Consider the following 57671-nt stretch of genomic DNA (forward strand, 5'->3'; position numbering starts at 1 on the left):
CCATTGGATGAAGCAAATGGATCATATTCTTATTTTAAATAAAGGGGAAATTAAAGAAAGTGGAACATATGAAGAGCTTTTAAAGAATGAGACATTACATTTTCATAGGGAAGAGAGGGGAGAGCGATGAGTAACTGGATTAAACCTCATATACAGCAAAATAAAGGTAGAATGACGTTGACTATTTTCCTCGGGTTTCTTGGAGTTAGTTCAGGTGCGATGTTACTTTTCATTTCAGGTTATTTAATTTCTAAATCTGCTCTCAGACCAGAAAATGTAATGGTTGTATATGTTCCTATAGTTGCAACGCGTGCGTTTAGTATAGGGCAAGCTGTCTTTCATTATTTAGAGCGTTTAGTAGGGCATGACGTCGTTCTACGAATTTTAGAAAAAATGAGGACAAAACTATATAGAATTGTAGAACCACAGGCGTTATTTTTACGCTCAAGATTTCAAACTGGTGATGTACTAGGTGTATTGTCTGATGATATAGAACATTTACAGAATCTATATTTACGTACAATATTCCCTAGTATATTAGCGTTAGTTGTATATAGCATTTTCATACTTGTTATCGGTGCATTTGACTTAGTATTTGCACTTATCGCAGCTTGTATGTTAGCTGTTATTGTTTTTCTTCTTCCATTCGTATCACTACTTTTGATGAAACGACATCATGTTGCTTTGAAGCGAGGAAGAAATCGTTTGTATCAACAATTGACAGATGCTGTATTTGGGTTATCTGATTGGCAGGCGAGTGGTAGAAAAGATGAATTTATTAATGCGTATGTAGAGCAAAATGTCCAGCTGTTAAAGACAGAAAAGAGAGTGAAACGCTGGTACCATATTCGGGATAGTATCATTCATTTAATAGTAGGTATTGTAGTTATTTCGATGATTTTGTGGACTGGCAATCAAGCGGCAAGTGAACAAATTGCACCTACAGTTATCGCAGCATTCGTATTAATGACATTATCTGTGACGAATGTGCTTATTCCTGTATCAGATGCTATTGATCGAATTCCATCTTATGTAGAATCTGTTCATCGGCTTAATGGCGTAGAAAGTGATACCGCTTTAGATGATGGTAAGGAGTTACCTGGAGATAAAGAATACGTTGTACCAAAACATGTAGATATTGAACTGAGTAATGTGTCGTATAATTACCCGAATAGTAATGAATCCGTATTAAAAGATGTATCATTGCAAATAAAGGCAGGAAAGAAAATTGCTATTTTAGGTAGAAGTGGAACAGGGAAATCTACTTTACTAAAATTGTTAACTGGGGCACTACGTCCGGTGAGTGGCCAAGTTATATTGAATGGTGAACAAGCTCATACGGATTTTCTGTCAAAATATATTTCTGTATTAAACCAAAAACCACATTTATTCGATACGACAATTGGAAATAATGTGCGGATCGGTAAACCAGAGGCTAATGATGAAGAGATATGGAAAGCTTTAGAGAAAGCACAGCTAGCACCACACATTGCTTCTCTTCCTGATGGATTACAAACAAAAATGCATGAAATGGGAAAGAGGTTTTCTGGCGGAGAAAGGCAAAGGGTAGCATTTGCAAGAACTCTCATGCAAGAAACACCAATCATTGTACTTGATGAACCGACTATCGGTTTAGACCCTAAAACAGAATTAGCCTTAATAGAAACAATGTTTTCTGCAACAGAAGAAAAGACTGTTATTTGGATTACACATCATCTTGTAGGGATTGAACATGTAGATGAAGTGATTTTCCTTGATAGTGGTCAAATCGCTATGCAAGGTAGTCACGAACAGCTACTGAAAGAAAATGAGAAATATCGTAGGTTATATGAGCTTGATAAAGGTATATAAGAATGAAATGCAAAAAAAACACAAATTCTTGATAGTTCAAGGTTTGTGTTTTTTGTATTTGTGGTGAAATCATATAGACTGTATAAGCTAGTTGAGCATGAAATGGTTATATATTGTTAGAAAGGGTGTTTAAAACCTATCCTTTCAAGGCAATACTTGAGCCATAGTGAATGGATTGTTGGAAGGCGTGATTATATGTTTGAAGAGGATGGCATTGTTTTAATTCTGGAGCCTGCTGATGAACGGAATATGAGGAAATTTATTTTTACAGTACCGAAGTCAGTTTATGAAAAAAAAGAGATTGTATTACATTACGGAACACCTTTAGGCCAAGGATATACGGACATTATAGAAGATATTATTAGTGTACATATAGACATAGATATTGTAACGGTAATAGGGCGTGTGAGAGGATAAAGAGAAACTTTAATTAGTGGGAGTAATACTTACCTGGAAAATAGACGTACTTAAAATAAGTATGTCTGTTTTTATATTTATATGAAGATAGTTTCGAGGTACATGTTGAACAGGATAATAATGATTTTTCTAGAATGTATAAGAGGAAGATTAAAAAATAAGATATGATGTGATAAGGTGTATAAGAAGAAAACAAAGTGTTTATAAATGAATAAAAGTATGACAATTATTTAGGAGGTCAAAATGAAGTTTACAAAAACAATGTTACTTTCAATTGTAGTTTCAATTGGTTTGATGGGATGTTCGCTAGTGGAGGAAGGGAAGAACTCCATAGATTACGCTCAAAAAGCGACAGACTATGTAAATGAAATAAGTGCATTTGCAAATGAAGCGCCAGCATTAGCTGAAAAGGCTGTTAATGATGGAGAGGCTCGAAAAGAACTAGAAACGAAACTTACTGAAATTAAACAAGATATACCAGCTTTTAATGAATTAACACCACCGGATGTAGCGAAGGATCTTCACCAGCAAATCGTCGGATATAATGAAAAGTTAAATACATTAATTGATACCTCTATGCAAAAAATAGAGGAAGGAAAAATGAATGTAGAGCAGTTTAAAAACTCTGAGCTTATGCAGACGATAGAACAAGTTCAGGATTTGAAAGATAAGGTTCAAAATTTAGGACAATAATAAAAAGATCCGTTTATCATAAACGGATCTTTTTATTATTGTATACAATAGATGATTACACCAATGACAATAATAATGTTGCCAATGATTTTTCGCTTCGTTATTTTCTCTCCTAGGAAGTACCAACTAAAAATTAAAATGATGATATAACTTAATGATTCTAATGCAGATGCTTGCTTTAATGCCAAGCCTTTTAAGGTGATTACATTTAATCCGACATTAATTATAAATTTGTCTTTAAAATATAAAACAATAGAAGGCCATACGTAGCTTTAGAGTTGAAGATAATAGAGGTAGTAGAGTTAGATTTTCCACTGTTCTATAATTTGTATCGTTTTATTTGTTGCATCCATCTCTACTTGAATACCTATTGGTAAAGTAATCATTGGATGAGTATGACAACAATCAAAATCGGCTAGAAAAGGAAGCTTTTGATTTTGTAATACTTCTAATAGTATTTCGTAAGGATTTCTATTTGTACCACAATCATCAAATTGCTCATGTTTTCCAAGGATGATACCTGAAACTTTATCAAAAACGCCGTTAATTTTAAGTAATGAAAAACTTCTTTCGATAGTAGCTGCATCTTTTGAGCTATCTTCAATAAAGAGAATGTCACCTTCTTGAATATGTGGCATATAGGGGCTACCCCAAATACCTTGTATAGTGTTTAAATTCCCACCAATAATACGTCCAGTAGCTTTTCCACCAATTACTGAAATCCAATTGTTCGGTCGAAGATCTTTTTCTTTCGTTTTTTCTTCCCAATTAATAAATTCATCTGACCAAAATAACGGCTGGTTTATGTCGTAAGGAAGGTGTTGATCAGTTAATAAAGTATCCGCAAAATATTTGTATGTGCAATCTACGAAAGGCTCAAATTCACCAAAAGAAGGAACGAGTGCTGGACCATAAAATGTAGGAATTCCTGTTTTTGCATAAATTCCTAGTAATAATGCTGTTGCGTCTGAATAGCCAATCATTATTTTAGAGTTTTCTTGAAAAGAAGCATAATCAATATAAGGTAATAATGAATTTGAATTCATTCCCCCAATTGTCGACATGATACAAGAAACGTTAGGGTTTCTAATCAATTCATTTAGTTCCTCAGCACGATCTTTAATGCTCCCTGAACGATAATAATCATATTGACCTGTTAGTGAACCTTCTAATATATGAAATCCTTTCTTTTGTAAGTATAATTTTGCTCGCTCAAATCTCTTTGGAGAAGTATGGGTTACTGGTGAAGAGGGAGAGTAGATGCCAATTGTATCGCCATATTTTAATGCTTTTGGAAGTATCATTTGTATAAATCCTTTCTATTATATAGTGTTTTTGCGCTTGGATGTTATTGAATATTCTTACATTTCGTTGTTTTTAGTGTAACATACATGAAAAGAGAAAGAGGTTGAAATTATAATTGCTGTAGATGAATAAATATGCTTTTTACCTTGACGATATAAAGTAATTGTTGTTATGGTTAAACATGAGTGTATAAAAGGTTTGCTAAAGGAGTTTTAGAATGAAGCAGTTAAAATGGGGAAGATTAACAATCCCATTAGTAGTAATTCTGGGTATATGTTGGTTCTTTTTTCAAGGAGTTCAAAAGAGTGAAACAAGTTTAGATACTCAGCCTTTACAAGTGGCAGAGCTACCTAAAATAGGGCTATCTGAAAAAGTAGTTCCACCAAAATATATACCACCAGAAATTGATGTAAAAGCAGCTATTATTATCGATGCGAGTGATGGAGATGTTATTTATCAAAATAATGAAAATGAAGCTGTTGCCCCTGCTAGTATGTCAAAAATGATGACAGCATATCTCGTTTTAGAGAGTATACATAATGGGAAAGTCCGCTGGGAAGATCCAGTGAAAATAAGTGCAAAATCGGCACAAACAGAGGGTGCAAAAATCCCAATGCAAGTAAATGATACGTTAACTGTTAAAGACTTATATCATGCGTTAATGATTGAATCGGCTAATAATTCGGCTGTCGCTTTAGCAGAACATGTAGCTAAGACGGAAAAAAACTTTGTTCAACTTATGAATGAAAAAGCCCAGCAGTTAGAAATGTCAGATAAAGCTAAATTCGCGAATGCTTCCGGATTACAGGAGCCCGACGGAAGTGAAACAAAAATGACAGCAGCTGACGTAGCGAAATTAGCGTATCATCTTATAAAAGACTATCCAGAGATATTAGAAGTGACGCACTTACGTCAAAGTCAGTTAGCATTTAATAATATTAATGTTACAAACACAAATGAGATGTTAAACAAAAATAATAAAGCTTTATATATAGAAGGAATAGACGGATTAAAAACAGGATTTACAGATAGCGCAGGGTATTGTTTTACAGGTACTGCAAAACAAGGCGATAATCGCATTATTACAGTTGTTATGGGGACAAAAAGTAAAACAAAACGTTTTACAGAAACAAATAAATTAATGTCCTATGCATTTCAATTGCTTAATTAGGTGAAGAAGTAAGTTAATTGCTATAAAAAAAGACAGACAGTTTATTTGAACCTTGATGTTGGTGCTAATAAGCTGTTTTTAAATTTTTGAGAGTATGGGGAGTAAAAACTCAAGTGATATCATTTGAGTTTGTTTTTGTTTGTTGATATTATAAAGTTAAGAACTTATTATTAATAAGTTTAAGAGGCGTTATATACTTCGTACATATGATATTGCCTCAAATGAAAAATTGGAGGGAATTGTGATGGCAAAAGATTTTTACTCAGCAATTGAAGACAGAAGATCTATTTACGCGATTAGTAAAGAGCAAGTAGTTTCTGATGAAAGAATTCAAGAAGTGATTTATCATGCTGTGAAACATACACCTTCGGCTTTTAATTCTCAAAGTGCAAGAGTTGTTGTATTACTAGGTGAACAACACGACAAATTATGGAATGTTACGAAAGAAACGTTACGAAAAATTGTACCTGAAAATAATTTTGCACCTACTGAAGAGAAAATGAATGCATTTAAAAGTGGCTATGGAACAGTTTTGTATTTCGAAGATAGTAAAGTAGTAGAAAGTTTGCAAAAGAACTTTGCACTATACAAAGATAATTTTCCTACATGGTCTCAGCAATCTTCTGGAATGTTGCAATTTGCGATTTGGACAGCATTAGAGATTGAAGGTTTTGGTGCTACACTACAGCATTATAATCCGTTGATTGATGAAGAAGTAAGGAAAGAATGGGATGTACCTGAAAACTGGAAGTTAACTGCGCAAATGCCATTTGGTAAACCAGTAGTTTCTGCAGGAGATAAAGAATATCAGCCATTAGAAACTCGTGTGAAAATTTATAAATAAAATAAAAAAATAAAAGGTGAACAGAGATGAAATCTGTTCACCTTTTTATACGTGGTATGGTTTTTTGTACTGAATTATTTTCATTTGCTCTTTTAGTTCGTTTTTCTTTGTTTCAATGATTGTTACCTGTTTAAATGTTGTAAACGATAATAAGTGAGTAAGAGCAGAGTAAAGTTCGATATTATTATTTATGTGATCGTCTATTATTTTTTCCACAAATGCAACTCCTCTTTTTATGTGATTATACATATTCTATCAATAAAACCCTAACAATTCCATATTTAGTAGGGAAACAAAATAGTCAATTGTGTTTTTGGGATGGGAGTGCTCTCGAGGGGGGGCGTGAAATCTTACAAATCATCACGTTGTTTAAAATCATACATAGTATAGAGAATTCATTTTCTTAAAATATTATACTATTGATTAATAAAGTGTTTTTTGTCATGATAAGAGTGTGCCTCATGAAAAAGAACTTTCTAGAAAAATATATTGTGTTTATGTATTAGATTAATGGAATTTTCATATTAGATAGAAAGTGTAAAATCTATATTGAAATAACGTATGAAATTTTAAGTTTTGATGTAATACATAAGGAATTTGAAAAAATCGTTGCAAAAACACACTGTTTAATGATAAAGTTCACATGAAGTTCACACTAAATTCACTTCAATCGTTTAAAATAAACGATGTGTGAAAAATAAAACTCTTGCTAAAAAATGGAACTGGATGAATATTTTGCTTTGATAATATTGTAAAGTACTAAGTTTATAGTTTTCTCAAGAGGATAGTAGGGAAAGGAAGTAAAGACAACTTATGAAAAAAGTAATCGCAGGTTTAGCAGCAGCATCTGTAGTAGGCGTAGCAGTTCCAGGAATGGATTCTGCTCATGCACAAGTTTCAAATGATGCGCTAAAAGAAATTAATGGACAAACTCAAACTCAAACTCAAACGACTGTAACTGAAACAAAAAAGGTAGAAACAACTTCTGAATTAAAATACACGGTAACAGCTGATGTATTAAATGTACGTTCAGGTGCTGGTACAGGACATAACGTTATTTCTAAAGTAAAAGCAGGTCAAGTACTTCAAGTAATTGGACAAGAAAACGGTTGGTTCAAAGTTAGTGTAAATGGTCAAACAGGTTATGTAAGTGGGGACTTCGTAACAACTGGTGGCAATAAAGGAACTACTGTTCAACAAGGAACAGGTACTTACACAGTAAACGTTTCTTCACTAAACGTACGTACAGGCCCAAGTGCATCTCATACTGTTTTAGGTTCTGTAAATAAAGGGAAAACAGTTCAAGTTGTAGGTGAAGTTCAAGATTGGTTTAAAATTAACTTCAATGGTGGAACTGGATACGTAAGTAAAGACTTCGTAACAAAAGGTGGTTCAGCTGTATCTAACGAAACACAGCAACCAACTACAAACAACAACAATACTACTACAGTTCAAACTGGTGGTTCATATGTTGTTAACACGGGTGCTTTAAAAGTACGTACAGGCCCAGCTACATATAACGCTGTAATTGGTGGGGTAACGAACGGTACAGTATTAAACGTTACTGGCGCTGAAAACGGTTGGTACAAAATTAACCATAACGGCCGTACAGGCTACGTAAGTGCAGACTTTGTTAAGTTTGTAAAAGGCGGAGTGAACAATGTAGTTACTGGTGGTAACCAAGGTACTAACCAAGTACAAAAACCAACAGCGCCAACAGGTGGAGATACATCTTCAATCGCTGGATTCGCTAGATCTTTAAATGGTTCAAAATATGTATTTGGTGGTCAAACTACTGCTGGTTTCGACTGCAGTGGATTCATTCACTACGTATTAAATCAAACTGGTCATTCAGGCGCTCGTCAAACAGTTGCTGGATACTGGAGCTCTAAAACAAAAACTAGCAATCCACAACCAGGTGATTTAGTATACTTCTCTAACACTTATAAATCAGGTCTTTCTCACATGGGTGTTTACCTAGGGAACGGTCAGTTCATTAGTGCAGAGAATGAAAATGTTGGTGTAAGAATTAGTTCAATTAATAACTCTTACTGGGCTAAACACCTAACAGGTTACACAAAAGCATACTAAGAAAAAGTAGTTTATATACTACTTTTCGTATAGAGAAAAGGCTTTCCAGGGAAACTTGGGAAGCCTTTTTCATAGTTGGATAAACTGTCAGTATAGTAGTATTTATCCCGCTATTTGCGGGATAATAATCAGCGGGGGATGGACAACCTCCGCTGATTAAAGGTTCACTTTATGTCAATTTTCCATGCAAAAACTTAGCATATAAATCATGAAAATAGTTTGGACGGAATAAGTTTGCTGCATGACCTGCTAATGGAATTTCTTTATATAAAACGTTCGGAAGAATGGACTTCAAATCAAAGAGACACGATTTATAGAGATGATCATGTTCTCCCATCACCCATAATATAGGGTGATGAAGTGCTTTTAATTTAGATTTCAAGTCAAATTCTAAGCGGTGTCGTAATGACTCAGCAATAATGGACGAGTGTAATTGTAATCCGAAACGGTAATAAATATTTCGTGAAATAACAGCGAACGGATTTGCCCTTAGTATTCCACTTGGAAAAATAGTACTAGCATACTGAGAAAGCCAAGATGAATATTCATCACCACGTTTTTCCCAAAAATTCTGAAAAACATTATATAAACGGGAAGGGTTATTATAATGTCCACCAATATGACAAATGCTCAATACTTTTTCTGGATGCATTTGTGCAAATGTCGTAGAGATATAACAGCCATAGCTTAGAGCACAAATATGAGCCTTTTTAATTCCCTCTTTTTCATACAAGTTCAATAATTGATCTACGAGGCGCTGTATTGAAAAGTCGATAGCTTCTCCTTTATCGTCGCCGTGACCTAATAAATCATAAGTTATAATGTTGTAGGATGCAGAAAATCGTTTATGCTCTTTTTTGAAGGCGCGGCGATTTCCAACTAATCCATGAATAAAAATGATTGTTTCCTTTTCAGAATGTGTATTTGTTTGCAAAAAGGATACTCCTTTCAATAACTGGAGATTTATATAGTATTTTAAATTAGTTATCTATAATTCACATAGAATAATAATAAGTACCAGGTAATAATATCAGATGTTTACACTTGTTGTAAAGATGAGTTTATATGTATATTTTGTAAAAATAGAAAAAGTGTGTTTACATTCAGTTTACATTTATAGCGTATTCTAGTTTTAGAGATAATAGTTTTGTTTATAACGAGGAGATGAACGACAATGGAAGTTAGGAATATAGAAAAGAAAAAAGGGAATTGGAGGCAGTTTTTACGTCTCATTAAAGATACAAATCCACCGAAAGGCATTCTTATTTTTGCATTACTAATGAGCTTACTTTCTACTGGAGCGAGTTTGTTTATTCCAATGCTAACAAAAGGTTTAGTTGATAATTTTTCGCTTTCCTCAATTAGTACGGGACAAATTGTTGGATTAATTGCATTCTTTATTATTCAAACAATTGCTGCAGGATTGTCTATTTATTTACTGAATTATATTGGACAAAAAATTGTGGCTGGACTTAGGGAACGATTGTGGAAAAAGGTACTTATTTTACCAGTGTCTTATTATGATCAAAACAGAACGGGAGATACAATTAGTCGTATGACAAATGATACAGGTGTTGTTAAAACATTAATTTCTGAGCATTTGTCAAACTTATTAACAGGCGGTATCTCAATTATTGGATCATTAATTGTATTATTTGTTTTAGACTGGAAAATGACAATTTTACTTTTAACGGTTATTCCGTTATCGGTACTAATTTTAGTTCCACTTGGACGAAAAATGTATAAGATTTCAAAAGCACTTCAAGATGAAACGGCTTCGTTTACAAGTGTGTTAACACAAGTGTTATCAGAGATTCGTTTAGTGAAATCTTCAAATACGGAAAAAAAAGAATATGAGACAGGTAATGCAGGTATCCAAAAATTATTGCAATTTGGTTTGAAAGAAGGAAAAGTGCAAGCATTAATTTCACCAGTTATGTCGTTTGTTTTAATGGCATTACTTGTTATTATCGTAGGGTATGGTGGAATGCGAGTTTCTAGCGGTGCATTAACAACAGGTGAACTTGTAGCATTTATTTTGTATTTAGTTCAAATTATTATGCCGATGAGTCAGTTATCTATGTTCTTTACTCAGTTCCAAAAAGCAATTGGTGCAACCGAAAGAATTAATACGATTTTAGAATATGAAGTAGAAGATCATGAGACAGGTAGGAATGTTACAAATGCGAAGCAGTCGATCGTTATTGAAAATGTACATTTTGAGTATAACGAAGAAGAGAAAATATTGAAAAATATCGACTTCACGATTGAATCTGGAAAAGTAACAGCGATTGTAGGACCAAGTGGTAGCGGAAAAACAACTTTATTCTCGCTGTTAGAACGTTTTTATGAGCCGACTAGTGGTTTCATAAAATTAGGGAAAGAACCAATTACAGCATATTCATTACAGTCATGGCGACGTCAAATTGGTTACGTTTCACAAGATAGTCCGTTAATTGATGGAACGATTCGTGATAATATTTGCTACGGTGTTGAGGGCGAAGTGACTGACGAAGAAATTGAAAAAGTAGCAGCGATGGCGTATGTTGATGCGTTTATTCATGATTTACCAAGTGGATATGCAACAGAAGTTGGAGAGCGTGGTGTGAAGCTTTCTGGAGGGCAAAGACAGCGAATTGCGATTGCTCGAGCGTTACTACGAAATCCGCAAATCTTGATGTTAGATGAAGCGACTTCAAGTCTTGATAGTAAATCGGAATCAGTTGTTCAGAAGGCGTTAAATAACTTAATGAAAGGTAGAACAACTTTAGTTATTGCGCATAGACTTTCTACTGTTGTCGATGCAGATAAAATTATCTTTATTGAAAAAGGGAATCTTACAGGAAGTGGCTCACATGATGAGTTATTACGGACACATGACATGTACCGTGAATTTGCAATGCAGCAGTTGAAAATTAAAGAAGGAGCATTATAGAATGAAAACAATCAGTGAGGGGGCACTTCACTGATTGTTGATTTTAGAGTGCTAAAAAGTATGTTAAGCAGAAAGGATATGATTCCTTGATACCTAAAATATTAATTGTAGATGATGATCCGCATATTAGAGAACTTGTTTCTGTATTTTTGGAACGAGAAGGTTTTCAAACATATGAGGCCGTTGATGGATTAGATGCTCTTCGAAAAATAGAAGAAGTGAAAGTCGATATGGCGATTCTTGATATTATGATGCCAAATATGGATGGGTTTGATTTGTGTTTTGAATTAAGAAAATACTATGATATTCCGATTTTGATGCTAACTGCTAAAGGAGAAACATCTCAAAAGATAAAAGGGTTTCACCTCGGAACAGATGATTATCTTGTGAAACCCTTTGATCCTTTAGAATTAGTTGTGAGAGTGAAGGCATTATTGAAACGTTACCAAATTACAGTATCTCAGTCTATTCAAGTTGGGAATGTACTGTTAAATCGTAAAACATTTGAAGTTAACGCCGGAGAACAAACGGTCACATTGCCTCTAAAAGAATTTGAGTTACTCTTTACATTAGGATCTAAGGCGGGAAGAACTTGTTCAAGAGAGCAATTAATTGAAGACGTATGGGGATATGATTTTGAAGGGAATGAACGCACGCTAGACGTTCATATTAATCGGTTGCGTGAAAAGTTTCAAGAAGAGCAATCGAAGTTTAGTATAAAGACGATAAGGGGTTTAGGGTATCGCTTAGAGGTAAGTAAATGAGACAAAGAAAACGAATGAGTAAGATGAAGATGTTAAAAATAATGGGGGCGATAATAGCGCTCTTTACTTTTCTTACTATAATTTGGTCTATAGCCTTTTTTGTATCGTCTAGTGTAATGAAAGCTTTGGAAATAAACGTATCGCCTTTTGTTACGTTTCTAATTAGTGATATGGTCGGCTTTGTATTCATTGTTCTTATTTGGGTATTGATCGGAATATTAATGAGACCGAAGCGAGAAGCGATGATTTGGACGATCGTTGAACCGATACAAAAAATTGCAAAAGGAGATTTCTCCGTAAAAATACGAAATGAAGAAAAGTATGATGGAGAGATTGGAGTACTCGTAAAAAGTATAAATGATATGACAGATGAACTGAATGCGATGGAGAAACTGCGCCAGGAATTTGTATCGAATGTTTCTCATGAAATACAGTCACCATTAACTTCTATAAAAGGATTTGCTAGAGCGCTACAAGATGATAATCTGCCAGCTGAAAAAAGAAAGCATTATCTTACCATTATTGAAACTGAAACAACGAGATTATCTAAACTGAGTCAAAATTTATTAAAGTTAACACTTTTAGAATCAGAAGAGTATGTACCAGAAAGAGTGACTTATCGATTAGATCAGCAGTTAAAGCAAGTTGTATTAAATAGTGAACCGCTTTGGGCTGAAAAAGAAATTGAGTTAGACCTTGATTTAGAAAAAGTGCAAATGACTGCTGACCAAGAAAGTATGAGTCAAGTATGGATCAATTTAATTCATAACAGTATTAAATTTACTCCAAGTGGTGGTACGATTACAATTCAGTTAAAAGAACATAAGAAATTAGTGGAAGTACGTATTCATGATACGGGAATTGGTATATCAGAGGAACAGAAGCAGCATGTTTTTGAACGTTTTTATAAAGCAGATTCTTCACGGAATCGCGCTTATGGAGGAAGTGGCTTAGGTTTGGCGATTGTAAAAAAAGTACTCGACCTTCATCAAGGAGAAATAAAATTCGAAAGCGTGGAAGGGAATGGTACAAAATTTATTGTACGTATTCCAAATCATGAAGAAAAATAGTGTTAGGAGGAGAACCTTCTAACACTATTTTTTTTAAAAAATGCATTTACCATTACCATAGTTACCTATAAGTAACCTACGCACATGAAAGTGCATCATTGCCTTTTTGCATAAATATAGATACACTTTTAATATAATAAACAACTGAGATGATTAAGGAGTGTTACACTTGGCAGAATTATTACAAGGAAAAAATGCTTTAATTACAGGAGCAGGTAGAGGGATTGGTCGCGCTGTAGCGATCGCATTAGCGAAAGAAGGCGTAAATGTTGGTCTTTTAGCTCGTTCAGAAGAAAACTTAAAAGCAGTTGCGAAAGAAGTAGAAGCAGAAGGCGTAAAAGCTGTTATTGCGACTGCTGACGTATCTTCATATGAAGAGGTGACTACTGCAATTGAAACGTTAAAAAATGGTTTAGGATCTATCGATATTTTGATTAATAACGCTGGCATTTCTAAGTTCGGTAAGTTTTTAGAACTAGAAGTTGCTGATTGGGAAAAAATCATTCAAGTAAACTTAATGGGTGTATACTATGCAACCCGCGCCGCTTTACCAAGCATGATTGAACAACAATCTGGTGATATTATTAATATTTCATCTACAGCAGGACAAAAAGGTGCACCTGTAACAAGTGCATATAGTGCTTCTAAATTTGGTGTTCTTGGTTTAACAGAATCGTTAGCAATGGAAGTTCGTAAACATAACATTCGTGTAACAGCGTTAACTCCAAGTACAGTAGCAACTGACATGGCTGTAGACTTAGGATTAACTGATGGAAACCCTGATAAAGTAATGCAAGCAGAAGATATTGCAGAGTTTATCGTAGCGCAGCTGAAATTAAATAAACGTACATTTATTAAATCTGCTGGACTTTGGTCTACTAATCCGTAAGGGCTAAAGTTATAAATAAAGAAGGGATATCTATTCTGTAATGGAATGGGTGTCCCTTCTTTATTTTTTGTATATGAAACAGAATTTTCGGTATAATTAAATATGAATGGTAGAAAAGTATTAAAAACTTTAAGGGGATGGTATTTACATGAGTACGATTGAGAAATGGACGGCTGTGGATCAATATATGAGTGATGTATTAATACCGAAAGATTCTACATTAGAAGAAGTTCTTCTAGCAAATGTTGCAGCTAATTTGCCGGCACATGATGTATCGCCAACTCAAGGGAAGTTTTTACAACTATTAGTACAAATTCAAGGAGCTCGTAATATTTTAGAAATTGGCACTCTAGGCGGATATAGCACTATATGGCTTGCAAGAGCATTGCCATCTGGAGGGCGAATTGTTACATTAGAAGCAAGTGAAAAGCATGCTGAAATTGCACGGAGCAATATTGAACGTGCCAATTTGAATGATAGAATAGAAATACGAGTAGGATTAGCGTTAGATTCTTTACAGAAAATAGAAAACGAGAAGTATGAACCATTTGATTTTATTTTCATAGATGCTGATAAACAAAATAATCCGGCTTATTTTGAATGGGCAATGAAACTATCACGCCCTGGTACTGTAATTATTGGGGATAACGTAGTACGTGAAGGAGAAGTTATTGACAATACTAGCAGCGATCCTCGTGTACAAGGGATACGCCGATTCTATGAATTAATAGCTGCTGAGCCGCGTGTAAGTGCTACGGCGCTTCAAACTGTCGGAAGTAAAGGGTATGATGGATTTGTAATGGCAGTCGTTAAAGAATGATGTAAGGAGATAAGTGGAATGAAAAAGATGTTTCAAAAATTATAACATGTATCGTGTGTAACAAAGTTAGCCCGAGGACCTCCAACATACATAACAATATAAGTTTATATAAAAAATTGGAGGTTAGGAATAGATGAGAACTGAAAAAGAAATGCTAGACTTAATTATAAATACAGCAAAAGAGGATGAAAGAATTCGAGCTGTCATTATGAATGGGTCACGTGTGAATCCAAATGTGAAAAAAGATTGTTTCCAAGACTATGATATTATTTATGTTGTAAAAGATATACAATCTTTTACGTGTAATCATAGTTGGATTCATAGATTTGGAGAAATAATGATTGTGCAAATGCCGGAAGAAATGTCGTTAGTTCCAGCGGATGAAGACGGGAAATTTCCGTATTTAATGCAGTTTATGGATGGAAACCGGATTGATTTAATGCTAGTTCCAGTGGGTTTAATAAATAAATTTATTGGACAGGATAGTTTAAGTAAATTACTACTGGATAAAGACAATTGTATTGGAGAATTTCCGCCAGCAAGTGATAAAGATTACGTTATAAAAAAGCCTACAGAAAAAGAGTTTTTCGATTGCTGTAATGAATTTTGGTGGTGCAGCACAAATGTAGGGAAAGGGTTATGGAGAGAGGAATTTTCTTATGCGAAAGGAATGCTTGAAGGCCCTGTACGAGATATGTTAATCGTAATGATAGAATGGCATATTGGCATGAAAACAAATTTTACAGTGAATACCGGAAAGTTTGGTAAGCATTTCGAGCAATATGTTGAAAAAGATACGTGGGAGCAATTTAGAAAGACATTTTCAAATGCAGAATATGAAAATATATGGCAGTCATTCTTTGTAATGGGAGATCTATTTAGGGAAGTTGCGAACGAAATTGCTAACGCTTATGGATATCAATACCCGCAAGGTGATGATGACAGGGTGACAAGTTATTTAAAACATGTGAAAGTTTTGCCGAAAGATAGTACATCGATTTATTAATTTTATAAAGCAGTAAGACTGTCCTAATTATGGACAGTCTTATTTTTGTATATTGATAAGAATTTCTCTAACAAAGTGCAGATGAATCACATATGAAATTTTAGGGAGGTTTTTATCATGTATTATTTTTATGCGCCAGAAATGTTCGTTCCATTTCAGTTGGGGACAGAACGTAATATTTCGTATGCTTATATGCCATATCATTCATTTTATTATGGAGACTATATAAACGCATTGCCATACGCATTACATGTTCCTCAAAATTATGAAGCCCAAATGAAAGAAGAGGATCGAGGGTCATGGACACCATTTTCATGGGTCGAAAAATATGCGTATGCATTTTCAGGACCATACAATAAAGCAGAAGTAGCTCTTACATTTGATGATGGACCAGATTTAGTATTTACTCCAAAAATTTTAGATAAGTTAAAACAACATAATGTGAAAGCTACATTCTTCTTGCTTGGTGAAAATGCAGAAAAGTTTCCGAATGTAGTAAAGCGTATCGCGAATGAAGGGCATGTAATTGGTAATCATACGTATAGCCATCCGAATTTAGCGAAAGTAAATGAGGCTGAGTACCATAATCAAATTATAAAAACGGAAGAAATATTAAATCGTTTAGCTGGTTATGCACCGAAATTTATTCGTCCACCATATGGTGAAATACTTGAAAATCAATTGAAGTGGGCAACAGAGCAAAATTTTATGATTGTACAGTGGAGTGTTGATACAGTTGATTGGAAAGGGGTAAGTGCTGATACGATTACAAATAATGTGTTAGGGAATTCATTTCCAGGTAGTGTCATACTTCAACATTCGACTCCAGGTGGACATTTGCAAGGGTCTGTAGATTCGCTAGACAAAATCATTCCGCAGTTAATAACGAAAGGAGCACGTTTTGTAACACTTCCAAGCATGTTCCAGACATCGAAAGAAAGAAAATAAACAAATATGCCACTAATTGGAAAATGTAGGGTTATACCGTATAATGAAAGTGTAAGTTAGGGGGGATATAATTGATGGATGCACTAGTAAACATAGGAATAAGCATATTGATTGGTATTATATTTATACTTGCGGCCCTTATTCTTCAAAAAAATCCACCGACGGATATTAACGCAGCATACGGTTACCGTACGAAACGATCTATGAAAAATAAGGAATTATGGGATGCAGGTAACAGGTATAGTGCAGAAGTGATGAAACAAAATGGATTCATTATGATGTTAATTGGAAGTGTTATTAGTATACTGTTTAGATATCCACATACAATGATAGCGATTATGGTTATTATGCTGTTGTTAATCATTCGCTTATTTATGAGAGTAGAGAAAAGATTAAAGATACTTGAACAATAATGAGAAATAAAATAGGACTTCCGCACAATATAAGCTGGAAGTCCTATTTTATTTACAAACTATTATTTTTTAGCAATTCTTTTCCTTGTTCTATAACAAATTCATAGTATTCAAGGTCATAGGGATAAATATCTTCAAATGTTATCGTTATCGGTTTACTATTTAAAACAGAAATAGTCGTTAAAGATGAAATATCTCTTTTTAATAGTTGTAGAAAAGAAGTTGCATGTACTTTCATCACGTCGTCTACTTCTTCACCCGGTGCAAATGGAAGTGGTTGTATTACATTGTGAAAATACATATGACAAAACTCACGATCAGTAAGATTTGAAATTTCATAATCTATTTTAAAGATTCCGTTGTATGCTAAATCAGTCGTTTGAAAGGAAAGCCCCAATTCTTCTTCAATTTCACGAAGGCCGCCGATTTGTACATCTTCATCATGCATAATGTGTCCAGCGGATGTAATATCCCATATACCCGGAGCTTCTTTTTTATTTTTAGAGCGTAATTGGAAATATAAGAACATATCCTCAGCATCTTTTTCTACAAACCAGCAATGAAATGTTTCGTGCCAATCACCGTCACGATGTACTTCATCACGTAATTTCTTTCCAAGTGTATTTCTTTCAGGATCAAATATTGTTAACCACTCTGTCATTTTAATTCCCCTTTCTGCAAATTTTATTATACAATATTTGTATTGAATTTTGGGAAAATAAAGAAAAAGGAGTGATTATAAGTGAAGAGAGAGAGTAAGGAAATAAAATCAATAATTTCAACTGAGGAAGAATTACGACAAATATTGGGGCAACCAAGTGAACGTGCTTTGAAAAAAGTTATTTCATCACTTGATCATCATTGTGTAGATTTTCTGTCTAAATCTCCTTTTCTAGTATTATCTACTGCAAATAAATTAGGAGAGTGTGATGCTTCGCCGAGAGGAGACGCACCTGGATTTGTATATGTATTAAATAAAAATAAAATTATCATTCCAGAAAGGCCGGGTAATCGTCGTATAGATTCAATTTTAAATATTATTTCAAATCCGCACGTAGGGTTAATCTTTTTTATTCCTGGTCTTGGGGAAACACTCCGAATAAACGGTAAAGCATATATTACAAACGATGAAGAAATTTTGAAAGAAATGCAGGCGAATGGACGTAATCCGTTACTTGGAATTGTTGTTGAAATAGAAGAATGCTATATTCATTGTGCAAAAGCTTTTATTCGTTCAAAAATGTGGGACCCAGAGTCATGGTTAAATAAAATAGAGTTACCTTCAGCTGCAAAGATGTTACGGGAGCATGCGAAAGTGAATGCTTCAGAAGAGGAAGTTGCACGTTCTTTAGAAGAAAGTTATACGAAAAGATTGTATTGAAAATGTTTTATAAATATAGTTTTAGGAAGTGGGAGGCTTCTCGTTTTAGAATGAATTATTTATATATGAACTGCTGATTTACAAGTTAGAAATTTAAAATATAGGTAATAAGAGAAGTCTTTGTAAAATGTTATTGTGAAATATAATGAGAAATTATCTTTAAAATAGTAAATAAAAATAGGCTTGCTTTTTAAAATTTTCATAACTATAATAAGTTAACAAATAGACATGAACGAAAAAGTAACGATAAGGACATGAGATGATTTTTACGGTTTACAGAGAGGGAAGCCAAGGCTGTGAGCTTCCTAACACGAAAAATGATCTTACCACCTTTGAACTTCAATAGTGAACGAGTAATCTAGTAATTATTGACGGTATCAGCCGTTATCTGAACTTGAGCAACCTAGAAGGAAATAAGCCTGGGTTGGAACAAGGGTGGAACCACGAAAACACATTCGTCCCTTTCCTAGGGATGAGTGTGTTTTTTTATAGTTATTAGATTGAAAATTAAAAATAATTAAAAAATAGTATTGATTTTGTTTTTTATGCGAGTATAATGAGTTAACAAATATATATGAACGGAAAAGTAACGATAAGGACATGAAATCATTTTTACGGTTTACAGAGAGGGAAGCCAAGGCTGTGAGCTTCCTAACACGAGAAATGATCTTACCACCTTTGAACTTCAATAGTGAACGAGCAATCTAGTAATTATTGACGGTATCAGCCGTTATCTGAACTTGAGCAATCTAGAAGAAAATAAGTCTAGGTTGGAACAAGGGTGGAACCACGAAAACACATTCGTCCCTTTCCCAGGGATGAGTGTGTTTTTTTTATTACTTTGGAAGGAGGTGCGGTAACATGAAACGATTAGTACGTACGGAAATAACCACCACCTGCATGAAAAAATGGCAGAGCAAGGTGATTGATAGAGATAAAAAATAAAATTTTAGGAGGAGATTAGAAGATGAATAATGTTATTAATGTTGGGGTATTAGGGTTAGGTACTGTCGGAAGTGGTGTTGTCCATATTTTGAAAGAACATTATAAAAAAATCACTCTTGATACAGGATATGAAGTAAAGGTAAAGACAGTCGTTGTACGTGATTTGGAAAAAGAACGTGATGTTTGCATTGATGGAATCGTAGTAACAAGTAATGTTGATGAAGTTCTAAATGATTCAAATATTGATATTGTAGTAGAGGTAATGGGCGGAATTGAAGAAGCGAAAGAGCATATTGTGAAGGCTTTACAAAGTAAGAAACATGTCGTAACAGCAAATAAAGATTTAATGGCCGTATACGGTGCGGAGCTTTTGCAACTGGCAAATAAAAATGAATGTGATTTATGTTATGAAGCAAGTGTAGCGGGTGGGATTCCGATATTAAGAGGATTAACAGACGGGCTAGCGTCAGATCAAATTGAAAAAATAATGGGAATCGTAAATGGAACAACAAATTATATGTTAACAAAGATGAGTCAAAATGGATGGTCGTATGAAGAGGCTTTACAGGAGGCACAAAAATTAGGTTTCGTAGAATCCGATCCAACAGCGGATGTAGATGGGCTAGATGCTGCGAGAAAGGTAGCAATTCTTGCTAACTTAGGTTTTTCGATGAATGTTTCTTTAGATGATGTTCAAGTTAGAGGTATTCGAAAGGTTGAAAAAGAAGATTTAGAGATGGCCGAAAAATTAGGATTTACTATGAAATTAATTGGTAAAGCTGAAAAACAAGGATCATCCATTCACTTAAGTGTAGAACCGACTTTATTACCAAGTCATCATCCGCTATCGAATGTGAATAATGAATTCAATGCGGTGTATGTTCACGGTCAAGCAGTAGGAGAAGTGATGTTTTACGGACCTGGAGCTGGGAAGTTACCAACTGGTTCTGCTGTAGTAAGTGACATTATTTCAATCGTTAAAAATATGAATCAAGTTCCGAAAAATAAAAGTGTATTAAAAGAACCGGAGCCGTATGAATTACAAGGAGATGAAGAAGTAGTTTCGAAATACTTTTTGCGTATTTCATTACGAGATGAGCCTGGAATGTTACAAAAAATAACAGAATGTTTCGTTGATTATTCTGTGAGTTTAAAAGAGGTAATTCAATTACCTTTGAATCGTGAGCTTGCAGAAGTCGTTGTTGTGACGCATCGAACTTCAAAATATCAATTCGAACAAGTTTTAGGGGCGATAGAAGATGTCGCAAGTGAAATAAACAGTTACTACATTATTGAGGAGGAAAAACAATATGTATAAAGGACTATTAAAACAGTATGCTTCTTATTTACCAGTGAATGAAAACACACCTGATGTCAGCTTAATGGAAGGAAATACACCCCTTATTCCATTATTAAATATATCAAAACAATTAGGGATTCAGTTATACGGAAAGTATGAAGGAGCGAATCCAACAGGTTCTTTTAAAGATCGTGGTATGGTAATGGCCGTTGCAAAGGCGAAAGAAGAAGGGGCAGAGGCAATCATTTGTGCATCTACAGGTAATACATCGGCATCGGCTGCAGCTTATGCGGCACGCCTCGGGATGAAATGTATTATCGTAATACCAGAAGGGAAAATTGCGCATGGGAAATTAGCGCAAGCAGTTGCTTATGGAGCGGAGATTATTTCAATAGAAGGGAATTTTGATGATGCACTTAGAGCTGTAAGAAATATTGCTGCAGAAGAGCCGATAACATTAGTAAACTCAGTGAATCCTTATCGAATTGAAGGGCAAAAAACAGCGGCATTTGAAATTTGTGACCAGTTGCAAAACGCACCAGATGTTCTAGCTATCCCTGTTGGAAATGCTGGGAATATTACAGCATATTGGAAAGGGTTCTGTGAATACGAGAAAGAAAAAGGCTATAAGAAGCCAAGAATTCACGGTTTTGAAGCGGAAGGGGCGGCGGCAATTGTAAAAGGACATGTCATTGAGGCACCTGAAACGATTGCAACAGCGATTCGCATCGGTAATCCAGCAAGTTGGTCGTATGCAGTAGAGGCAGCCGAGCAGTCTAATGGTGAAATAGATATGGTGTCAGATGAAGAAATATTACATGCGTATAGATTGTTAGCAAAAACTGAAGGAGTTTTCGCAGAGCCAGGATCGAATGCATCATTAGCGGGCGTAATTAAACATGTTCAATCTGGAAAAATCAAAAAAGGCGAAACAGTTGTTGCAGTTTTAACTGGAAATGGTTTAAAAGATCCTGATATCGCAATTTCTTCTAATAAATTTGATATTGCAAGTGTGTCAAATGATATAGAACAAATTAAAGATCATATTAAAGGGGTGATTATGTCGTGATACCATTAAGAGTTCGTGTTCCTGCTAGTACAGCGAATGTTGGACCAGGATTTGATTCTGTTGGAATAGCTTTGTCATTATATTTAGAAGTGAGTGTAAAGGGAGAAGCTGATAAGTGGCAAGTGATACATTCTTTTGACGATTCAATTCCAACAGACGATAAAAATTTAATTGTTAGCACGGCATGTAAAGTATGTCCTTCTTTATCACCCCATATAATAGAAGTTACTAGTAATATTCCGCTGACAAGAGGGCTAGGAAGTAGTGCATCAGCGATTGTAGCAGGAATAGAGCTTGCGAATCAACTTGGAAATTTACATTTAACAACTGATCAAAAGGTCCAAATTGCTACAAATTTTGAAGGACATCCAGATAATGTTGCTGCTTCTATTTTAGGTGGAACTGTAATCGGAGCACTGGATGGCAAGAATGTTTCGGTTGTAAGGATTGAAAGTAAGGAATTAGGCGTAATTTCTCTTATTCCGAATGAAGAGCTAAATACGGATGAAAGTCGATCTGTATTACCAGAGATGTTTCCGTTTCATGAAGCGGTTAAGGCTAGTGCGATAAGTAACGTATTAGTAGCTGCGTTATGTCAAAAGAAGTGGGAAGTTGTAGGTGAAATGATGGAAAGAGATCATTTCCACGAGCCATATCGTTTAGAACTTGTACCGTTATTACCATCAATTCGTAAATGTGCAAAAGAATTCGGAGCATATGGCACAGCGCTTAGTGGCGCGGGACCATCCATTTTTATTTTAACTCCGTATGAGAAGCGTCAAGAAATTGCTGAGCAATTAGCAAGAGTATTTGCAGCTATGAAAGTATGTGAGCTTGAAATCGATCATAAAGGGATTACTGTAAATAAGGAAGAACATATTGGATTATAAAGAAAGCTAGCATCGCTAGCTTTCTTTAAGTTATGGGGAATTTATTTTAACTAGGATTTTTTGGGAGTAATAATATTTTAGAAAGAGAATATAAAATGAATATTAATTTTAGAGGTGATTATATGAGTTCAAAAGAGTCACCAGAAGAAAAAAGAGAGCGTATGAGACAAAGTGAATTGAAAAATAATCCTACCGGTTCTTTGAATGATGGACTCAACAGGGCGGAATCAGGTAGCCCTGTTGATAGGACAGGTGGTATGAATTGGAAAGGTACAGGGATATTAATTTTAGTGCTAGTTTTAGGATATATTATATACAGTTACTTTTTCAGTTAAGGAACCTTGTTAAAATTTTGATTTGTTTGAACTCATAATTAGTAAAAATGAACTTATTTTTACACTTTGAAGAGGGTCGTCCAAAAAAATTGGACGGCCCTCTCTTATTATTTGTGTTCGATATAATTTCATGTACTGTTGCAAATTTACCCAATAAGAACATGACTCCATTTCAAAGTTCGGCTTTTGGGGTAGGCCCTATTATTTTTTGCCACATTCCTGTAACAAAGCACCTGTATATTCAGTGGTGGAGGTGCAGAAGATGAAAAAAATGATAGCAATATGTCTTCTTACTACTATGTCATTTTCGACTTTAGTCGGGTGTGATGTAAAAGGTAATAATGCTTTACAAGAGTCTAAAATAAAGAAAGCGACGTATAAAGATTTTACTTACGATGTAAATCCAGAGACTTTCACGTTAACTGTAGAACATGATGGTGTAAAGGAACAGGCATCACAACCGTTACCGAAAATGAAGGTGTCGAATTTAAAAAAAGACAAGGATCGCACATCGTGGGAATATCCAGATCAAAAAGTAAAAGTAAACTTAGAAAAGAAAAAAGAGCACTTAAATATTGAAGTGGAATCGACTGGTGCAGAAAGTTTTACATGGCCGAAAGTACAAGCTGAAAATTATACACTTCCGTTATGGGAAGGTAAGCAAATTCCAAGTAATGATGAGAATTGGAAGAAGTTTTTAAAGGATGATGCATATTCATTTGCTGAATCATTTTCTATGAAGTTTTTTGCATTAAATGGTTCTAAATATTCGATCGTATATATTGCGAATAATATGTTTAATAATGAATTGAAATTTCATTCAGATCCGAAAATAGGGTTTGATTTTACACATGAATTCCCGAGTATAAATAAAAATAAAACATATGGCTTTCAATTATATGTGACAAATAATGATGCAGTAAGTATCGCAAAACTATACAAGGACAATATTATTGAAAAAGGTGAATTTAAAACATTACAAGAAAAGGCAAGAAAAAATAAAGAAATTGAAAAACTTTACGGTGCAGGTCATTTTTATTTTTGGAATCAAAATGGTTTATCAGAAAGTAATGTAATTTGGCCAAAGCTAAGGGAGCAAATAAATAGTCCGCTGTTTAGCCATATAAAAGAGCTTATTCAAAAGAATAGTTCAGAGCCTGGGGAACTGAATGTATTTGAACAAGTAAGTAAACAAGATTTCATTGATAAGTATCAAAAAAATGTTATTTTGCGTTATGTAAACGAAGCATTATCAATGAAGGAATTGTATAAAGAGGATATTTTCCCGAAAGTTGATCAGGAAGCTAGTGTGTTATTAAAGAAAGGTGTAGATCACTTATCGAAGACAGAGCTGTATAGCTTAAATAAACATTTACTAAAGTCAGTACTCGGTGATGCGGTTGAAGAAGTAAGTAAATGGGGTAATGCAGATGGAACGGATATACTAAAGGAAATGAAAGAGGCCGGGATAGAAAAGGCGTGGATTGGTCTACCGAACTGGGAACAAGGATATATGCAACCTAATTTCGTTACAGAAGCTAAGAAAATGGGATATTTAGTTGGTCCGTATGATTCTTATCATTCCATTCATGAAAAAGGTGATAAAAATTGGAACACAGCGTCCTTTAATGATCCAACGTTATATGAAGAGGGTACTGTAACGAAGAAAAATGGAGAGAAAGTGCAAGGGTTTTTAGGGAGAGGCCGAAAATTAAATCCGACATTATCACTTCCTAGTGTAAAAGAACGAATGAACGATATATTACAAAATGGCCCTAAATATAATTCATGGTTTATTGATTGTGACGCGACGGGCGAAATTTATGATGATTATTCAACAAAACATGTAACGACACAAGAACAAGATTTAAAAGCACGATTAAAACGAATGGATTATATTGCACAAGAAAAAGGTATGGTAGTTGGCTCAGAGGGCGGAAATGATTTTGCGAATAGTACGATTGCATTTGCTCATGGCATTGAAACACCAGTTATTAAGTGGGACGATGAAGATATGAGGAAAAATAAAACAAGCCCGTATTATGTCGGTGGGTATTGGTCACCAAATCAAAATGTTCCTGAAAAATATGCAAAACAAGTACCGTTGAAAGAAGAATATAAACAAGTATATTTAAATCCGGTATATTCGGTACCGTTATATAAATTAGTATACAATGATTCCGTTATTACAACGCATCACTGGGAATGGGGAAGTTTGAAAGTAAAAGATGAGGTAGGAAATCGTATGTTGTATGAGTTATTGTATAATGTTCCTCCTTTGTACCATTTAGATGAAGTAGAGTGGAATAAGCATAAAAAAGAAATTACAGAGCATCTGAAATTTTGGAATGAAGTTCATGAAAAGGCAGTAAAAGAAGAAATGACGAACTTTGCATATTTGTCAGAAGATAAGTTAGTACAATCTGCTTCATATGGAAAAAACATTAAAATCATTGTGAATTTCTCTAATGATGATGTGGAAATAGAACAAACGAAAATAAAAGCAAAGTCAGCTTTAATTAATAATAATGGGAAGCAAATAATATACACACCAAATGAGAAATAATAAAGTGAAACTTTAATCAGTGGGGGATTTATCTCTCACTGATTATTAGTCATCACCAATCAAAATTTTACGGCACAAACTTGACTCTTTATTCCTACTAAATTGTGAGGTGAAAATCTTACTACCTCAAATAACAGAATGATAATTCTGTAAATCTGAATGTTCCGAAGTGTTGGGTTTTTTAAGTTGATAAATAGTGACTTGCCAAAAATAAGCACAAGAGTATAATGTGAAATGGAATACATGTTGGATTCATGAAGTAACCTTACAAAATTGTAAGGTAATTGAAAGGAAATTCAATATGAAGATTAATAGACTTACATTATACTAGGGAAAGAGAAAGAGAGGCGAATGGGTATGAGCTCTGAATTAGAACAAAACACGAGAAGTAATAAAAAACGTTCTAAAAGAAAGTCATTAAAATGGTTCATTTTAATTCCATTTTTCCTACTTATTTTTGGAGGAGTAGGATATGGATCGTTTATATATAACAAAGCAAAAGCTGTTGTAAGTGATGCGTATGCAAAAATTGATAAGTCATCAAAGCGTGATAAAGAAGTTGAACCTTTAAAGGATAACATTTCAATATTAATCATGGGTGTAGATGGAAGTGAAATGAGAAAAAGCCAATACGGCGAAGCAGTTCGGACAGATGCACTTTTATTAGCGACAATTAATAAAGATGATAAGTCAGTTAAATTAGTAAGTATTCCACGTGATTCACGTGTTTATATTCCATCTAGAAAAAAATTAGATAAAATTACACACGCACACGTATTTGGTGGTGTTGAAAGTACACGAGATACAGTGGAACGATTTTTAAATGTTCCAGTTGATTATTATGTGAAGTTTAACTTTGAGTCATTTGTACAAATTGTAGATTCAATTGGTGGTATTGATATTGATGTACCGGTTGCTTTCACTGAACAAGATAGTAAAGACCAAGCAGGTATGATCCATTTAGAAAAAGGTTACCAACATTTAAATGGTGAACAAGCCCTTGCACTTGCGAGAACGCGTAAAATTGACAGTGACGCAATGCGTGGTCAAAGACAACAACTTGTAATTGAAGCAATTGCGAAAAAAGCTATGTCTGTTCAATCAATTAGCAAAATGGGCTCTTTACTTAATGCAGTGGATAACAACATGAAAACAAACTTAACGTTTGATGATATGCTTGCTATTACGAAAAATATGGCTGGATCTGACCTGCAAATGGAAAAAATGCAAATAGAAGGAACGGATAAACGTATTGGTGGTATTTATTATTACATTCCAAACGAAAAAAATGTGAAAGATATTTCGAATAAGTTAAATGAGCATTTAGGTGTTACACCAAAACCAACTCGAAATGAATAAGTATAAAAAAAGGTTGGCCTCAGCCAATCTTTTTTTATGGAAATGGATTGCTTTATTTGTTTTTTTAGTAGAAAAGCTACTAGGTTTTTCAAGTCTACATTCAAATCATTTAAATTTATATAAACAAAAGGTGTAATTGTACGATATACTAGAGGAGAATAATTGGTAATTAACTCCTAAAGTAGAGAAAATAGATTCATCTCATTACAAATTGAAAGCGAATTGAATTGATGGAAGATCAAACAGGTTAAAACAAATCTTCTTGAAAGTTGTACATAGTGCAATCAAGAATTGGTATGAAAAGAATAAAGAGTTTGTTGAGGCAGGAACAACAATTTTGATAAAACTCCCACTATAATTTATATAAAGTTTATATAGTGTAATAAGAATAAATAGATGTATAATTATATTGGGTGATTTATATATAAGATTAATAGGGAGAGGGAATCGATAGAATGGAAAAAGCTTTTAATATTAAACGAGTAGTAGTCGTTTTAATAGCGATTGCAGCAGTAGCTATTGGGTATTTCATGTTTCAATCTATTACTTCACCAGCAAAAGCTGTTGCGAAACAAGAAAATGTAATACAGCTTGCAAGTGAACAACCGAAAGTTGAAATGAATAAAACGGCACCAAGTCGTTTTAATGGACAGGAAAGAAAAGTTGCTTACCTTACATTTGATGATGGGCCAGGAAAATATACGGCTGAATTATTGAATATGTTAAAACAGCATGATGCGAAGGCGACATTCTTTTTAATTGGTGCGAATGTGAAACAGTTTCCTGATTTAGTAAAACGTGAAAATGCAGAAGGACATTATGTTGGAATGCATAGTATGACACACAATTTTGCGAAGTTATATAAAAATGGCGAGTATGTTAATGAAATGAAAGAAGATCAAGGCTTAATCGCAAATATTATTGGGAAAGCCCCTAAATTAACACGTCCTCCATACGGATCGATGCCTGGTTTAAATGAAGGTCTCCGAAATAAAGTAGTTGAGGATGGTTTAAAAGTGTGGGACTGGACAATTGACTCTTTAGACTGGAAATACAATAAAGTGCCAGTTGATGCAGCGGCAGCGCAAATCGCTCAAAATGTATTAGCTGGTGCAACAAAACCGCAAGAAGTCATTTTAATGCATGACATTCACCCGCAATCAGTTGCTGCTGTGCCAGCAATTTTAAAGGGTCTAAAAGAAAAAGGTTATGAATTTGAGGCATACCATGAAGAGAATCACTTCCCAGTGAATTTCTGGCACGATAACCGTATGTAATTGGAGGAATTGAAGTTGAAGTATGGAAAAGTAGCAGTAGTTGGAGCATTATCAGTAGGATTATTATCAGGTTGTTTCGGTGAAAAACCAGAAGAAAATTTATATACGGCTTTTGAAACAGCAGCGACACAAGAAAAATCGTTAGCTGATGATACGAAAAAGTTAGAGCAATTAGAAAAGCAAGGGCAAGAACTATATTCTCAAATTTTACAAGAAGGTAAAGAACATAATGAAGCAGTCACGAAGAAGATAGAGGAAGCTACTGCAAATGTAAATGAGCGTGAGAAAGTATTGAAAAACGAGAAAGAACTGTTAGAGAAAGCTCAGAAGGAGACGAAATCAGTTCAAAGCAATATAGAGAAGCTTGAAGATAAGAAATTACAAAAACAAGCTAAAGCAGTAGAAGAGTCGTATAAAAACCGTTATGCTGCATTCCAAAAAATGAATGAGGATTACACGAAGGCGTTAGCGAATGAAAAAGAGCTGTATGAAAAATTAAAAGTAAAAGAAACGAAGTTAAAAGAAATTGGTGAAAAAGTTAAAACTGTTAATGAGTTAAATGTGGAAGCGCAAAAGGCGAAAGAACAATTTAACAATTATACAAAAGAGTATAATGATAATAAATTAGCATTTTATAAAGATGCACAAATTAAAATTAAAGAACAAAAATAAAGAAAGATCTTAATTATAATAAAAAGCCGGGGAAACATTGTCAAAAATGTTTTTTCGGTTTTTTACTTTAAATGAATAGAAAAGACTGGAATTGATATCATAAAAGAGTTATAGTGAAATATTCGAAGGGAAACATTGTAAAGTAAGGAGAATGAATTATGTCATATGAATTTTTATTCAAATTAGGTTTAGCACTCTTTTTAGGATTATTCATCGGAATAGATAGGCAGCTAAAGAATAAACCGCTTGGTGTGAAAACAAGTATGGTTATTTCCGTAGCGAGTTGTTTAATTACAATGGTTTCAATTGAATCAGTGAATGTTTATTCTGTACCGGGTCATACAAACATGGATCCAATGCGTCTCGCTGCTCAAATTGTAAGTGGTATCGGTTTTCTTGGAGCAGGGGTAATTTTACGAAGAAATAATGACGTTATTTCAGGATTAACGACAGCTTCTATGGTATGGGCCGCTTCAGCACTAGGTATTGCGATTGGTGCAGGGTTTTATATACAAGCGACGGTTGCCATGATTTTAATTATATTAGCGATTAATGTACTTCCTCAACTTGTGAAAATCGCAGGACCGTATTCATTGAGACAAAAGGACTTGTCGATAAAAATTACCGTAAACAAACATCGAGAGTTAGACGGGATTTTTAAGCAAATTAAAAATTTAAATATGCAAGTGAAACGAGTGAAAATTAAAGATATTGATAATGGGGCATCTCAGCAATTGGAAATGGTCATTTTAGCTCCAGAAGATTTATATACAACTGAATTATATAGTTCTTTAAAAGAAATCGATCATGTTGTATCTGTTGAAGTTGAAAGTAGATAAAAAAAGAGTGGAAAGGGTGATGAAAATTCACTCTTTTTTTATATGGGAAAAAACATTTTGCTATAATCATTTACAAAAGGGGATGCAAATGATGGAGATACATATTCGAAGGGCAACGAAAGATGATATTGCAGGTATAGTAAAAGTGCATGTGGAGAGCTGGAAAACCACATATAAAGGGATATTCGCTAACGAAATTTTAGAAAATGTAACATTCGAACAAAGAAAAAAGCAATGGGAAAACATTTTTCAAAAAGAAGACAATCTACAATATAGATTTATAGCAGAGATGTTAACTGGAGAAATTATTGGATTTATCGATGGTGGAACTGAAAGAATGGGTACATATAATTGTGATATGGAATTATATGCGATTTACATTTTACAAGATTATCAAGGTTTGAAAGTAGGGAAAAGATTATTTCAAGCTTTACTGTCAGAATGTATAAATAATAATATGGAATCTCTTTTAGTTTGGGTAGTTTCTAATAATCCTTCTAAAAAGTTTTATGAAAAATATAATCCGGAAAAAATTGACACGAAACTTTTAGAAAGACTAAATGTAGAAGAAATAGCATATGCTTGGCGAGATATGGATTGTTTATACAAATCACTATCAATTTAGAAGAAGATAATATTATTATGTAAACTTAATTTACAAGAATGAAAAAATACATCAATTATTATATTGGTGTATTTTTTGTTGATGGATTAAACGTTTTGAAAAGATGAAAAGTTTAGTTAGATAAAAAAATTCTGAAATATATCTTGAAATGATTATCATTATCAATTAGAATTATAGTTGATAATAAAATTCAACTGTCAGAAGTTTTATAAAAAAATGATAGTGTTCGTCTAAAAGAGGAGGAGCAGTATGCAGCATGCGAAACAAATCGCGGAACATGCAACAATACAAAGCTTTTTAAATTGTTATTTAAGAGAAACAGGAAGTGGAGAATGGATTACGGAGGATAAAAGGATAGAGGATATTTTCTGCCATTCATTTCAAAGAGATACTATCCCCACTTATTTATGCTGCCCTTTATCGGCACAAAACGTTACTTTGTATGGGGAAGTTATATATAAATCATCAACGGACCGTCATCTATTTGGAGAACAATTTTATTACCAAATTGGCGAAAATAAAAATGTTATTAAAGCAGATTATATTACGGTTATTATGTTTTTAATAAAGGAAATGTCTATTAACTATGGAGAAGGTACGAATCCTGATGAACTTATGCTTCGAGTTATTCGTAGTTGTCAAAATATTGAGAAGTTTATACAAGGAAGGGAGCAGGATATAGCTGAATTATATGGTTTCCATACGACTTTTATAGAGGCGGAGCAATCTTTATTATTTGGACATTTAACTCATCCTACACCAAAGAGTAGACAAGGTATATTGGATTGGAAAAGTTCAATGTATTCTCCTGAATTAAAAGGGGAGTGCCAACTTCACTATTTTCGGGCACATAAAAGTATAGTAAGTGAAAAATCATTGTTACAAGATTCTACAACGGCGATGATAAAAAAGGAATTAAAGAACGATGAAAAGGTAGGTCAAGAATTTATTGAAAAGTACTGTCAAGAAGATGAATATTCATTAATTCCAATCCATCCACTACAAGCAGAATGGCTATTACATCAATCTTATGTGCAAAATTGGATGAATCAAGGCGATCTTGAATATATCGGTCCAGTAGGTAAGTGTTATATGGCGACATCATCACTTAGGACGTTATATCATCCTCATTCCAAGTACATGCTTAAATTTTCATTCCCTGTAAAGGTGACGAATTCAATGCGTATTAATAAATTGAAGGAACTTGAGAGTGGTCCTGAAGGGAAGGAAATGTTAAATACTAAAATTGGTGAAGTGTTAGAAAAGTTTCCGGGGTTTGATTTTATATGTGATCCCGCCTTCATTACAATAAATTATGGTATGCAAGAGTCCGGATTTGAAGTAATTATTCGGGAGAATCCTTTTTATAGTGAAAATGAAAATGATGCAACGCTTATCGCTGGATTAGTACAAGATGCAATTCCAGGTGAAAGAACTCGTTTAGCGAATATTATCCACCGCTTAGCAGATTTAGAAGGTAGAAGCTGTGAAGAAGTAAGTTTAGATTGGTTTAAACGATATATGAATATCTCTTTAAAGCCGATGGTATGGATGTATTTACGTTATGGCGTTGCATTAGAAGCGCATCAACAAAATAGTGTTGTTCAATTGAAAGATGGTTATCCAGTTAAGTTTTACTTCCGTGATAATCAAGGTTTTTATTTCTGCAATTCAATGAAGTCAGTGCTAGATAATGAACTAGCCGGTATTGGCGAACGTACTGGAAATTTATATGACGATTATATTGTAGATGAAAGGTTTCGTTACTATTTAATTTTTAATCATATGTTTGGACTTATTAACGGTTTTGGTACAGCAGGATTAATTAAGGAGGAAATTCTTCTCTCTGAATTAAGGTCTGTACTTGAATCATTCCTTCCATATAACCGTGAGCCTTCTACATTTTTAAGAGAATTGTTGGAAGAGGATAAGTTGGCATGCAAAGCAAACTTGCTAACGAGATTTTTCGATGTTGATGAACTGACAAATCCTTTAGAGCAAGCAATTTATGTACAAGTAGATAATCCACTCGTTAGAGAAGTGGCTGTTCGTTCATAAGTAGTGCTAAAATTTCACGTAATACAAATAATGGAATTCAATATTCCGTATTATAGCGGAGGGATTTATGAAAGAAGAAGTTTATCACATAAAAATATTGAAGGCACTCCAATCAAAAGAGTACATTTCAGTAAGAAGAAGAGTATTCCGGCAATTAGTAGAATCGTTAATTTATGAAGAAATCATTACGCCGATTCGTATACAAAAGGGAGAGCAAATACTTTTTATTATACAAGGTCTTGATGAAAAGAATCAAAATGTAACGTACCAATGCTATGGACAAGAACGTATGACATTTGGGCGTATTTGTTTACATGACTCATTAATAATGAGAGTTCAAGATGAGGAAGAAGAAATACAATCAGTTTCACAATTTTTACAGGAGATTTTTCGAATTGTTCAAGTTGATCGAACGACATTGGATTCTTTTATTCAAGAATTAGAACAAACAATCTTTAAAGATACGATTGCACAATATGAGAGAAGTTGTGAAGAAGACTATCTTGCGAAATCTTATGATGAGCTTGAAAGTCATTTAATAGATGGACACCCGTATCATCCTAGTTATAAAGCACGCATCGGGTTTCAATATCGTGATAATTTTCAATATGGATTTGAATTTATGCAACCAATGAAAATTATATGGATTGCAGTTCATGAGAAATATACGACTGTAGGATATGAAAGTGAAGAGAGTTATAACTGTACCTTTAAAGAAGAAATTGGTGAAAAGAAAATCGAAGAGTATATGGATCGTATTCGAAAAATGGACTGTGATTCGAAGAAGTATATGTTTATACCTGTTCATCCTTGGCAGTGGGAGAACTTCATTATTCCGAATTATACTGACCATATACAGGATAAATATATTATTTATTTAGGGAAATCAGAAGATGATTATTGCGCGCAACAGTCGATGCGGACATTAAGAAATGTTACGAACCGAGCGAAACCATATGTAAAGTTATCAATGAATTTACTCAATACTTCAACTATCCGTACATTAAAACCACATTCGGTTGTGAGTGCACCTGCTATATCGAATTGGTTAAAAGATATAGTAGATCATGATCCGTATTTAAGGGATGAATCGCGTTTAATTTTGTTAAATGAATTTTCGAGTGTTACGTACGATGCGAATAAAAAAGCTACATATGGCTCATTAGGATGTATTTGGCGCGAAAGCGTTCACAAATATTTAAATAAGAAAGAAGAGGCAATCCCATTTAACGGTTTATATGCCAAGGGAAAAGATGGGACACCAATTATTGATTTGTGGTTAAAGAGATATGGAGTAGAAAGCTGGCTACAATTGCTTATTCGAAAGGCAATTATCCCAGTTGTACACCTCGTTGTAGAGCATGGAATCGCATTAGAATCACATGGACAAAACATGATTTTAGTTCATGAAGAAGGAATACCAGTCCGTATTGCACTAAAAGATTTTCATGAAGGACTGGAGTTTTATCGTCCATTTTTGAAAGAAATCGAAAAATGTCCTGACTTTACTAAAATGCATAAAACATATGCGAATGGTCAAATGAATGATTTCTTTGAAATGGACCGTATTGGATGTTTGCAAGAAATGGTTTTAGATGCGCTTTTCCTATTCAATCTAGGTGAACTGGCTTTCGTGTTGGCAGATGAGTATCAGTTGAAAGAGGAACAATTTTGGATCATTCTTGTTGAAGAAGTAGAAGATCATTTTGAAAGATTTTCACATTTGAAAGAACGTTTTGAAGCATTACAATTATATGCACCTACATTTCATGCAGAGCAATTAACGAAGCGGCGCTTATATATGGATGTGGAATCACTTGTTCATGAAGTTCCAAATCCGTTGTATAGAGCAAAGCAACTTACAATACAAAAATCAGTTGTTACAGGGGGAAATCATGCTAATCGTTAATAAACAAGAATTTAGCAAAAATGATTTTGAATTGAGATTACAAGGTTACGAGGGAGTGGAACAATTTCAAGAAGCAGAAGGAAATAGATTTGCACTTTGTCTGAAAGATCCATTCGATATTATTACGCTTGTGTTTTTCCTAAAAGAAAAAAGAGCATCTGTGCTACTTATTCATGAAGATACACCAAAGGATACAGCTATTGAAATGGCAAAGCGTGCAAAGTGTACTGCACTTTTATACGGAGAAAGTAACGACTTTACAAAATTAGAAGTTCCAAATCTATTACAAGAAGAACCGTCTTTATTGCAATATAGTTCAGGCACAACAGGAGAACCAAAACTAATTCGTAGAGCATGGACGGAAATTGAAACGGAAATTGCTGCTTACAATGAAGCTTTAAAATGTGAAGAAGACGAAGTGCCAATTGTAATGGCTCCAGTTTCACATTCATACGGATTAATTTGTGGCACGTTATCAGCAATTACGAGAGGTAGCAAGCCTATAATCATTACTAATAAAAACCCTAAATTCGCATTAAATATAGTTCGTAATACCGAAAAACATATCATATATACAGTACCACTTATGCTACATATTATGGGGAGTTTTCCACAAGGGACTTTTCAGTTTCATAAAATTATGACATCAGGATCACCATTGCCAGAACCGTTATTTTATAAGTTAAAAGGCATGACGAAATATATGATGCAGCAGTACGGCTGTTCTGAAGCTGGTTGCATTAGTATATGTCATGATATGAAGACACATTTAGACTTAGGGAAGCCACTTTCTCATGTAAGTATTAACATAGGTTCAAATGAAGATGAACCTGAAGAAATCGTAGTGAAAATTGCTGGAAAGGATATTTATACGAAAGATTTAGGGTATAAATCTGAGCAAGGCCTTCATTTCATGGGGCGAATAGATGATGTTATTAATGTGTCCGGTCTAAAGGTCTTTCCTATAGAAGTGGAAGAAACGATGCTTCGATTAGAAGGTATTCAGGAGGCGATTGTATACCGCGGCAAGCATCCTGTGATGGGGGAAATTGTAAAAGCGAAAGTAGTCTCTCGTATTGAACCAGTACAAATAAGAGAATGGTGCATACAGCATTTACCATTTTATAAAGTACCGCATGAAATTGAAAATGTAGCAGAGATTCCGAAAAATAAAACAGGGAAAGTAAGTCGTAAGTTATTAGAGATGGGAGAGATAACAACATGAGTCGTGAAATGTTAAAAGAAGCAGTTTTAAGCATTATGAGAGAAAAAATGGAACTGAAAAATGTAACGCATTTAGAAGAAACGATGCGTTTAAATCAAGATTTATATATAGATTCGGTAATGATGTTACAGCTTATAGTATACATAGAAATGGATTTAAAGCTATGCGTTCCAGAGGATGAGATAGACCCAAAGGCGTTTCTTACTGTAGGATCTTTGCTTGAATTTATGGAAGAGTTGCAGCCGTTACACGAAGTAAATGTGAATAACTAACCTTTTAGGAAAGTGGATGAGAGTATGACTTCAATTAAAGTTCACTGTTTAGTGAGTTGTTTTTGTGAAATTATAAAAAGGCGTAGCGATATAGATTTCCGTCCATTTTATTTCGGATTATGGGATGGAGATTTTGATATAACAGAAGGCGGGGTTATTTCTTATCATTCCGAAAACATTAACCATGATAACTACTTACTCTGGTATGAAAAATTGTATGGTATTAAAGTGAACGAATGGTACGATCATTCAAAAGATAAAAGTAGCAATGTAGAAACATTTTTAGAATTAGTAGAAAATAAGCCGGAAAATCGTTACGTAATTGTAATGGTTGATATGTCTTTATTGCCTGAGAGAGAAAATAAGTTTCATCAAAAACCGTTTCCGCATTACTTAATGATATCGAAGACAGAGAAAGAAGATGAATGGTTCATGCTTGATCCTGATTTTCGCTGGGAAGGGAATATGGAAAGAGAAAAAGTGCTCCATTCTGTTAAAGATAACCCATTTGGTGGAGGTTATTTCATTGATATAGAAGGAATTCAGGAGCCAACACAAGAGATGGTAGAAAGTTATTTCATGGAAACATTCAAAAAGAATGATAACAAACTAACTATGGAATTAAAAAATTTAATAATAAAAATGGTAAATGAAGAGGATGGGTATTCACTTTCCAGGCTCGTAACGGCAGTAAAGCAAATACCCGTATTGGCAATACGTAAATATAGCTATGAACATGCCTTTGCATACTTCCGTGAAACTCTACAATATTCGGAGCAAGAATTTGATTATTGGTGTGATCGAGTGGAAGACATTGTACAAGGATTTACAAATGTACAGTACCGCGCAATCAAAATGGTAATGACAAACGATAAAGATATGTTAATCCCAATTGTTGAGAAGCTTAATGAAATGAATACAATTGAACTGCAGATTAAGGATGAATTAGAGAAACAGTTTCTGTCATGGAAAGACATGATAACAAGTCAGTCTGTCTTAACTAATACAAGTTCATTGAATATAAGATAAGGGAGTTCAAACCAATGAAATATTCGCTATGTACAATTTCATTTCGCCATCAACTAATTTCATTTACTGATATTGTTCAATTTGCATACGAAAACGATTTTGAAGGAATTGAGTTGTGGGGGACCCATGCACAAAATTTATATATACAAGAGCGTGAAACGACAGAACGAGAAATAGATTATTTAAAGGATAAAAATTTAGAAGTTACGATGATAAGTGATTACTTGGACATATCATTATTAGCAGATTTTCAAAAAACGATGGAAAAATGTGAACAGTTGGTAACACTAGCTAATTGGTTTAATACAAATAAAATTCGTACGTTTGCTGGGCAAAAAGGTAGTGAGGATTTCTTGGAACAAGAGAGAAAAGAGTATGTGAAGCGAATTCGCATGATTTGTGATTTATTTGCTCAGCACAATATGTATATACTATTAGAAACACATCCAAATACGTTAACGGATACTTTACCGTCTACTTTGAAATTGTTAGAAGAAGTAAATCATCCATATTTAAAAATAAACCTTGATTTTCTTCATATATGGGAGTCTGGTGCAGACCCGATAGATAGTTTCCAGCGACTAAAGCCGTGGATACAACATTACCATTTTAAGAATATATCATCAGCGGAGTATTTACACGTGTTTGAACCAAATAATGTATATGCCGCTGCTGGAAGTCGTATAGGAATGGTCCCATTATTTGAAGGTATAGTAAATTATGATGAAATCATCCGGGAAGTGAGAGATACTAATCATTTTGCTTCGCTTGAATGGTTTGGGCATAATGCGAAAGATATATTGAAAGAAGAAATGAGAGCATTAACAAGTAGAAAATTAGAAGTAGTAACCTCATAAGATGAAATGATGTAAGAGTCTTGTTTAAGAGACTCTTTTTTTATGGAATAAATAACCAAAAATTACCATGTATTTAATTTCGGATTTGGTACAATTTAATATATATAAGGAGGTGATCGGTAATGGCTAGAAATCGTAACGCTAATCAATTAGCATCACATGGAGCACAAGCAGCTCTAGATCAAATGAAATATGAAATTGCACAAGAGTTTGGTGTACAGCTTGGGGCTGATACTTCTTCACGTGCAAACGGTTCTGTAGGCGGTGAAATTACAAAGCGCCTTGTAGCGATGGCAGAACAACAGCTTGGTGGCGGATATACTCGCTAAATGTAGAAGGTTATAGGAGAAAGGAAGGATTCTTCCTTTCTTTTTTATTTTCAATTAATTGGTATGGATATATTGTGAACAGGATTCAAAGAATAGGAGTAATGCTATATTTTACCCAATTTCTTTTGTTGTAAATGGAAAGTAGTAAAGATGAAATAGCCCTGGTGGAATGTAAACATAATTTCCAGCAGGGCTATTACATGGTAAGAAATATATGATGAAAGGTTCCGAAATCAACATGTTAAAAAAAGAAAACTGTTGTTTAATTGCACTTGCATCAGTTCCACTTGTTATGACGTTAGGTAATTCAATGCTTATTCCAATCCTGCCAACCATTGAAAAGAAATTACATATTTCATCTTTCCAGGTATCCATGATTATTACAATTTATTCTATCATTGCAATTATACTTATACCGATTGCTGGTTATTTATCAGATAGATGGGGACGAAAGATGGTAATGGTTCCAAGTTTATTAATTGCAGCTATTGGAGGAGCGATAACGGGCTGGGTATCATGGAAAGTTGATAACCCTTACGTTTGGATTCTTATCGGAAGAGCAATTCAAGGGATAGGTGCTGCGGGTGCTATGCCAGTTGTCATACCATGTGTAGGTGATTTATACAAAGATGAAAAACAGGTTAGTGCAGGTTTAGGAATCATTGAGACGTCAAATACATTTGGAAAAGTATTGAGTCCTATATTAGGATCAGCTCTTGCAGCTCTTGTATGGTTCTTACCATTTTGGGCGATTCCAGTTTTATGTGTAATATCGATTGTTTTATTACTGGTACTAGTAAAGGCGAAGAAACAAGAAGAAGAAGTCCCACCACTTAAAGAATTTATTCAATCTATTATCTCTACGTTTCGAGAAAAGGGAAGATGGTTAATTGCCATTTTTATACTAGGTGCAATTATTATGCTTATTTTATTCGGAATACTTTTTTATCTGTCAACTATACTGGAGTCGAAGTACGATATTCATGGTATATGGAAAGGGTGTGTACTCGCTATTCCTTTACTTGTACTATCACTTAGCTCATATATGGCTGGTAAAAAAATTGGAGATAAACAAGATATTATGAAAAAGTGTATCTATATTGGATTTTTACTGGCTGCTGCATCTGTCTTCTTACCTTTATTTCTAAAAGGAATCTATTTGCTACTTCTTTGTCTCGTTATTATGGGGGGAGGAATTGGTATGGCGTTACCGTGTCTAGATGCTCTTATTACACAAGGGATTGAAAAAGAGCAGAGGGGGACAGTTACGTCATTTTATAGTTCAATGCGATTTATCGGTGTAGCAGCTGGACCACCCCTGTATTCTTTTTTTATGAAAGGGGCGGACCATGAAGTATTTTATTTAACAAGCATCTTCGCTGCTATTGGTGCGGTCATAGCAATTATTTGGATTAAACCAGCAAAAGATACAATGATGGTAAAACAGAAGCCGGAACCAACGTCATAATCCGAAAGAGAATTGCATGTTAATTACACAACATGCAATTCTCTTTAATTAGTTAGGAAAAATAACTTGTTTTAACATATAAAATGCGACTCCCCATATGATTAGCCCTGAAAATTTATTTAATACTGTAATCGTTTTTCCTGTCGAGTCTAATCCTTTTAGAAATTTTCCAGCAAAAGCTAAACTAATAAACCAAATCCAAGAAACTATAATTGTTGCAAAAGTGAAAGCCCATTTCTCACTTCCTATGTACTGTATAGAGTTTGTTCCGATTACACCAATTGTATCTAAAATTGCGTGTGGATTTAGTAATGAAACCGATGCGGTGAAAATAATTTGATTTTTTAAAGGCATGCTTTTTTCTTGCTTTACATCATTTGAAGGATCGCTTCTCCAAATAACCCAGCCCATATACATAAGAAAGAAAAATCCAATCATATACAGAGTGGTTGTTAACCAAGAAAAAGTAAGGAGTACAAGGGATACACCTTGTACAGCAATTAATATTAATAATGTATCACATATAGATGCAGTCAAGACTACAGGAGCAGCTCGCCAAATATTTGGTTGACTCGCGCCTTGATTAAAGACGAAAACATTTTGGACACCTAATGGAATGATAAGACCAAATGCAAGGATGATACCGTGAATAATTGCTTCACTCATCATATTACCTCCTACTTAATGTGATTAGTTATGATAGTGTATATTGTATAGAAGAAATGAAAATTTGTATCCATCCATATGGTTGGATAGGTTACCAACCATAAAGTATGTGAGGTGATATAGTGGAAAGGCTCGTTTGGAAACCTAATATGTCTTCGTCTATTCCTTTATATAAACAAATAGAATCTTATATAAAAGAAAGAATTGTTAATGGGGAATGGACAGTTGGAACTAAATTACCTTCACAAAGAAGTTTGGCGCATACGTTTGAAGTGAATCGAAGTACAATTGTAATGGCTTTCGATGAATTAGTAGCAAAAGGGTATATTGAGGGGAATGGCCGGAAGGGAACAATTGTTATAAATAATAGTGAGAGTACTTCTACATATGCCCCGCCTCCAAACTGGCAGTCTTATGTAGAAACAGGACTTCATTATCCGAATCTTCCTGCTGTACAAGAGATTAATCAAGCTGAATTTACTCCCAATGTAATTCGATTAGGAACAGGTGAACTTTCACCGAGTCTCTTGCCTGAGAAAAAGATGAAGGGTATTATTAGTAAAATTTTACAATCAAATGTTACACTTGGGTATGAGGAACCGAAAGGGAATCTCCATTTAAGAAAAAAAATTGCGGAATATTTAAAAGGGCATGGGGTATATGTATCTCCTGACTCTATTTTAATTGTTTCGGGGGCAATTCAAGCACTGCAACTTATTTCTATGGGTCTTCTTCCGAAAGGAGCGTCAATTTTATTAGAAAAACCATCATATTTATATTCGCTTAATGTATTTCAATCAGCAGGAATGCGCTTGATTGGAATACCAATGAATGAGAATGGTATAAATACTTCATATATTACAAAATATAAGAAACAATTTAACGCATCTATTTTATATACAATCCCATCTTTTCATAATCCGACCAATTTTAGTATGAACGCTAAGAAGAGGGAAGAAGTGATGGAGATATGTAATGAAATTGGATTGCCTATTATTGAGGACGCGGTATATCAAGATTTATGGTTCGATGCACCAGTTTCAAAGCCTTTAAAGGCATATGATAAAAATGGTATCGTGCTACATATTGGAAGTATGTCCAAAGTCATTAGTCCTGGTTTAAGAATTGGATGGGTTGTTGGATCAGAATCCGTTATTCAAAGATTAGCAGATATAAAAATGCAAACTGATTATGGTTCAAGTTCTATATCCCAGCAAATTGCAGCGGAGTGGTTTGAAAATGGATTGTATGATGAACATTTACATTTTGTAAGAAGTGAATTGAAAAAACGTAGAGATTTTATGATAAGTATGTTAGAAAAGTATTGTAGTGGCATTGCAACTTGGCATGAGCCAGTAGGAAGCTTTTACATTTGGCTACATATAAATCTACCAATTTCGAATCGTAGTTTATTTGACAAAGCTTTGCAAGAAAAGGTGTTATTAAACCCAGGCACTTTGTATGATAGAAGTGCTAACCAATTTTTACGTCTTTCTTATTCCTATGCAACTATAGAAGAAATTGAAGTTGGAATAAAAAAGATCGCGCAATTAATTAAAGGGTAAAAGGAGAAAACCATGAAACAATATGTGATTTGCCAAATGATTGATGGAGATAAATATTTAGCTGCTTATGCGGAAACAAAACAGGATGCAATTGAAAAAGCAGAATTATTAGGGTTAAGAACTGGAAATCGTTACATAGTAATTACCGCAGAAGAAGCAGAAGGGTTAACTTATCCTTAAATAATGGGAGAGTACATAAGAAGTAAATAAGCCTAATAATGTACTATATTATTAGGCTTATTTACTATTAAAGTGTGATAGGGAAAATAATATAATTATGAGTCAAGTTGACGGAAATACCGATTTGTTTTTCGATCCTGATTTCCGTCTCTATATTCATCAACATATTGCCTGAAGTTCCAAGATTGTAAAAACTTATTAGCGGCATTATAACCAGAGTTATAGAGCCATTCTTTCTCTTCTTTAGTTAATTGAAAATTAGTACTTGTAATGGTTCCTGTTGGAATTGTAATAGTTCTAGCCTTCGATTCTTTATCTAAATGACGTAAATCATGAGCTTGCATCATCGTTTTAAATAGTCCTTTGAACATGGAAATAGGTTCTTCATAGTGGGCGGGATCAGCTTGAATCTCATCTTTTACAAAATGAAATCCAAAGGTAGGCCAGCGAGGAGAAGTCGGTGAATCGAAAATCCAAATTGGATAATTACTTAAAATACCGCCGTCAACCATATAACAAGGTTGTTTCCATTTTGGTGTTCTCCATTTCACTGGTTCGAAGAAGAAAGGAATGGTTCCACTCATTCTTACTGCTTTAGCGATAGAGAAGCGATAATTTAAAAATCCGTAGTTTGGCAAGTCATCGGGAAAAATAACCATTTTACCATTGCTTATATCTGAAGCGATAATTTTGAGTTTATTCAAATCGGGTAAGTCTGTAAACAAATGAATTCCTTTTTTTCTAAGCAGGTCTTCTAGCCATTCTTCGAGAAATACATTTGAATAAATACCTAGAGTAGACCAAGCGCTTAATCCTTTACCAATAAAGGGGATTCTATCAAGAAAAGTTTTTTTAGTGAATTTTTCATAATCAATGTCTGTTACAATCGTTTTTAATTCGGAACAGGAGTATCCTGCTGCTAAAAGCGCTGCAATAATAGCGCCGGCTGATGTTCCAGCTAAACGTTCCCATTCATAACCTTTTTCGGCTAACGCGCAAATTGCCCCTACATGAGCAATTCCGCGTACACCGCCTCCCTCGAAAACACCATCAATCTTCATTAAACATACTTCCTTTCAGATGGAAAATTTGAAAATGGCAAAAAAGCACGTATTGTACGCGCTTTTTTACAATAGTTTTTAAGTTTACTAGCAGCCTACAAAGCCGCCCCAACAGCTAGCTCCAATGATGATTAGAAGGATAAATAAAACGATTAATAAAGCGAAACCTCCATAACCGCAACCACCACCGCAACTACCGCCGTAACCGTAACCACCGCCGTAACCACCGCAACTATATCCGTAACCCATGTGGAATTCCTCCTTATATTAAAAGTGAAAATGAACGAGGGAAAGTATACTGTAAGAAATTATGAGATATCATGTTTGTAGGAACAATGTATACTATGCTCTTTTAAACTTGTTCGCGTACGAGGGAAGAGCCCGTTTTTTCTTGAGCTTGTTGAATTTACAATGAATGAAGTATAATCTTTGTGCTATGATACAAATAAGTATGTAAATGTAAGGAGAATTTATGGAACAGAAAATTGAAGTATTAATTGATAAATATGAACTAACACATTTGAAACAGGAGCTTGTAAATACTATATTTCCTTGTATAAAAGTTGTGCCAAAGGTGCAGGAGACAATCGGAAAAGGTAGTTCAAAAATGGGCGGAGTTCCTGATTTGCCAAATACATTTGAATATCCAACATACAAAGAGAATCCGTTACGTTTTATCGCACAATTTAATTTAAGTGATTTACAAAACGTTGGTATGGATCACAATCTTCCTAAGACAGGGATGTTATATTTCTTTAGTATTGAAAATTACTTTGAAGAAGATGTAAATCCAAACGAAGCGGGACGTGTGCTTTATTATGATATCCCTGTAGAGCAATTACGTAGAGCAGATGAAGTTCAGGGGGAATTTAATCAATGTGCAATTTCATTTGAACTGACGTATAAATTACCTGAGCTTTTCATTGAAGATGAGGCGGATTCAGATCGTTTCTTGCAATTACTTGAAGAGCTAATCCCAGACAACTATGATAATCATCAAATGTTTGGAGAACCATTCTCTGTACAAGATGAGGTATTGTATGAGACTGGACAATATATGGGAATAGATCCACAGCATATGACGCTCTTATTCCAAATTGATTCAGATACTAAAAATTGTAATATGATGTGGGGAGATTTAGGGATGCTTTATTTCTGTATTGGAAATGAAGACTTGAAAAATCGCCAGTTTGAAAATACATGCTGTGTATTACAAACTTGTTAATGAAGAAGGTTGTTCTTGTAAAAAGAACAACCTTTTTACAATGTTAAATATGCATAATCTCATATGACCTATTTTGAAAAGTATTGTATACTCTGAAACTATACGATACTTTTTCGTATAGTTATAGAATGTAAGGAGTGACAAGATGAGAAAGCCAAATAAGTATGTGACAGTTGCCCTGCTTTGTTCAACAATTGTAATGGGTGGCTTACACGCGTCGTCTGTATCTTACGCAGCTACGAAATCGACTGTAGTTACTACACAATCAGATGCTAAATTATTAAATGATTTTCGAAAAGAATTAAAAAAACATATTGATAATCGAGATGAAAATATTACAATCGCATATAAAACAAAAGATAGAAATGCTAGAGATGTTATGGACCAGTTATACAAAGAATATAATAAAATTGTAGATGCTGATGAGTATGTAAAATATAATGTAGCGTCTACTAAATATTCTATAAAAGGGATGCCTGGGAATTATACATTTACATTACAAGTGAAGTATCGTGAATCAAAAGAGCAAACACAGTATGTAAAGTCTCAGGCGAAAGCAATTGTAAATTCTATCATTAAACAAGGCATGGATGAACATGAAAAAGTGAAAGCTATTCATGATTATGTTGTGAAACAAGTATCATATGATACGTCTTATCAAGCATATACAGCGTATGAAGCGTTAGCGAATCGTTCTGCCGTTTGCCAAGGATATACATTGTTAACATATCAATTACTAAAAGAAGCAGGTATTCAAAATCATATTGTAACAGGTACAGGGAATGGACAAGCTCATGCATGGAATTTAGTGAACATTGATAACAAGTGGTACCACCTTGATACTACATTCGATGATCCGGTGCCAGATAAAGCTGGGCGCGTAACATATTCATATTTTAATATGTCTGATGACCAATTAAGCAAAGACCATGAATGGGATCGTAGTAAATATCCAGCGGCAACTACAAGTTACTTCAACGAATTAACAAGCAAAATAAAAGCCGGTAGTTCAAAAACTGCTGTATATGAACAAATGTTAAAAGAAACAAATTTAAAGTATTTATCTGCACAATATGGAGCGGAAAATTACAATGAGTTTAAGAAAAAATTACAGCAACAATTTGCTTCCAAGCCAGAAAAAGTAGAAGTACGATATAAGCAGTCAATGGATGGAACGATGCAAGATATAAAGAAAGTATTAAATGAAGTAACTTGGCCAAAAGGTGCAAAGCGTGTATCTTATCAAGTTGCGCCATATAGTGCAATGACAGGTTATTCATTAGCGACAATTACATTTACGTATTAATGAAAAAGAGCATCTTTAAAAGGTGCTCTTTTTGCGTTTGATTCTAAATAGAGGATGTGATAGCTGAATGAATTTGTTCGAAAATAATATATATGTATTGATATATTTTTGTCTAGTAATCGGGCTTATCGTTTTGTTTTTTGTATCATTTACTCTGTTTATTAAAAGATTATTGCAAAACAACACTATGAAAAAACAACACGTGATCAATATGAATCAGAAGTTAGATCGGATTATTGAATTGCTTGAAAAAGATAAAAAAGAATGATGGAAGATGGATAAAAAGGAGAAGCAGATGGCGAATTATATAAAGGAATTACGTGAAAAAATAGGGCATGATTATGTTATTTTGAATTTTGCAGGTGGTTGTGTATTTAATGAATTTGGTGAAGTGCTTCTGCAAAAAAGAGGAGACTTTAATGCTTGGGGATTTCCGGGCGGTGCAATGGAAATTGGGGAGTCTGCTGCAGAAACTGCGATCCGAGAAATTAAAGAAGAAACAGGATATGATGTGGAAATTGATGAGCTCATTGGTGTGTATACGAAATATTTTCAAACATATCCGAATGGAGATCAGGCACAGGCAATTGTAATATTCTTTAGGTTTTCAATCGTTGGAGGGAACAAAAAAATAGACGGTGATGAAACATTAGATCTGAAGTTTTTCCCGTTAGACAAAATGCCGCCATTGTTTAATAAACAACATGAAGATTGTTTGCAGGATTTATTAGAGAAAAGAGTAGGGGTATTTCGTTAATATATAGAAAAAGAAGCTAATTTCCATTTAGCTTCTTTTTCTATATAATTTACTTCCACCAATCATCAAACATAGATGCTGGGACTTGTCTTTTATGTTCACTCACTTTGTAACGCTTCTCGATCTTTTCAGCAACGTCAGCTGGAACGGATTTACCTTCTAAATAGTCATCTAATTGATCGTAAGTAATACCTAATTCTGTTTCATCAGCTTGACCTGGTTTTTCATCTAATAAATCAGCTGTTGGCATTTTTAAGTAAAGTCGCTCGTCTGCACCTAACTCTTGTAATAAAGCACGTCCTTGGCGCTTCGTTAAACCTGTTAATGGTAATAAATCTGCACCGCCATCTCCGAATTTTGTAAAGAATCCTGTTACAGCTTCAGCCGCGTGATCAGTTCCGATAACAAGTAATCCTTGTTGTCCGCCGATTGCATATTGTGTAACCATGCGAATACGTGCTTTTACGTTTCCTTTATTGAAATCTGTTAATGATTCACCTAATAAGTTTTCATATTGATTTGAGAAGGAATCAACAGTTGAAGCGATATCAAAAGCAACAGATTGATCAGCTTGAATAAATTGTAATGCTAATTGTGCATCATCTTCATCTTTTTGTACTTTGTACGGAAGACGTACGGAGATAAATGTTGCGTTACCACCTTCATTACGAACTTCTTCGACTGCAAGCTGCGCTAAACGTCCTGCAAGTGTAGAGTCTTGTCCGCCGCTAATTCCAAGTACAAATCCTTTAGCACCTGTTTTTCTTACATAATCCTTTAAGAAATCAATTCGTTTACGAATTTCTACTTTCGGATCAATTACAGGTTGAACATGTAATGCTTTCATAATTTGTTCTTGTAATGTCATTATGTTTTCCTCCTATTCATATTAAAGCGGTAAATAAGTTTATATGTATATTGGAACATACTTCTATCCTTTATTATTTCGCAAAACTAACGAATATACAATAGAATGCGTGTATGAATATGAATGAAGTTATTATAAAAAAATTGTTTTGTATAAGCAATTTTTTTAAACCTTTCAATAATGTAAGGTTTTTGTCATTTGAATCGATGGAAGGTATTTCCGTACTTTACTAATATAAAAGCATAGTTAGTAGAAGGGCGGAGAAGTAGTATGAACAGTAGAGAACTCGCATTTCGAAATGTAACGCGAAATAGACGAACATACTCAGCTTATTTTTTGAGTAGTGCATTTGCCATTATGGCCTTTTTTGTGTATTCATTTTTTGCGTTCCATCCGGCATTAAGTGCTGGACAATTAGGACAGTACGTATTCGTAAGTATGTCTTTTGCACAGTCTATTATTTACTTGTTTACATTTTTCTTCATTTTATATTCTATGGGAATGTTTTTAAAAACGAGAAAACGTGAGCTAGGGATATTAATGATGCTTGGAATGACGAAATATCAATTAAAGCGTCTTATCTTCTTTGAAAATATCATGATTGGAATAGGGGCAATTATTTTCGGGATTCTTTCAGGTATGCTGTTTTCAGGAGTACTAATTTTTGTAGCCCCAATGATATTAAAACTAGATATTTCCTTATCCTATTACATACCGATGAAAGCGATAGTTGTAACGAGTATTATGTTTTTCATATTATTTATTATCATTTCCTTATTTAGTGCCGGAATGGTTCGTAAAAATAAAATTATGAAATTGTTTAGAGGATCAGCAGAGGCGAAGCCAGAACCGAAAGCATCAATTATTTCTTCTATATTAGCAGTAGTATTGCTTAGTGCTGGTTATGCAGGCGCTCTTATGTCACATGGTGCAATGGTATTTATTATGATGATTCCTGTTACAACGGTAGTCACTATCGGTACGTATTTGCTGTACAAGCAGTTGAGCGTCTTTATTATTCGATTATGTAAAAAAAGTAAACGTTTCTATTGGACACAGACAAATATTATTACTTTGTCAGATTTAGCATACCGTATGAGAGATAATGCAAGGATGTTCTTTATTGTAACAATTATTTCAACAGTAGCATTTTCAGCAATAGGTACATTGGTTGGGTTTGCTTCGATGACGAAAGAAATTATGGACAGACCAATTGCGTTTCACTATCATTCTAAGCAAGGTAATAGCAATGAGTCACAGCATCTGAAGATTATTGACGAAGGATTAAAGAAACATAATATAGCAGCTTCAAAAATAAATATTTCATCGAAGACAACGGAGGAGCAGTCGTTAAGAAACGCCAGTTTTATAAAAGAATCAGATTATAAGGAGTATGCGAAGTTAACGGGGGAACCGTTCAATACTTTATCAGACAAAGAAGCCTTATTTCTATCAGTAGAAATACCAGGGCCACCGATAAAGGAAAGAAAAGAAATTTCTTTCCAAAATGCCAATGAGCCCTTAAATGTGAAAAAAGTTAATGATTCTTCACTAAGTAAAATACTTATGGGTAATGTGTATGTAATCTCTAAAAATCAATATGATTCATTACAAGATGGATTTAAAGAAGAAAAAGATTATATGTATAAAACAAAAGGAACGAAAGATGAAATTGAGGTTGGTAAAGAGCTTACGAATCAGATTAAGCCTTATCAAGAACATGCAACGTTTAGTGCAGAAGAGTACGATCAAAATCAAAGTTTACAAATCGCAGGACCCATTTTATTTGTAGGTTTCTTTATTGGTATTGTATTTTTCGTTTGTGCAGGAAGCTTCCTTTACTTCCGCTTATTTTCTGATTTGGAGGACGATACTCGTTTATTTGAAATGATTCGAAAAGTTGGATTGACGAGAGGCGAATTATCGAAAGTAGTCACAATCCGCTTAGCGCTTTTATTCTTCGTTCCAGTTGGAGTTGCAACATTACACGGGGCAGTAGCATTAACTGCGTTAGGACAGATGTTTGAGTACTCACTGTTTAAAGAAAATACAATTGTATTAAGTATTTTTGTAAGTATTCAAGTTGTATACTTCTTAATTATACGATCTCGTTATTTAAAACAATTGAAAGAAAGATTGAATATTCGTTAAATGTGTTTTTTTAACTTTTGTACTATATTTTCTAAAAAGAGTAAGCCATTACCAAATATATAGTGATAAAATGAAAATAGCGAGGTGAAAAAAATTAATAGAGAGTAAGGGGGGAGTAACATGAAAGCAACAGGAATTATTCGAAAAGTAGATGAATTGGGACGGATAGTTATTCCTAAAGAATTACGAGATGTATTAGGAATACAAATTAAATCACCACTTGAAATTTTTGTAGAAGAAGACAAAGTCATTTTACAAAAATATCAACCTTACAATGCTTGTCAAATAACAGGTGATGTTTCAGACCAAAATATTTCATTAGCAAATGGAAGCATTACTGTTAGTATAGAAGGCGCAAAACATGTAATAAAAGAAATTGAGCAGTTTTTGAACAAGAGTGAGATTTAGTCTTAATTTATTATTCTTTTGAAAAACTGAAAAAGAAAAGGACCATAATCGGTCCTTTTCTTTTGTTTATTGAGAAATATTTGAGAGAAAGGGAAATGGAACGAATAAAACGAATGTTAAATCTAAACGTATTCAATAGTGGTCTGAAATGAAAATAATACATTTTCAGGAGGGATTACGATGAATAGTAGTACAGCGAATAAACAAAAAGGCATTAAATTAATTCCGTTTACTGTAAATAAAGTGGTTGAGCAAGTAAATGAAATTCCACCAGGTGTACAACTGATTCATGCTCCGCAAGTATGGGAAAAGAGTGCGAAAGGGAAAGATATTGTCGTTGCCGTTTTAGATACAGGTTGTGATATAAATCATGTAGATTTAAAAGATCGTATTATTGGTGGGAGAAATTTCACGAAAGATTATGAAGGTGATTCGAAAATTTATCTTGATAATAATGGCCATGGTACTCATGTAGCAGGGACAATCGCAGCAACCGAAAACGGAGTGGGTGTATTAGGTGTAGCACCACTTGCTAAAATGTTAGTTTTAAAAGTATTAGCTGGAGATGGTTCTGGAAGCTATGAACAAATTATCGAGGCCATTCATTATGCTGTAAATTGGAGAGGACCGAATAAAGAGAAAGTGAGAATTATTTCAATGTCACTTGGTGGCCCGCAAGATGTACCAGAGTTACATGAAGCTATTCAAAATGCGGTAAAACAAGACGTACTTGTCGTATGCGCTGCTGGAAATGATGGAGATTGTAACGATGATACTTCAGAATTAGATTTTCCAGGTGCTTATTCTGAAGTAATTGAAGTAGGTGCTGTTAATTTAGAGCGGAAAATTTCATGCTTTAGTAATTCAAATCAAGAAATTGATTTAGTAGCGCCGGGTGATGAAATACTGTCTACGTATCCAGAGGGGAAATATGCAGTATTAAGTGGTACTTCAATGGCGACGCCGCATGTCGCTGGGGCGCTAGCACTTCTCATAAAGCAGTGTGAGAGAGAGTACGGTAGAAAATTATCAGAGCCGGAAATATACGCGCAACTTATAAAAAGGACTGTACCTTTAGGGTATGAACGTACATCTGAAGGGAATGGATTAATAGATTTGCTAAAAGAATAGGAATTATTAAAAACCATCTCATATTCATATGAGATGGTTTTTAGTATGGTTCTGTAGCGTTTAATACAACATCTAATAAACCGGGGAATCTAGCATTTAAGTCTTCTTCACGAATTGAAATGAAACGTTGTGGAAAATAGTTTAAGAAGATTACAGACAGAGTATATTGATTTATATTATTTACATTTTACAAACTCTGAAACAAGTTACATAGATTCAATTGGAGAACTGATCCGTTTAAAAGAAGAGGGGAAAATCCGTTCAATTGGGATATCAAATGTAAATGTAGAACAATTAAAAGAGGCGAATCAATATGGAGATATAGATGTTGTACAATCGCCTTACAATATGTTGGATCGCACTGCAGAGGAAGAACTATTACCGTATTGTATAGAAGCTGGTATTTCATTTATACCGTATGGACCTCTTGCCTTTGGAATATTAGGTGGTAAATATACAGAAGATTTTAAATTGAACAAAGTCGATTGGCGCCAAAGTGTAAATCTATTTGAAGAAAATACATATAAGAGTAACTTTAAGAAAGTTGAAAAGTTAAAAGACTTAGCTAAAGAAAATAATATTGAAGTATCTCATTTAGCGTTAGCATGGTTATTAAACAAAAAAGGAATTGATACTGTTATTCCTGGCGGAAAGCGAGTAGCGCAAATAAGAGAAAGTGTTAGAGCAGTGGACGTTTTATTGAGTGAGATGGATATGAAGAAAATCAAATCTATATTAGAGGAATAATAGAAAAGAGGGGTATTACCCTCTTTTCATATATAAGGAGATGGCAAAAATGAAAGGGAGTTGCACCATAGAAGCGTTCTAAAGAAAAAGCACTGTTTTAGTTATGTACTAAAACAGTGCTTTTCGCTTAGATTGAACGGTTGCTGCATTTTCATCATGTATGCCTGCTTCTTCAGTAATTCGTTTTTTTACTTTATTTAATAGATGGTCTACTGCTTCACCAAAATAATTAGCTTCGCTTTTTGTGCGGGCTTCTCGTAAACATTTATAGTTTTCTAGCAGTTCCTCTTTTTCGGAGTTTGTTAAGAAATCTTCTATTTTCTTTTTTGTCATACGAAACACCCTTTCTTCTGACAAACGACGCAATAGAAAATATTTATTTTTCATTATAACAATAATTTTTAAAGAAAGTATAGATTAACGTCGTAATAATTTGTCAATTTCTTGGATTTTCTCATCAGCTTTCCCAATTTGTGAATTTTTAGCCTGTTCACCACCTAGAGCTTGATGAAGTAAAAATGTTTGGCCTGAAATAGCGGTTACAATAGATACTTTTATAATTTCTTTAATTAAGGTGACATCGAATAAAACAAGTCCAAGAAGTGCAGCTAGGCTACCGGTAAATATATCGGTTAAAAACCCAAAGTGGAAAAACGTTTTTAAACGGCGTGGAAGCAATAACTTACCTTGGTTATTGATCAGATGGGAAACGAAGCCAGTAACGCCACCAACAAGAACAGCAGTTAGCCATTGATACATTTCCATCGAATCCACTCCTTTTAGTGAATAAGATTCGTTTACTAAATATATATTCCTTTTTAAATTTTATATAAGCATATTGAGAAAGTTTGTTCTGGCTAATTGCTTGTTCAATTAAATTATAACAGAAAAATCTGATATATTTCAGTCTATTATATGAAGCCTTTTTTCATTAATATGAATTCAGAAAGGGGTGCGTGAAATGTATATAGATTATCGAATAAGAAGTGTAGATGGTTATACAAAAAATATAGGGGAACTTGTAAGTATGATGGAGCATACGCGGGCAGTAACATTACAGGAAATAGAGGATTTAGCAGTGGAGCAATTGGATTTAATAATGCCGAGTGGTGAGAATTCAATTGGTGCTTTACTAAAGCATATAGCGGCTATAGAAAAAGTCCATCAGCTTATTTCTTTTCAAAATCGTGATTTTACAAAAGAAGAATTAGAAATATGGGAAGATGCACTGTATTTAGGGGAAGCGGGGAGATCTATCCGTGGTTATGAAATACAGTATTATGTACAACTTTTACAGAAAGTTCGAGAGGAAACAATAGAGTGTTTGAGACAAAAGGATGATGAATGGCTAATGTCAGAAAGAAAGTGGCCTAATGACGTAGCGTATAATCAGCACTACCTTTGGTTTCACGTGCTAGAAGATGAAATTAGTCATCGTGGACAAATTAAAATGTTAAAAAACAAGTTATTTGAAAACTATGTTAAATAATGTAGCTTTTTAATGAGATATTCCATATAATGAGAGTAATTAAAATTAGAACGGAGTGATGTATTATGGCGAATATGACTGATATGAATAATAAATCAAATACAAAGGTGGATGGAAAGGGCGATATTATATAAGATAGTTCGCAATCCTTCCACTTAGTACAAACTAGGGAGGATATTTATTTGAATCAAAATATTTTAGAATCGTTCGGCTGGGATTCATTTTTTGAAGAGCAAGCTGTAGAGAAGAATTATGAAGTAGGGCGTATTTTACTTGAGCATAAGCATATATATCGCATTATTTGTAGTGATGGTGAATATATGGCAGAACTGTCTGGGAAGTTTCGGCATGAAGCGTCAACGAAGGGGGATTATCCGGCAGTTGGTGATTGGGTGTATATAAAGAAAATAGAAAATGAGAAAAAGGCAATTATTCACCGTATTTTTCCGAGAAGAAGTTCTTTTTCAAGACAAGAAGCTGGTAACAGAACTGAAGAACAAATTATCGCAACAAATGTAGATTATCTATTTTTAGTGAATGCACTTAACCATGATTTCAACGTAAGAAGGATGGAACGTTATTTGCTGGTGGCTTATGAGAGCGGTGCAATGCCTGTTATTGTTTTAACGAAGAGTAGTTTATGTGAAGATGTGGAACAGAAGATTGCAGAAACTGAAGCGGTAGCAATCGGTGTTCCGATATTTGTTGTTGATAGCTTAGTGTATGTCGGAATAGAATCATTGCAACAATTTGTTTCACCAGGAAAAACAATTGCTTTAGTTGGATCTTCAGGTGCAGGGAAATCTACTTTGTTAAATGCATTAATAGGAACAGATGTAGCAAAAACCGGAGATATACGTGAAGAAGATAGTAAAGGAAGGCATACGACAACTCACCGTGAATTGTTCCAATTACCGAGTGGCGGTTTAGTAATTGACACGCCTGGTATGAGGGAACTTCAGCTTTGGGAAGGAAGCGCGGCAATTCAAACTACATTTTCCGATATTGAAGATCTTGCAAATACTTGCCGCTTTCGAGATTGTAAACATGAAGGTGAACCAGGATGTGCAGTGCGAAGTGCTATAGATAACGGAACTATACCCGTAGAGCGCTTACTAAGCTATAAAAAACTGCAAAGAGAATTGGCATATGTTATGAGAAAACAAAACATTACTCTGGCAAGAGCGGAACGAGATAGATGGAAAAAGGTTTCTAAACAACATAAAAAAATGTAAAAAACCAAAGGGCTTGTTCCTTTGGTTTTTTTGTATTTGTAAATTTTATAATAATGTTATTCGTATATATAGACAAAAGAAATTAATTTGTTTAAACTTTACAAAGTGTTCATCAAAACAAGTTATAAAAATAGAAACTAAGGAATGGAATATATTCAAAATTAGCTCTATTTAATCTTTAAAGCTTAATATTGAAATGCAGGAGGTTTATAATGAGTAAACTAGTAAGTTGGTTTAGAGATATGAAAGTAGCAAAAAAGCTATTAATTTCATTTTTTGTTATATTAATTGCGGCAGTCTCTATTATTGGGGGCATGTCGTATCAAACAGCTAAAAAGAATTTTGAATCACAAATTATGAGTAGCGCTCAGGATAATATAAAAATATTGGATAATTTAATCAATCAAATGATTGAAGCGAAATTCAACGATGTAAATAATTTTGCACGAGTGATTCATAGTGATATGTATCAAGGAGATAATCAGGATGAACTAAGAAAAACATTATCCCAATATATTAGTTTGAACAAAGATGTAGAACAAGTGTATGTTGCTGGAAACGATAAAAAATTTGTACAAGAACCAAATATACAAATGGCAGCAGATTATGATCCAACAGCGCGTTCTTGGTATAAAGATGCAGTGAATAAGCAAGGTGGAATTGTTGTCACTGAACCATATAAGGCACAAGGGAATGGACATATTGTCGTAACAATCGCAAAACAAACTGAAGATAAAAATGGTGTTATTGCGGTAGATTTAAGTTTAGATAATTTATTAAAAACAACAAAGTTAATCAATATTGGTAAAAAAGGCTATGCTTTCATTTTAGATGGAAAACAAAAAATAATTGCTCACCCTCAAGAAAAATCGGGTGACAAGGCAGATGATTCTTGGGGAAAGAAAATATACGAAGATAACCATGGCACTTTTTCATACACTTATGGTGGTAGTGAAAAGAAAATGGTATTCGCGACAAATTTAAAAACAGGTTGGAAAATTGCGGGGACGATGTATTCAAATGAAGTAGTTGAAGCTGCTCAACCTGTATTTTATAATATGTTAATTGTAATGTTTATTTCATTAGTTGTAGGCGGAGCGCTTATTTATTTCGTGACACTTTCTATTACCAAACCTTTAAAACAATTAGTTGTCACTTCTAAAGAAATAAGCGAAGGGGACTTAACTCAAACGATTCAAATACATTCAAATGATGAAATTGGACAACTTGCTAAAGGTTTTAATGAGATGACTCATTCACTACGTACATTAATTGGAAGAATTAATACTTCAGCAGGGCATGTTGCAGCTGCATCTGAAGAGTTAACAGCAAGTGTGAGACAGGCGAGTGAAGCGACTGAACAAATTACATCAGCAATGGATGAAATATCAAGTGGTGCAACGACGCAAAACGCAAGCGTAGAAAATGGTGCTATGTTACTGTTTGATGTAACAGAAGGGATTCAGCATGTAGCAAATAGCTCATCATCTATTAATACTGCTTCTGCTCACACTCGCGAAAAAGCAGAAGATGGCGGAAAGCTAGTTGGAAAAACAGTAAATCAAATGCAATCTATTGCGGAATCTGTTTCACAGTCAGATGCTGTTATTCAGTTGTTGAATAACAAATCAAAGCAAATTGGTGATATTTTAGAAGTCATTCAAAATATTGCAGATCAGACAAATCTTCTAGCTTTAAATGCAGCAATTGAGGCTGCAAGAGCTGGTGAGCATGGAAGAGGCTTTGCAATCGTTGCTGATGAAGTACGAAAATTAGCAGAACAATCTAGTGTATCATCAAGTGAAATTAGTAAATTAATTTGTGAAATACAAGACGATATGAGCAAGACAGTAAAGTCTATGAATAATGTAAATGAAGAAGTGCAATCTGGACTTGTTATTGCAAATGAAACGAAACAAAATTTTGCTGAGATTTTACAATCTACAAATGAAATTGTTGATCAAATTAAAACGATGGTTGAAACGGCTAATGGAATGTCAAAAGGTGCAAATGAAGTATCCATTTCAGTTGGCCAAATTGCAATGACAGCACAAAATAACGCGACGAGTACACAAAGTGTTGCAGCGTCAGCTGAGGAGCAGCTAGCTTCCATGGAGGAAATTGGTTCTGCAGCTGGTACACTAGCTCAAATGGCTGAAGAGTTACAAGTATTAATTGAAAGATTTAAAGTATAAAAAGGGGAGGCTGTCTCAAAATAGCATTAGTGTTATTAGAGACAGTCTTTTAGCTGATAAACGGATTAGAGGTTCAATGTATGTAATGTTTGTCGAAAAATAGAGGGATTTGTTAAGCGGGTGTATAATTAATATAATATAGACTACGTTTAAAGGAGATCGGTATGGGAGTGTATTGGGGAACGAAAAGACATTCTTGGCTTAGCTATGTCTCGTTTTGGTTAAGTATTTTATTCTTTGTTTCTTTTTTAATTGAAGTGTTTGTATTTAAAACACTTTCAAATAGCTCATTACAAATAGCTAAATACTTTTATTTTATATTTGTTCCATTAAATATCATTCTTAGTTTAAGGTTATTATTTAAGAAGAATGAAAAGAAAATATTACCGATTTTTAGTTTAATTGTATCACTATTATTTGCAAGTTTAATTATAGTGTTAGCATTAGCAGCTACAGGAAAAGTCTTATGAGGAGAGTGATATAAATTACTCTTCTTTTTTGTGGTTTTTTTAGATGTATAAGTAGTGTGTAGGAAATAAGGAAAGTGATAAGTTATCAGTAAGAGGACGTACTAGTGAATAGAGAGTGAACTGAAAATACTATATGTTTTGTATGTGTATATAAAGCAAATGAATGCAGTAAGATTCGTGATATATGGTACAATAAACATGGATAGTGATAGAGATAAAGGGTATATAAAATACTCATCGTTTTTAGTAAGAGAGGGGTTATCTTATGCTATACGAGGATTTGATGACATTATTCCAAGCTACTCCGATAGAATTAGATAGAGGCGGCTGGAAATATATAATCCAGGAACAAAATGATAATTATGAAATTGTTGATGAAATGTTTAAAAAGAAAATGAATGTTGAATTGTATTTTAATGAGTATGATGAGGTGAAAATCACTTTATATAAAGATGGAAGCCCTATTACTACTATGCAAAGAATTGCTATTTCAAAAGTTGAGTTGGATGAAGAAGAAGACGGCATTCAATTCGTATTAGAACGCATGCCAAGTCGAATGATTCGTTTGCAATTAAAGCCATACCTTGCAGTAGAA

General features: G+C 34.1%; 57 protein-coding genes, 3 pseudogenes and 2 other annotated features (2 of these 62 only partly in view). Of the genes and pseudogenes, 49 read left to right on the forward strand and 11 right to left on the reverse strand.

Annotated features, from left to right (window positions below):
- The 4 genes from cydD to MHB76_RS09385 form a co-directional block, all read left to right on the forward strand.
- On the forward strand, positions 1 to 130 hold the final stretch of the coding sequence (cydD, locus tag MHB76_RS09370) for a thiol reductant ABC exporter subunit CydD (RefSeq protein WP_078173180.1). It extends 1592 nt beyond the left edge of the window; only the last 130 of its 1722 coding nucleotides appear in the window; its start codon lies beyond the left edge, outside the window; it ends in the stop codon at positions 128 to 130.
- Positions 127 to 1851, forward strand: coding sequence for a thiol reductant ABC exporter subunit CydC (gene cydC, locus MHB76_RS09375; RefSeq protein ID WP_340986281.1), 1725 nt, complete (start codon positions 127 to 129; stop codon positions 1849 to 1851). The genes cydD and cydC overlap by 4 nt, the downstream gene beginning before the upstream one ends.
- A 195-nt stretch (positions 1852 to 2046) precedes the next feature.
- Positions 2047 to 2268 carry a hypothetical protein gene (locus MHB76_RS09380; RefSeq protein WP_002158272.1) on the forward strand — a complete coding sequence of 74 codons (222 nt, stop codon included), beginning with the start codon at positions 2047 to 2049 and terminating at the stop codon, positions 2266 to 2268.
- 243 nt (positions 2269 to 2511) lie between these two features.
- On the forward strand, positions 2512 to 2961 hold the full coding sequence (locus tag MHB76_RS09385) for a DUF6376 family protein (RefSeq protein WP_070141860.1): 450 nt from the start codon (positions 2512 to 2514) through the stop codon (positions 2959 to 2961).
- A gap of 35 nt (positions 2962 to 2996) precedes the next feature.
- On the opposite strand, the pseudogene MHB76_RS09390 reads toward MHB76_RS09385, so the two are convergent.
- Positions 2997 to 3194, reverse strand: a pseudogene (locus MHB76_RS09390) (EamA family transporter); the annotation flags it as partial.
- A 69-nt stretch (positions 3195 to 3263) separates the two neighbouring features.
- Positions 3264 to 4265, reverse strand: a complete 1002-nt coding sequence (locus MHB76_RS09395; protein WP_131231269.1) for a S66 family peptidase — start codon at positions 4263 to 4265, stop codon at positions 3264 to 3266.
- A 218-nt stretch (positions 4266 to 4483) separates the two neighbouring features.
- Between MHB76_RS09395 and MHB76_RS09400 the strand changes: the two genes are divergently transcribed.
- The 3 genes from MHB76_RS09400 (at position 4484) to entFM (ending at position 8372) form a co-directional block, all read left to right on the forward strand.
- Positions 4484 to 5437: a D-alanyl-D-alanine carboxypeptidase family protein gene (locus tag MHB76_RS09400; protein ID WP_078173184.1), complete on the forward strand. Its 954-nt coding sequence runs from the start codon at positions 4484 to 4486 to the stop codon at positions 5435 to 5437.
- Positions 5438 to 5681: 244 nt separating this feature from the next.
- Positions 5682 to 6281 (forward strand): nitroreductase family protein, encoded by a 600-nt coding sequence (locus tag MHB76_RS09405; RefSeq protein ID WP_078173185.1) that lies wholly within the window; start codon positions 5682 to 5684, stop codon positions 6279 to 6281.
- An 813-nt stretch (positions 6282 to 7094) separates the two neighbouring features.
- Entirely contained in the window at positions 7095 to 8372 is a 1278-nt protein-coding gene (gene entFM, locus MHB76_RS09410) for an enterotoxin EntFM (RefSeq protein WP_002158266.1), read from the forward strand.
- Positions 8373 to 8541: 169 nt separating this feature from the next.
- Here entFM and MHB76_RS09415 read toward each other — a convergent pair whose 3' ends face one another.
- Entirely contained in the window at positions 8542 to 9306 is a 765-nt protein-coding gene (locus tag MHB76_RS09415; protein ID WP_078173187.1) for an alpha/beta fold hydrolase, read from the reverse strand.
- Positions 9307 to 9546: 240 nt separating this feature from the next.
- Here MHB76_RS09415 and MHB76_RS09420 point away from each other — a divergent pair, with 240 nt between their 5' ends.
- From MHB76_RS09420 to MHB76_RS09455, 8 genes are all read left to right on the forward strand, one after another.
- A complete protein-coding gene (locus MHB76_RS09420; RefSeq protein ID WP_199709098.1) occupies positions 9547 to 11307 on the forward strand; it encodes an ABC transporter transmembrane domain-containing protein in 1761 nt (586 codons plus the stop codon).
- An 86-nt stretch (positions 11308 to 11393) separates the two neighbouring features.
- Complete coding sequence (hitR, locus tag MHB76_RS09425; protein ID WP_002158263.1) at positions 11394 to 12071, forward strand: envelope stress response regulator transcription factor HitR; 678 nt, start codon at positions 11394 to 11396, stop codon at positions 12069 to 12071.
- Entirely contained in the window at positions 12068 to 13141 is a 1074-nt protein-coding gene (gene hitS, locus MHB76_RS09430; protein WP_340986290.1) for an envelope stress sensor histidine kinase HitS, read from the forward strand. The genes hitR and hitS overlap by 4 nt, the downstream gene beginning before the upstream one ends.
- 169 nt (positions 13142 to 13310) lie before the next feature.
- Positions 13311 to 14030 carry a 3-ketoacyl-ACP reductase gene (locus tag MHB76_RS09435; RefSeq protein ID WP_002012353.1) on the forward strand — a complete coding sequence of 240 codons (720 nt, stop codon included), beginning with the start codon at positions 13311 to 13313 and terminating at the stop codon, positions 14028 to 14030.
- Between the two features lie 148 nt (positions 14031 to 14178).
- On the forward strand, positions 14179 to 14850 hold the full coding sequence (locus MHB76_RS09440) for an O-methyltransferase (RefSeq protein ID WP_078173190.1): 672 nt from the start codon (positions 14179 to 14181) through the stop codon (positions 14848 to 14850).
- A gap of 133 nt (positions 14851 to 14983) precedes the next feature.
- Positions 14984 to 15856, forward strand: a complete 873-nt coding sequence (locus tag MHB76_RS09445; protein WP_002158260.1) for an aminoglycoside 6-adenylyltransferase — start codon at positions 14984 to 14986, stop codon at positions 15854 to 15856.
- A 117-nt stretch (positions 15857 to 15973) separates the two neighbouring features.
- Positions 15974 to 16804 (forward strand): peptidoglycan-N-acetylglucosamine deacetylase, encoded by an 831-nt coding sequence (locus MHB76_RS09450; protein WP_078173191.1) that lies wholly within the window; start codon positions 15974 to 15976, stop codon positions 16802 to 16804.
- Between the two features lie 74 nt (positions 16805 to 16878).
- Entirely contained in the window at positions 16879 to 17217 is a 339-nt protein-coding gene (locus MHB76_RS09455) for an SdpI family protein (RefSeq protein WP_002158258.1), read from the forward strand.
- 52 nt (positions 17218 to 17269) lie between these two features.
- On the opposite strand, the gene MHB76_RS09460 is transcribed toward MHB76_RS09455, so the two are convergent.
- Positions 17270 to 17878: an NUDIX hydrolase gene (locus MHB76_RS09460; RefSeq protein WP_078173192.1), complete on the reverse strand. Its 609-nt coding sequence runs from the start codon at positions 17876 to 17878 to the stop codon at positions 17270 to 17272.
- Positions 17879 to 17959: 81 nt separating this feature from the next.
- On the opposite strand from MHB76_RS09460, the gene MHB76_RS09465 reads away from it, so the two are divergent.
- From MHB76_RS09465 to MHB76_RS09555, 19 genes are all read left to right on the forward strand, one after another.
- Entirely contained in the window at positions 17960 to 18598 is a 639-nt protein-coding gene (locus tag MHB76_RS09465) for a pyridoxamine 5'-phosphate oxidase family protein (RefSeq protein ID WP_078173193.1), read from the forward strand.
- 234 nt (positions 18599 to 18832) lie between these two features.
- Positions 18833 to 19064: a binding site (T-box leader), on the forward strand.
- Positions 19065 to 19178: 114 nt separating this feature from the next.
- Positions 19179 to 19410 (forward strand) — a binding site (T-box leader).
- 155 nt (positions 19411 to 19565) lie between these two features.
- Positions 19566 to 20861 carry a homoserine dehydrogenase gene (locus MHB76_RS09470; protein WP_078173194.1) on the forward strand — a complete coding sequence of 432 codons (1296 nt, stop codon included), beginning with the start codon at positions 19566 to 19568 and terminating at the stop codon, positions 20859 to 20861.
- A complete protein-coding gene (gene thrC, locus MHB76_RS09475; RefSeq protein ID WP_215556052.1) occupies positions 20854 to 21912 on the forward strand; it encodes a threonine synthase in 1059 nt (352 codons plus the stop codon). Before MHB76_RS09470 ends, thrC begins: the two co-directional genes overlap by 8 nt.
- Complete coding sequence (thrB, locus tag MHB76_RS09480; RefSeq protein WP_340986296.1) at positions 21909 to 22802, forward strand: homoserine kinase; 894 nt, start codon at positions 21909 to 21911, stop codon at positions 22800 to 22802. The genes thrC and thrB overlap by 4 nt, the downstream gene beginning before the upstream one ends.
- A gap of 122 nt (positions 22803 to 22924) precedes the next feature.
- A complete protein-coding gene (locus tag MHB76_RS09485) occupies positions 22925 to 23137 on the forward strand; it encodes a DUF6366 family protein (protein WP_131231300.1) in 213 nt (70 codons plus the stop codon).
- Between the two features lie 262 nt (positions 23138 to 23399).
- The gene (locus tag MHB76_RS09490) at positions 23400 to 25703 is read left to right on the forward strand and encodes a glycoside hydrolase (RefSeq protein ID WP_340986297.1); all 2304 of its coding nucleotides are present in this window, start codon (positions 23400 to 23402) and stop codon (positions 25701 to 25703) included.
- 357 nt (positions 25704 to 26060) lie between these two features.
- Positions 26061 to 27062, forward strand: a complete 1002-nt coding sequence (locus tag MHB76_RS09495) for an LCP family protein (RefSeq protein WP_340986299.1) — start codon at positions 26061 to 26063, stop codon at positions 27060 to 27062.
- A gap of 455 nt (positions 27063 to 27517) precedes the next feature.
- Positions 27518 to 28339, forward strand: a complete 822-nt coding sequence (locus MHB76_RS09500; protein ID WP_002158249.1) for a peptidoglycan-N-acetylglucosamine deacetylase — start codon at positions 27518 to 27520, stop codon at positions 28337 to 28339.
- A 15-nt stretch (positions 28340 to 28354) separates the two neighbouring features.
- Positions 28355 to 29011, forward strand: coding sequence for a YkyA family protein (locus tag MHB76_RS09505; protein ID WP_088078367.1), 657 nt, complete (start codon positions 28355 to 28357; stop codon positions 29009 to 29011).
- A 158-nt stretch (positions 29012 to 29169) separates the two neighbouring features.
- The gene (locus MHB76_RS09510) at positions 29170 to 29850 is read left to right on the forward strand and encodes an MgtC/SapB family protein (RefSeq protein ID WP_002158246.1); all 681 of its coding nucleotides are present in this window, start codon (positions 29170 to 29172) and stop codon (positions 29848 to 29850) included.
- An 88-nt stretch (positions 29851 to 29938) separates the two neighbouring features.
- On the forward strand, positions 29939 to 30475 hold the full coding sequence (locus tag MHB76_RS09515) for a GNAT family N-acetyltransferase (protein ID WP_033714695.1): 537 nt from the start codon (positions 29939 to 29941) through the stop codon (positions 30473 to 30475).
- 249 nt (positions 30476 to 30724) lie between these two features.
- Entirely contained in the window at positions 30725 to 32533 is a 1809-nt protein-coding gene (locus tag MHB76_RS09520) for an IucA/IucC family protein (RefSeq protein ID WP_340986302.1), read from the forward strand.
- A gap of 67 nt (positions 32534 to 32600) precedes the next feature.
- Entirely contained in the window at positions 32601 to 34442 is a 1842-nt protein-coding gene (locus tag MHB76_RS09525) for an IucA/IucC family protein (protein WP_340986304.1), read from the forward strand.
- Positions 34429 to 35667 (forward strand): AMP-binding protein, encoded by a 1239-nt coding sequence (locus MHB76_RS09530; RefSeq protein WP_078181408.1) that lies wholly within the window; start codon positions 34429 to 34431, stop codon positions 35665 to 35667. The genes MHB76_RS09525 and MHB76_RS09530 overlap by 14 nt, the downstream gene beginning before the upstream one ends.
- Positions 35664 to 35939, forward strand: coding sequence for a petrobactin biosynthesis protein AsbD (gene asbD / locus MHB76_RS09535; RefSeq protein ID WP_340986305.1), 276 nt, complete (start codon positions 35664 to 35666; stop codon positions 35937 to 35939). The genes MHB76_RS09530 and asbD overlap by 4 nt, the downstream gene beginning before the upstream one ends.
- Before the next feature lie 24 nt (positions 35940 to 35963).
- On the forward strand, positions 35964 to 36968 hold the full coding sequence (locus MHB76_RS09540; protein ID WP_002158240.1) for a DUF6005 family protein: 1005 nt from the start codon (positions 35964 to 35966) through the stop codon (positions 36966 to 36968).
- 14 nt (positions 36969 to 36982) lie between these two features.
- Positions 36983 to 37825 (forward strand): sugar phosphate isomerase/epimerase family protein, encoded by an 843-nt coding sequence (locus MHB76_RS09545; protein WP_002158239.1) that lies wholly within the window; start codon positions 36983 to 36985, stop codon positions 37823 to 37825.
- Between the two features lie 122 nt (positions 37826 to 37947).
- Entirely contained in the window at positions 37948 to 38154 is a 207-nt protein-coding gene (locus MHB76_RS09550; protein WP_000113539.1) for an alpha/beta-type small acid-soluble spore protein, read from the forward strand.
- Positions 38155 to 38371: 217 nt separating this feature from the next.
- Entirely contained in the window at positions 38372 to 39622 is a 1251-nt protein-coding gene (locus tag MHB76_RS09555) for an MFS transporter (protein WP_340988153.1), read from the forward strand.
- Positions 39623 to 39670: 48 nt separating this feature from the next.
- On the opposite strand, the gene MHB76_RS09560 is transcribed toward MHB76_RS09555, so the two are convergent.
- A complete protein-coding gene (locus tag MHB76_RS09560; RefSeq protein WP_340988155.1) occupies positions 39671 to 40288 on the reverse strand; it encodes a LysE/ArgO family amino acid transporter in 618 nt (205 codons plus the stop codon).
- A 122-nt stretch (positions 40289 to 40410) separates the two neighbouring features.
- Between MHB76_RS09560 and MHB76_RS09565 the strand changes: the two genes are divergently transcribed.
- Both MHB76_RS09565 and MHB76_RS09570 read left to right on the forward strand, forming a co-directional pair.
- Complete coding sequence (locus MHB76_RS09565) at positions 40411 to 41853, forward strand: aminotransferase-like domain-containing protein (RefSeq protein WP_340986308.1); 1443 nt, start codon at positions 40411 to 40413, stop codon at positions 41851 to 41853.
- 12 nt (positions 41854 to 41865) lie between these two features.
- On the forward strand, positions 41866 to 42033 hold the full coding sequence (locus MHB76_RS09570; RefSeq protein ID WP_000816387.1) for a DUF3933 family protein: 168 nt from the start codon (positions 41866 to 41868) through the stop codon (positions 42031 to 42033).
- 95 nt (positions 42034 to 42128) lie between these two features.
- On the opposite strand, the gene MHB76_RS09575 is transcribed toward MHB76_RS09570, so the two are convergent.
- Both MHB76_RS09575 and MHB76_RS09580 read right to left on the reverse strand, forming a co-directional pair.
- On the reverse strand, positions 42129 to 43094 hold the full coding sequence (locus MHB76_RS09575; RefSeq protein WP_078181412.1) for a patatin-like phospholipase family protein: 966 nt from the start codon (positions 43092 to 43094) through the stop codon (positions 42129 to 42131).
- Between the two features lie 87 nt (positions 43095 to 43181).
- Positions 43182 to 43343, reverse strand: a complete 162-nt coding sequence (locus MHB76_RS09580) for a YjcZ family sporulation protein (protein ID WP_002012392.1) — start codon at positions 43341 to 43343, stop codon at positions 43182 to 43184.
- 223 nt (positions 43344 to 43566) lie between these two features.
- On the opposite strand from MHB76_RS09580, the gene MHB76_RS09585 reads away from it, so the two are divergent.
- The 4 genes from MHB76_RS09585 to MHB76_RS09600 all read left to right on the forward strand — a co-directional run bounded on the left by MHB76_RS09585 (position 43567) and on the right by MHB76_RS09600 (position 46382).
- Positions 43567 to 44319: a YwqG family protein gene (locus tag MHB76_RS09585; RefSeq protein WP_002158233.1), complete on the forward strand. Its 753-nt coding sequence runs from the start codon at positions 43567 to 43569 to the stop codon at positions 44317 to 44319.
- A 145-nt stretch (positions 44320 to 44464) separates the two neighbouring features.
- Positions 44465 to 45625: a transglutaminase domain-containing protein gene (locus MHB76_RS09590; protein ID WP_340986311.1), complete on the forward strand. Its 1161-nt coding sequence runs from the start codon at positions 44465 to 44467 to the stop codon at positions 45623 to 45625.
- 67 nt (positions 45626 to 45692) lie between these two features.
- Positions 45693 to 45893, forward strand: a complete 201-nt coding sequence (locus MHB76_RS09595; RefSeq protein ID WP_340986312.1) for a DUF4083 domain-containing protein — start codon at positions 45693 to 45695, stop codon at positions 45891 to 45893.
- A 27-nt stretch (positions 45894 to 45920) separates the two neighbouring features.
- Positions 45921 to 46382: an NUDIX hydrolase gene (locus tag MHB76_RS09600; RefSeq protein ID WP_002158230.1), complete on the forward strand. Its 462-nt coding sequence runs from the start codon at positions 45921 to 45923 to the stop codon at positions 46380 to 46382.
- Between the two features lie 49 nt (positions 46383 to 46431).
- Here MHB76_RS09600 and nadE read toward each other — a convergent pair whose 3' ends face one another.
- Positions 46432 to 47250 carry an ammonia-dependent NAD(+) synthetase gene (gene nadE / locus MHB76_RS09605; protein ID WP_002158229.1) on the reverse strand — a complete coding sequence of 273 codons (819 nt, stop codon included), beginning with the start codon at positions 47248 to 47250 and terminating at the stop codon, positions 46432 to 46434.
- Between the two features lie 270 nt (positions 47251 to 47520).
- Here nadE and MHB76_RS09610 point away from each other — a divergent pair, with 270 nt between their 5' ends.
- The 3 genes from MHB76_RS09610 (at position 47521) to MHB76_RS09620 (ending at position 50940) form a co-directional block, all read left to right on the forward strand.
- Positions 47521 to 49401 carry an FtsX-like permease family protein gene (locus MHB76_RS09610; protein WP_340986316.1) on the forward strand — a complete coding sequence of 627 codons (1881 nt, stop codon included), beginning with the start codon at positions 47521 to 47523 and terminating at the stop codon, positions 49399 to 49401.
- Between the two features lie 120 nt (positions 49402 to 49521).
- Positions 49522 to 49809, forward strand: coding sequence for an AbrB/MazE/SpoVT family DNA-binding domain-containing protein (locus MHB76_RS09615; protein ID WP_002148618.1), 288 nt, complete (start codon positions 49522 to 49524; stop codon positions 49807 to 49809).
- 180 nt (positions 49810 to 49989) lie between these two features.
- Complete coding sequence (locus MHB76_RS09620) at positions 49990 to 50940, forward strand: serine protease (protein WP_002158227.1); 951 nt, start codon at positions 49990 to 49992, stop codon at positions 50938 to 50940.
- A gap of 40 nt (positions 50941 to 50980) precedes the next feature.
- On the opposite strand, the pseudogene MHB76_RS09625 reads toward MHB76_RS09620, so the two are convergent.
- Positions 50981 to 51070 (reverse strand): annotated as a pseudogene (locus MHB76_RS09625) (transcriptional regulator); the annotation flags it as partial.
- Here MHB76_RS09625 and MHB76_RS09630 point away from each other — a divergent pair.
- Positions 51064 to 51687, forward strand: a pseudogene (locus MHB76_RS09630) (aldo/keto reductase); the annotation flags it as partial. The pseudogenes MHB76_RS09625 and MHB76_RS09630 sit on opposite strands and share 7 nt — an antisense overlap.
- 108 nt (positions 51688 to 51795) lie before the next feature.
- On the opposite strand, the gene MHB76_RS09635 reads toward MHB76_RS09630, so the two are convergent.
- Both MHB76_RS09635 and MHB76_RS09640 read right to left on the reverse strand, forming a co-directional pair.
- Complete coding sequence (locus tag MHB76_RS09635; RefSeq protein WP_002158225.1) at positions 51796 to 52020, reverse strand: hypothetical protein; 225 nt, start codon at positions 52018 to 52020, stop codon at positions 51796 to 51798.
- A gap of 84 nt (positions 52021 to 52104) precedes the next feature.
- Entirely contained in the window at positions 52105 to 52452 is a 348-nt protein-coding gene (locus MHB76_RS09640) for a DUF4257 domain-containing protein (RefSeq protein WP_002158224.1), read from the reverse strand.
- A gap of 196 nt (positions 52453 to 52648) precedes the next feature.
- On the opposite strand from MHB76_RS09640, the gene MHB76_RS09645 reads away from it, so the two are divergent.
- The 5 genes from MHB76_RS09645 to MHB76_RS09665 form a co-directional block, all read left to right on the forward strand.
- Positions 52649 to 53176 carry a DinB family protein gene (locus MHB76_RS09645; protein ID WP_078173215.1) on the forward strand — a complete coding sequence of 176 codons (528 nt, stop codon included), beginning with the start codon at positions 52649 to 52651 and terminating at the stop codon, positions 53174 to 53176.
- Positions 53177 to 53358: 182 nt separating this feature from the next.
- Positions 53359 to 54411 (forward strand): ribosome small subunit-dependent GTPase A, encoded by a 1053-nt coding sequence (gene rsgA / locus MHB76_RS09650; RefSeq protein ID WP_088078385.1) that lies wholly within the window; start codon positions 53359 to 53361, stop codon positions 54409 to 54411.
- A gap of 212 nt (positions 54412 to 54623) precedes the next feature.
- Positions 54624 to 56606 (forward strand): HAMP domain-containing methyl-accepting chemotaxis protein, encoded by a 1983-nt coding sequence (locus MHB76_RS09655; RefSeq protein ID WP_078173217.1) that lies wholly within the window; start codon positions 54624 to 54626, stop codon positions 56604 to 56606.
- A gap of 164 nt (positions 56607 to 56770) precedes the next feature.
- The gene (locus MHB76_RS09660; RefSeq protein ID WP_078173218.1) at positions 56771 to 57076 is read left to right on the forward strand and encodes a hypothetical protein; all 306 of its coding nucleotides are present in this window, start codon (positions 56771 to 56773) and stop codon (positions 57074 to 57076) included.
- 265 nt (positions 57077 to 57341) lie between these two features.
- Positions 57342 to 57671, forward strand: the 5' portion of a protein-coding gene (locus MHB76_RS09665; protein ID WP_078173219.1) for a DUF3979 family protein. It continues 39 nt past the right edge of the window; the window shows 330 of its 369 coding nt (coding positions 1–330); the start codon lies at positions 57342 to 57344; its stop codon lies off the right edge, out of view.

The sequence above is a fragment of the Bacillus sp. FSL M7-1345 genome (genome assembly GCF_038006985.1).
GTDB classification, from domain to species: domain Bacteria; phylum Bacillota; class Bacilli; order Bacillales; family Bacillaceae_G; genus Bacillus_A; species Bacillus_A cereus_U.

Coding starts and splice junctions, on each gene's coding strand:
- MHB76_RS09395 (WP_131231269.1), bottom strand. CDS start 4,265: ATGATACTTCCAAAAGCATTAAAATATGGCGATACAATTGGCATCTAC.
- MHB76_RS09470 (WP_078173194.1), top strand. CDS start 19,566: ATGAATAATGTTATTAATGTTGGGGTATTAGGGTTAGGTACTGTCGGA.
- MHB76_RS09585 (WP_002158233.1), top strand. CDS start 43,567: ATGGAACAGAAAATTGAAGTATTAATTGATAAATATGAACTAACACAT.
- MHB76_RS09380 (WP_002158272.1), top strand. CDS start 2,047: ATGTTTGAAGAGGATGGCATTGTTTTAATTCTGGAGCCTGCTGATGAA.
- MHB76_RS09580 (WP_002012392.1), bottom strand. CDS start 43,343: ATGGGTTACGGATATAGTTGCGGTGGTTACGGCGGTGGTTACGGTTAC.
- MHB76_RS09540 (WP_002158240.1), top strand. CDS start 35,964: ATGACTTCAATTAAAGTTCACTGTTTAGTGAGTTGTTTTTGTGAAATT.
- MHB76_RS09530 (WP_078181408.1), top strand. CDS start 34,429: ATGCTAATCGTTAATAAACAAGAATTTAGCAAAAATGATTTTGAATTG.
- MHB76_RS09570 (WP_000816387.1), top strand. CDS start 41,866: ATGAAACAATATGTGATTTGCCAAATGATTGATGGAGATAAATATTTA.
- MHB76_RS09400 (WP_078173184.1), top strand. CDS start 4,484: ATGAAGCAGTTAAAATGGGGAAGATTAACAATCCCATTAGTAGTAATT.
- nadE (WP_002158229.1), bottom strand. CDS start 47,250: ATGACATTACAAGAACAAATTATGAAAGCATTACATGTTCAACCTGTA.
- MHB76_RS09495 (WP_340986299.1), top strand. CDS start 26,061: ATGAGCTCTGAATTAGAACAAAACACGAGAAGTAATAAAAAACGTTCT.
- MHB76_RS09595 (WP_340986312.1), top strand. CDS start 45,693: ATGAATTTGTTCGAAAATAATATATATGTATTGATATATTTTTGTCTA.
- asbD (WP_340986305.1), top strand. CDS start 35,664: ATGAGTCGTGAAATGTTAAAAGAAGCAGTTTTAAGCATTATGAGAGAA.
- thrC (WP_215556052.1), top strand. CDS start 20,854: ATGTATAAAGGACTATTAAAACAGTATGCTTCTTATTTACCAGTGAAT.
- MHB76_RS09445 (WP_002158260.1), top strand. CDS start 14,984: ATGAGAACTGAAAAAGAAATGCTAGACTTAATTATAAATACAGCAAAA.
- MHB76_RS09385 (WP_070141860.1), top strand. CDS start 2,512: ATGAAGTTTACAAAAACAATGTTACTTTCAATTGTAGTTTCAATTGGT.
- MHB76_RS09575 (WP_078181412.1), bottom strand. CDS start 43,094: ATGAAGATTGATGGTGTTTTCGAGGGAGGCGGTGTACGCGGAATTGCT.
- MHB76_RS09640 (WP_002158224.1), bottom strand. CDS start 52,452: ATGGAAATGTATCAATGGCTAACTGCTGTTCTTGTTGGTGGCGTTACT.
- MHB76_RS09460 (WP_078173192.1), bottom strand. CDS start 17,878: ATGACAGAGTGGTTAACAATATTTGATCCTGAAAGAAATACACTTGGA.
- hitS (WP_340986290.1), top strand. CDS start 12,068: ATGAGACAAAGAAAACGAATGAGTAAGATGAAGATGTTAAAAATAATG.
- MHB76_RS09600 (WP_002158230.1), top strand. CDS start 45,921: ATGGCGAATTATATAAAGGAATTACGTGAAAAAATAGGGCATGATTAT.
- MHB76_RS09510 (WP_002158246.1), top strand. CDS start 29,170: ATGTCATATGAATTTTTATTCAAATTAGGTTTAGCACTCTTTTTAGGA.
- MHB76_RS09440 (WP_078173190.1), top strand. CDS start 14,179: ATGAGTACGATTGAGAAATGGACGGCTGTGGATCAATATATGAGTGAT.
- MHB76_RS09455 (WP_002158258.1), top strand. CDS start 16,879: ATGGATGCACTAGTAAACATAGGAATAAGCATATTGATTGGTATTATA.
- MHB76_RS09420 (WP_199709098.1), top strand. CDS start 9,547: ATGGAAGTTAGGAATATAGAAAAGAAAAAAGGGAATTGGAGGCAGTTT.
- entFM (WP_002158266.1), top strand. CDS start 7,095: ATGAAAAAAGTAATCGCAGGTTTAGCAGCAGCATCTGTAGTAGGCGTA.
- MHB76_RS09610 (WP_340986316.1), top strand. CDS start 47,521: ATGAACAGTAGAGAACTCGCATTTCGAAATGTAACGCGAAATAGACGA.
- MHB76_RS09660 (WP_078173218.1), top strand. CDS start 56,771: ATGGGAGTGTATTGGGGAACGAAAAGACATTCTTGGCTTAGCTATGTC.
- MHB76_RS09555 (WP_340988153.1), top strand. CDS start 38,372: ATGAAAGGTTCCGAAATCAACATGTTAAAAAAAGAAAACTGTTGTTTA.
- MHB76_RS09450 (WP_078173191.1), top strand. CDS start 15,974: ATGTATTATTTTTATGCGCCAGAAATGTTCGTTCCATTTCAGTTGGGG.
- MHB76_RS09515 (WP_033714695.1), top strand. CDS start 29,939: ATGATGGAGATACATATTCGAAGGGCAACGAAAGATGATATTGCAGGT.
- MHB76_RS09635 (WP_002158225.1), bottom strand. CDS start 52,020: ATGACAAAAAAGAAAATAGAAGATTTCTTAACAAACTCCGAAAAAGAG.
- MHB76_RS09545 (WP_002158239.1), top strand. CDS start 36,983: ATGAAATATTCGCTATGTACAATTTCATTTCGCCATCAACTAATTTCA.
- MHB76_RS09620 (WP_002158227.1), top strand. CDS start 49,990: ATGAATAGTAGTACAGCGAATAAACAAAAAGGCATTAAATTAATTCCG.
- MHB76_RS09590 (WP_340986311.1), top strand. CDS start 44,465: ATGAGAAAGCCAAATAAGTATGTGACAGTTGCCCTGCTTTGTTCAACA.
- MHB76_RS09490 (WP_340986297.1), top strand. CDS start 23,400: ATGAAAAAAATGATAGCAATATGTCTTCTTACTACTATGTCATTTTCG.
- MHB76_RS09645 (WP_078173215.1), top strand. CDS start 52,649: ATGTATATAGATTATCGAATAAGAAGTGTAGATGGTTATACAAAAAAT.
- MHB76_RS09520 (WP_340986302.1), top strand. CDS start 30,725: ATGCAGCATGCGAAACAAATCGCGGAACATGCAACAATACAAAGCTTT.
- MHB76_RS09615 (WP_002148618.1), top strand. CDS start 49,522: ATGAAAGCAACAGGAATTATTCGAAAAGTAGATGAATTGGGACGGATA.
- MHB76_RS09525 (WP_340986304.1), top strand. CDS start 32,601: ATGAAAGAAGAAGTTTATCACATAAAAATATTGAAGGCACTCCAATCA.
- MHB76_RS09405 (WP_078173185.1), top strand. CDS start 5,682: ATGGCAAAAGATTTTTACTCAGCAATTGAAGACAGAAGATCTATTTAC.
- MHB76_RS09485 (WP_131231300.1), top strand. CDS start 22,925: ATGAGTTCAAAAGAGTCACCAGAAGAAAAAAGAGAGCGTATGAGACAA.
- MHB76_RS09655 (WP_078173217.1), top strand. CDS start 54,624: ATGAGTAAACTAGTAAGTTGGTTTAGAGATATGAAAGTAGCAAAAAAG.
- MHB76_RS09550 (WP_000113539.1), top strand. CDS start 37,948: ATGGCTAGAAATCGTAACGCTAATCAATTAGCATCACATGGAGCACAA.
- MHB76_RS09560 (WP_340988155.1), bottom strand. CDS start 40,288: ATGAGTGAAGCAATTATTCACGGTATCATCCTTGCATTTGGTCTTATC.
- cydC (WP_340986281.1), top strand. CDS start 127: ATGAGTAACTGGATTAAACCTCATATACAGCAAAATAAAGGTAGAATG.
- MHB76_RS09500 (WP_002158249.1), top strand. CDS start 27,518: ATGGAAAAAGCTTTTAATATTAAACGAGTAGTAGTCGTTTTAATAGCG.